Annotated in this window: 57 protein-coding genes, 1 tRNA gene and 1 pseudogene (2 of these 59 cut by a window edge); 42 read left to right on the forward strand and 17 right to left on the reverse strand. The window is 57.6% G+C overall.

From position 1 onward, the window contains the following. The 9 genes from V6582_RS04440 to rarD form a co-directional block, all read left to right on the forward strand. Nucleotides 1–368, forward strand: partial view of a VOC family protein gene (locus tag V6582_RS04440; protein ID WP_156633577.1) — the 3' portion only. Its footprint begins 25 nt before the window's first position; the window shows 368 of its 393 coding nt (coding positions 26–393); its start codon lies off the left edge, out of view; the stop codon is at nt 366–368. 87 nt (nt 369–455) lie between these two features. Next, the gene (locus V6582_RS04445) at nt 456–707 is read left to right on the forward strand and encodes an antitoxin (RefSeq protein WP_420360221.1); all 252 of its coding nucleotides are present in this window, start codon (nt 456–458) and stop codon (nt 705–707) included. After that, nucleotides 707–1,123, forward strand: coding sequence for a type II toxin-antitoxin system VapC family toxin (locus V6582_RS04450; protein WP_156633579.1), 417 nt, complete (start codon nt 707–709; stop codon nt 1,121–1,123). The genes V6582_RS04445 and V6582_RS04450 overlap by 1 nt, the downstream gene beginning before the upstream one ends. Before the next feature lie 3 nt (nt 1,124–1,126). Next, nucleotides 1,127–1,615, forward strand: a complete 489-nt coding sequence (locus V6582_RS04455; RefSeq protein ID WP_156633580.1) for a GFA family protein — start codon at nt 1,127–1,129, stop codon at nt 1,613–1,615. After that, the gene (locus V6582_RS04460; protein ID WP_156633581.1) at nt 1,612–2,079 is read left to right on the forward strand and encodes a GFA family protein; all 468 of its coding nucleotides are present in this window, start codon (nt 1,612–1,614) and stop codon (nt 2,077–2,079) included. Before V6582_RS04455 ends, V6582_RS04460 begins: the two co-directional genes overlap by 4 nt. After that, nucleotides 2,076–2,588 (forward strand): GFA family protein, encoded by a 513-nt coding sequence (locus V6582_RS04465; RefSeq protein ID WP_156633582.1) that lies wholly within the window; start codon nt 2,076–2,078, stop codon nt 2,586–2,588. The genes V6582_RS04460 and V6582_RS04465 overlap by 4 nt, the downstream gene beginning before the upstream one ends. Next, complete coding sequence (gene pip / locus V6582_RS04470) at nt 2,581–3,540, forward strand: prolyl aminopeptidase (RefSeq protein WP_156633583.1); 960 nt, start codon at nt 2,581–2,583, stop codon at nt 3,538–3,540. Before V6582_RS04465 ends, pip begins: the two co-directional genes overlap by 8 nt. A gap of 241 nt (nt 3,541–3,781) precedes the next feature. Then, a complete protein-coding gene (gene cimA, locus V6582_RS04475) occupies nt 3,782–5,398 on the forward strand; it encodes a citramalate synthase (protein WP_156633584.1) in 1,617 nt (538 codons plus the stop codon). A gap of 129 nt (nt 5,399–5,527) precedes the next feature. Further along, complete coding sequence (rarD, locus tag V6582_RS04480) at nt 5,528–6,466, forward strand: EamA family transporter RarD (protein WP_420360220.1); 939 nt, start codon at nt 5,528–5,530, stop codon at nt 6,464–6,466. On the opposite strand, the gene V6582_RS04485 is transcribed toward rarD, so the two are convergent. Beyond that, nucleotides 6,455–7,075: a TIGR00730 family Rossman fold protein gene (locus V6582_RS04485; RefSeq protein WP_070167416.1), complete on the reverse strand. Its 621-nt coding sequence runs from the start codon at nt 7,073–7,075 to the stop codon at nt 6,455–6,457. The genes rarD and V6582_RS04485 overlap by 12 nt on opposite strands. Nucleotides 7,076–7,423: 348 nt before the next feature. On the opposite strand from V6582_RS04485, the gene V6582_RS04490 reads away from it, so the two are divergent. The 5 genes and pseudogenes from V6582_RS04490 (at nt 7,424) to V6582_RS04510 (ending at nt 13,761) form a co-directional block, all read left to right on the forward strand. Beyond that, nucleotides 7,424–9,415 carry an Ig-like domain-containing protein gene (locus tag V6582_RS04490; protein WP_156633585.1) on the forward strand — a complete coding sequence of 664 codons (1,992 nt, stop codon included), beginning with the start codon at nt 7,424–7,426 and terminating at the stop codon, nt 9,413–9,415. Between the two features lie 294 nt (nt 9,416–9,709). Next, a complete protein-coding gene (locus V6582_RS04495) occupies nt 9,710–11,596 on the forward strand; it encodes an ABCB family ABC transporter ATP-binding protein/permease (RefSeq protein ID WP_156633586.1) in 1,887 nt (628 codons plus the stop codon). Between the two features lie 121 nt (nt 11,597–11,717). Further along, nucleotides 11,718–12,417: pseudogene (locus V6582_RS04500) on the forward strand (phosphatidylserine decarboxylase). 37 nt (nt 12,418–12,454) lie between these two features. Continuing rightward, nucleotides 12,455–13,363 (forward strand): CDP-alcohol phosphatidyltransferase family protein, encoded by a 909-nt coding sequence (locus V6582_RS04505; protein ID WP_156633587.1) that lies wholly within the window; start codon nt 12,455–12,457, stop codon nt 13,361–13,363. 257 nt (nt 13,364–13,620) lie between these two features. Next, complete coding sequence (locus V6582_RS04510) at nt 13,621–13,761, forward strand: hypothetical protein (RefSeq protein WP_174089192.1); 141 nt, start codon at nt 13,621–13,623, stop codon at nt 13,759–13,761. 23 nt (nt 13,762–13,784) lie between these two features. Here the strand turns inward: V6582_RS04510 and V6582_RS04515 are convergent, their stop codons facing one another. After that, nucleotides 13,785–14,540, reverse strand: coding sequence for an SOS response-associated peptidase (locus V6582_RS04515; protein WP_156633588.1), 756 nt, complete (start codon nt 14,538–14,540; stop codon nt 13,785–13,787). A gap of 90 nt (nt 14,541–14,630) precedes the next feature. On the opposite strand from V6582_RS04515, the gene V6582_RS04520 reads away from it, so the two are divergent. From V6582_RS04520 to V6582_RS04550, 7 genes are all read left to right on the forward strand, one after another. Beyond that, the gene (locus tag V6582_RS04520; protein ID WP_156633589.1) at nt 14,631–15,071 is read left to right on the forward strand and encodes an NUDIX hydrolase; all 441 of its coding nucleotides are present in this window, start codon (nt 14,631–14,633) and stop codon (nt 15,069–15,071) included. Between the two features lie 69 nt (nt 15,072–15,140). Next, complete coding sequence (locus tag V6582_RS04525; RefSeq protein WP_234889800.1) at nt 15,141–15,575, forward strand: TIGR02301 family protein; 435 nt, start codon at nt 15,141–15,143, stop codon at nt 15,573–15,575. A gap of 99 nt (nt 15,576–15,674) precedes the next feature. Beyond that, nucleotides 15,675–15,932 carry a hypothetical protein gene (locus V6582_RS04530; protein ID WP_015915468.1) on the forward strand — a complete coding sequence of 86 codons (258 nt, stop codon included), beginning with the start codon at nt 15,675–15,677 and terminating at the stop codon, nt 15,930–15,932. Nucleotides 15,933–15,949: 17 nt separating this feature from the next. Next, nucleotides 15,950–16,726, forward strand: coding sequence for a hypothetical protein (locus V6582_RS04535; protein WP_156633590.1), 777 nt, complete (start codon nt 15,950–15,952; stop codon nt 16,724–16,726). Between the two features lie 212 nt (nt 16,727–16,938). After that, nucleotides 16,939–17,781 (forward strand): YgfZ/GcvT domain-containing protein, encoded by an 843-nt coding sequence (locus V6582_RS04540; RefSeq protein ID WP_156633591.1) that lies wholly within the window; start codon nt 16,939–16,941, stop codon nt 17,779–17,781. Nucleotide 17,782: 1 nt separating this feature from the next. After that, nucleotides 17,783–18,430, forward strand: coding sequence for a YfbR-like 5'-deoxynucleotidase (locus V6582_RS04545; protein ID WP_156633592.1), 648 nt, complete (start codon nt 17,783–17,785; stop codon nt 18,428–18,430). Then, the gene (locus V6582_RS04550) at nt 18,427–18,969 is read left to right on the forward strand and encodes a tyrosine phosphatase family protein (RefSeq protein ID WP_156633593.1); all 543 of its coding nucleotides are present in this window, start codon (nt 18,427–18,429) and stop codon (nt 18,967–18,969) included. The genes V6582_RS04545 and V6582_RS04550 overlap by 4 nt, the downstream gene beginning before the upstream one ends. Nucleotides 18,970–19,215: 246 nt before the next feature. Here V6582_RS04550 and V6582_RS04555 read toward each other — a convergent pair whose 3' ends face one another. Then, nucleotides 19,216–19,845 carry a hypothetical protein gene (locus V6582_RS04555; RefSeq protein ID WP_156633594.1) on the reverse strand — a complete coding sequence of 210 codons (630 nt, stop codon included), beginning with the start codon at nt 19,843–19,845 and terminating at the stop codon, nt 19,216–19,218. A 361-nt stretch (nt 19,846–20,206) separates the two neighbouring features. Between V6582_RS04555 and V6582_RS04560 the strand changes: the two genes are divergently transcribed. The 3 genes from V6582_RS04560 (at nt 20,207) to V6582_RS04570 (ending at nt 22,502) form a co-directional block, all read left to right on the forward strand. Further along, nucleotides 20,207–20,851, forward strand: coding sequence for an HD domain-containing protein (locus V6582_RS04560; protein WP_156633595.1), 645 nt, complete (start codon nt 20,207–20,209; stop codon nt 20,849–20,851). Nucleotides 20,852–20,857: 6 nt separating this feature from the next. After that, nucleotides 20,858–21,709, forward strand: coding sequence for an MOSC domain-containing protein (locus tag V6582_RS04565; RefSeq protein ID WP_156633596.1), 852 nt, complete (start codon nt 20,858–20,860; stop codon nt 21,707–21,709). A 529-nt stretch (nt 21,710–22,238) separates the two neighbouring features. Continuing rightward, entirely contained in the window at nt 22,239–22,502 is a 264-nt protein-coding gene (locus tag V6582_RS04570) for a hypothetical protein (protein ID WP_156633597.1), read from the forward strand. On the opposite strand, the gene recO is transcribed toward V6582_RS04570, so the two are convergent. Then, nucleotides 22,421–23,215, reverse strand: coding sequence for a DNA repair protein RecO (recO, locus tag V6582_RS04575; protein ID WP_156633598.1), 795 nt, complete (start codon nt 23,213–23,215; stop codon nt 22,421–22,423). The genes V6582_RS04570 and recO overlap by 82 nt on opposite strands. 232 nt (nt 23,216–23,447) lie before the next feature. Here recO and V6582_RS04580 point away from each other — a divergent pair, with 232 nt between their 5' ends. Beyond that, nucleotides 23,448–24,548, forward strand: a complete 1,101-nt coding sequence (locus tag V6582_RS04580; protein ID WP_234889801.1) for an AbrB family transcriptional regulator — start codon at nt 23,448–23,450, stop codon at nt 24,546–24,548. A 12-nt stretch (nt 24,549–24,560) separates the two neighbouring features. On the opposite strand, the gene era is transcribed toward V6582_RS04580, so the two are convergent. The 6 genes from era to rpoZ all read right to left on the reverse strand — a co-directional run bounded on the left by era (nt 24,561) and on the right by rpoZ (nt 30,821). After that, nucleotides 24,561–25,544 carry a GTPase Era gene (era, locus tag V6582_RS04585; RefSeq protein WP_156550598.1) on the reverse strand — a complete coding sequence of 328 codons (984 nt, stop codon included), beginning with the start codon at nt 25,542–25,544 and terminating at the stop codon, nt 24,561–24,563. Between the two features lie 10 nt (nt 25,545–25,554). Continuing rightward, nucleotides 25,555–26,274, reverse strand: a complete 720-nt coding sequence (gene rnc / locus V6582_RS04590; protein WP_156633600.1) for a ribonuclease III — start codon at nt 26,272–26,274, stop codon at nt 25,555–25,557. Beyond that, nucleotides 26,271–27,014, reverse strand: coding sequence for a signal peptidase I (lepB, locus tag V6582_RS04595; RefSeq protein ID WP_337739356.1), 744 nt, complete (start codon nt 27,012–27,014; stop codon nt 26,271–26,273). The genes rnc and lepB overlap by 4 nt, the downstream gene beginning before the upstream one ends. A 554-nt stretch (nt 27,015–27,568) precedes the next feature. Then, nucleotides 27,569–27,721 carry a DUF3563 family protein gene (locus tag V6582_RS04600; RefSeq protein WP_015915454.1) on the reverse strand — a complete coding sequence of 51 codons (153 nt, stop codon included), beginning with the start codon at nt 27,719–27,721 and terminating at the stop codon, nt 27,569–27,571. A 302-nt stretch (nt 27,722–28,023) separates the two neighbouring features. After that, nucleotides 28,024–30,264, reverse strand: coding sequence for a RelA/SpoT family protein (locus V6582_RS04605; protein ID WP_156633602.1), 2,241 nt, complete (start codon nt 30,262–30,264; stop codon nt 28,024–28,026). A 158-nt stretch (nt 30,265–30,422) separates the two neighbouring features. Further along, the gene (rpoZ, locus tag V6582_RS04610) at nt 30,423–30,821 is read right to left on the reverse strand and encodes a DNA-directed RNA polymerase subunit omega (RefSeq protein WP_060715909.1); all 399 of its coding nucleotides are present in this window, start codon (nt 30,819–30,821) and stop codon (nt 30,423–30,425) included. Between the two features lie 312 nt (nt 30,822–31,133). Between rpoZ and V6582_RS04615 the strand changes: the two genes are divergently transcribed. The 4 genes from V6582_RS04615 to V6582_RS04630 all read left to right on the forward strand — a co-directional run bounded on the left by V6582_RS04615 (nt 31,134) and on the right by V6582_RS04630 (nt 35,502). Next, complete coding sequence (locus V6582_RS04615; RefSeq protein ID WP_060715910.1) at nt 31,134–31,712, forward strand: NYN domain-containing protein; 579 nt, start codon at nt 31,134–31,136, stop codon at nt 31,710–31,712. Nucleotides 31,713–32,308: 596 nt separating this feature from the next. Then, nucleotides 32,309–33,823 (forward strand): methyl-accepting chemotaxis protein, encoded by a 1,515-nt coding sequence (locus V6582_RS04620; protein WP_156633603.1) that lies wholly within the window; start codon nt 32,309–32,311, stop codon nt 33,821–33,823. 109 nt (nt 33,824–33,932) lie between these two features. Beyond that, complete coding sequence (locus V6582_RS04625; RefSeq protein ID WP_156633604.1) at nt 33,933–34,991, forward strand: bifunctional transcriptional activator/DNA repair enzyme AdaA; 1,059 nt, start codon at nt 33,933–33,935, stop codon at nt 34,989–34,991. Nucleotides 34,992–35,223: 232 nt separating this feature from the next. Then, nucleotides 35,224–35,502: a hypothetical protein gene (locus tag V6582_RS04630; RefSeq protein WP_156633605.1), complete on the forward strand. Its 279-nt coding sequence runs from the start codon at nt 35,224–35,226 to the stop codon at nt 35,500–35,502. Nucleotides 35,503–35,664: 162 nt separating this feature from the next. Here the strand turns inward: V6582_RS04630 and smpB are convergent, their stop codons facing one another. Together smpB and dapA are read right to left on the reverse strand one after the other, a co-directional pair. Beyond that, the gene (gene smpB / locus V6582_RS04635; RefSeq protein ID WP_015915448.1) at nt 35,665–36,141 is read right to left on the reverse strand and encodes an SsrA-binding protein SmpB; all 477 of its coding nucleotides are present in this window, start codon (nt 36,139–36,141) and stop codon (nt 35,665–35,667) included. 152 nt (nt 36,142–36,293) lie between these two features. Then, nucleotides 36,294–37,178 carry a 4-hydroxy-tetrahydrodipicolinate synthase gene (dapA, locus tag V6582_RS04640; protein ID WP_156633606.1) on the reverse strand — a complete coding sequence of 295 codons (885 nt, stop codon included), beginning with the start codon at nt 37,176–37,178 and terminating at the stop codon, nt 36,294–36,296. 223 nt (nt 37,179–37,401) lie between these two features. Here dapA and V6582_RS04645 point away from each other — a divergent pair, with 223 nt between their 5' ends. Beyond that, the gene (locus tag V6582_RS04645; RefSeq protein ID WP_234889802.1) at nt 37,402–39,486 is read left to right on the forward strand and encodes a transglycosylase SLT domain-containing protein; all 2,085 of its coding nucleotides are present in this window, start codon (nt 37,402–37,404) and stop codon (nt 39,484–39,486) included. A 42-nt stretch (nt 39,487–39,528) separates the two neighbouring features. Then, a complete protein-coding gene (locus V6582_RS04650) occupies nt 39,529–40,416 on the forward strand; it encodes an alpha/beta fold hydrolase (protein ID WP_156633608.1) in 888 nt (295 codons plus the stop codon). Nucleotides 40,417–40,488: 72 nt separating this feature from the next. On the opposite strand, the gene V6582_RS04655 is transcribed toward V6582_RS04650, so the two are convergent. Beyond that, a tRNA-Ser gene (locus V6582_RS04655) sits at nt 40,489–40,578 on the reverse strand. 765 nt (nt 40,579–41,343) lie between these two features. Between V6582_RS04655 and V6582_RS04660 the strand changes: the two genes are divergently transcribed. Both V6582_RS04660 and V6582_RS04665 read left to right on the forward strand, forming a co-directional pair. Next, complete coding sequence (locus tag V6582_RS04660; RefSeq protein WP_156633609.1) at nt 41,344–42,390, forward strand: porin; 1,047 nt, start codon at nt 41,344–41,346, stop codon at nt 42,388–42,390. Between the two features lie 136 nt (nt 42,391–42,526). Continuing rightward, nucleotides 42,527–43,561 (forward strand): porin, encoded by a 1,035-nt coding sequence (locus V6582_RS04665; RefSeq protein ID WP_156633610.1) that lies wholly within the window; start codon nt 42,527–42,529, stop codon nt 43,559–43,561. Between the two features lie 425 nt (nt 43,562–43,986). Here V6582_RS04665 and V6582_RS04670 read toward each other — a convergent pair whose 3' ends face one another. Continuing rightward, nucleotides 43,987–45,204 carry an NAD(P)/FAD-dependent oxidoreductase gene (locus V6582_RS04670; protein ID WP_337739357.1) on the reverse strand — a complete coding sequence of 406 codons (1,218 nt, stop codon included), beginning with the start codon at nt 45,202–45,204 and terminating at the stop codon, nt 43,987–43,989. 342 nt (nt 45,205–45,546) lie between these two features. Between V6582_RS04670 and V6582_RS04675 the strand changes: the two genes are divergently transcribed. The 3 genes from V6582_RS04675 to V6582_RS04685 all read left to right on the forward strand — a co-directional run bounded on the left by V6582_RS04675 (nt 45,547) and on the right by V6582_RS04685 (nt 47,759). Beyond that, entirely contained in the window at nt 45,547–45,900 is a 354-nt protein-coding gene (locus tag V6582_RS04675) for a hypothetical protein (protein WP_070167441.1), read from the forward strand. A 170-nt stretch (nt 45,901–46,070) separates the two neighbouring features. Beyond that, entirely contained in the window at nt 46,071–46,484 is a 414-nt protein-coding gene (locus tag V6582_RS04680) for a PilZ domain-containing protein (protein ID WP_156633611.1), read from the forward strand. Nucleotides 46,485–46,640: 156 nt separating this feature from the next. Next, nucleotides 46,641–47,759 carry a pyridoxal phosphate-dependent aminotransferase gene (locus V6582_RS04685; protein WP_156633612.1) on the forward strand — a complete coding sequence of 373 codons (1,119 nt, stop codon included), beginning with the start codon at nt 46,641–46,643 and terminating at the stop codon, nt 47,757–47,759. Nucleotides 47,760–47,868: 109 nt separating this feature from the next. Here V6582_RS04685 and V6582_RS04690 read toward each other — a convergent pair whose 3' ends face one another. Further along, nucleotides 47,869–48,135, reverse strand: a complete 267-nt coding sequence (locus V6582_RS04690) for an SEL1-like repeat protein (RefSeq protein WP_015915438.1) — start codon at nt 48,133–48,135, stop codon at nt 47,869–47,871. Between the two features lie 530 nt (nt 48,136–48,665). Between V6582_RS04690 and V6582_RS04695 the strand changes: the two genes are divergently transcribed. After that, nucleotides 48,666–49,004, forward strand: coding sequence for a DUF2147 domain-containing protein (locus V6582_RS04695; RefSeq protein WP_156633613.1), 339 nt, complete (start codon nt 48,666–48,668; stop codon nt 49,002–49,004). A gap of 57 nt (nt 49,005–49,061) precedes the next feature. Here V6582_RS04695 and V6582_RS04700 read toward each other — a convergent pair whose 3' ends face one another. Continuing rightward, entirely contained in the window at nt 49,062–49,754 is a 693-nt protein-coding gene (locus V6582_RS04700; protein WP_156633614.1) for a glutathione S-transferase family protein, read from the reverse strand. A 207-nt stretch (nt 49,755–49,961) separates the two neighbouring features. Here V6582_RS04700 and V6582_RS04705 point away from each other — a divergent pair, with 207 nt between their 5' ends. Next, nucleotides 49,962–50,156: a hypothetical protein gene (locus V6582_RS04705; RefSeq protein WP_156633615.1), complete on the forward strand. Its 195-nt coding sequence runs from the start codon at nt 49,962–49,964 to the stop codon at nt 50,154–50,156. A 59-nt stretch (nt 50,157–50,215) separates the two neighbouring features. Next, complete coding sequence (locus V6582_RS04710; RefSeq protein WP_156633616.1) at nt 50,216–51,730, forward strand: AMP nucleosidase; 1,515 nt, start codon at nt 50,216–50,218, stop codon at nt 51,728–51,730. A gap of 29 nt (nt 51,731–51,759) precedes the next feature. Here the strand turns inward: V6582_RS04710 and V6582_RS04715 are convergent, their stop codons facing one another. Next, a complete protein-coding gene (locus V6582_RS04715) occupies nt 51,760–52,746 on the reverse strand; it encodes a lysylphosphatidylglycerol synthase domain-containing protein (RefSeq protein ID WP_156633617.1) in 987 nt (328 codons plus the stop codon). Nucleotides 52,747–52,856: 110 nt separating this feature from the next. Here V6582_RS04715 and V6582_RS04720 point away from each other — a divergent pair, with 110 nt between their 5' ends. From V6582_RS04720 to V6582_RS04730, 3 genes are all read left to right on the forward strand, one after another. Next, on the forward strand, nt 52,857–53,858 hold the full coding sequence (locus V6582_RS04720; RefSeq protein WP_420360222.1) for a glycosyltransferase family 2 protein: 1,002 nt from the start codon (nt 52,857–52,859) through the stop codon (nt 53,856–53,858). Nucleotide 53,859: 1 nt separating this feature from the next. After that, nucleotides 53,860–55,386, forward strand: a complete 1,527-nt coding sequence (locus tag V6582_RS04725; RefSeq protein ID WP_156633618.1) for a glycosyltransferase family 39 protein — start codon at nt 53,860–53,862, stop codon at nt 55,384–55,386. Between the two features lie 108 nt (nt 55,387–55,494). Beyond that, nucleotides 55,495–56,028: the 5' portion of a PadR family transcriptional regulator gene (locus V6582_RS04730; RefSeq protein WP_156633619.1), read on the forward strand. It continues 75 nt past the right edge of the window; the window shows 534 of its 609 coding nt (coding positions 1–534); its start codon is at nt 55,495–55,497; its stop codon lies beyond the right edge, outside the window.

The raw sequence follows: 56,028 nt of genomic DNA on the forward strand, positions 1-56,028 counted from the left end.
TTGCCGATTTTGAACGTGCAAAGGCATTCTATGACGCAGCCTTTGCGCCGCTTGGCGCGTCGCTGCTCTACATGGTGCCCGCTGAATATTCCAACGGCGTGAAAATGGGCGGCTATGGGCGAGACAGACCCGTCTATTGGTTGCACGAAGGCACGCCACCCGCTGGTTATCATCAGCACATCGCGTTTATAGCCAACAGCCGCGCCGAGGTGGATGCGTTCTATCAAGCCGCAATCGCCGCCGGTGGAAAAGACAACGGCCCACCCGGCCTGCGCCCGCACTACCATCCAAACTATTACGGTGCGTTTGTGTTTGATCTGGATGGCAACAATATCGAGGCCGTTTGTCACGCGAGGGAAGATGTCTGACCACGTGGGAGGTCAAGCGCTGATTTGCATAGAATGGATCACTGGCATATGCTAAGGCCTATGCCAGTGATGGAGGCGAGTATGAGTGTGGAGCAGGAAAGACATGTGCGGGTGTTCAAGAACGGTCGCAATCGCGCCGTTCGCATCCCCGTGGAATTCGAGTTTCCGGGCGATGAAGTGATCATGCGCAAGGAAGGCGACCGGATCATTATCGAGCCTGTTGGCAATGCCCGAAAGAAGGAAAATCTTGTCGCTTTTCTGAGAAGACAGGGAAAAATCGAAGATGATTTTCCCGATGTGGATGAAGGGCTGCTTCCTTTGCCGGATGTCACCCTGTGATGGCATTTATGCTGGATACCAATATCGTCTCCGACATGGTTCGAAATCCTGATGGGCCTGCCATGGAACGCTGGAAACAAACAGGCTATGCGGACCTGCATCTCAGCGCCATCGTTGTCTCCGAACTCTACTTTGGTATCCAAAAGCGTGAGTCGGAACGGTTGCGGCGAGGTGTCGAGACCTTTCTGAACAACGTCGTGATTGAGGCTTTCGAGGCACGCGCTGCCCATCATTATGCCAGCATCCGCAATGCTCTGGCAAAGGCTGGCGAGATGATTTGCCCCAACGACCTGTTCATCGCCGCCCACGCGCTGTCATTGGATATGGTTCTGGTTACCAATAATACCCGCGACTTTGCCCGTGTATCGGGGCTGAAACTGGAAAACTGGCTCGAAACCACACATGAGGGACAATAGGCCATGGCAGAGACAATCCATACCGGCGGTTGCCAATGCGGAGCCATCCGGTTTCGTGTCAACGGCGTCTTGAAAGACTCATCGATCTGCCATTGCCGCATGTGCCAGAAGGCATTCGGGGCCTATTATGCGCCGCTGGTCTCGGTGCGCGGGGTTGATTTTCAGTGGACACGCGGCGAGCGCAAGATGTTCCGTTCCAGCAATGTGGTGTCACGCGGCTTCTGCGCAGATTGCGGCACGCCGCTGACCTATGAGGCCCCGGATGGCATGGCGGTTGCGGCAGGTGCTTTCGACGATCCATCCATCCTGCCCCCGGTGCAGCAGTTCGGGACAGAAGGGAAAATAGGCTTTGTCGATCACCTGCACGAATTGCCAGGCAATCCGACAGAAGAAGACCTTGATGAGTTTCCATTCCTTGATGGCCTCGTCTCCTACCAGCACCCTGACCATGACACCGATGCGTGGCCCACCCCCAACGGAGCAAAGTCATGAGCGAGATTTTTTCCGGCGGCTGCCAATGTGGCGCGGTGCGGTTTCAGGCGGCAAAGCTGGGACAGCCTTCCATCTGTCATTGCCGCATGTGCCAGAAACAATTTGGTGGCTTTTTCAGTGCCCTTGTCACAGCCGATCAGGCCCATCTGACCTGGACGCGCGGCCAGCCGAAATTGTTTCGCTCCTCCGCCAAGGTCAAGCGTGGCTTTTGCGAGAAATGTGGCACGCCGCTAACCTATCAGCACCCCACCGGGGTAGAGATTGCCATCGGTGCCTTTGACAATCCCGCTGCCTTTGAGCCTGCCATTCAGGTCAATCACCACAAGCGCCTGCCTTGGATCGACACATTGTTTGAGAAGCCGGTCTATACCAGCCCGGAATATGAAGCATTTTTCGACTCTATCGAATCCTGGCAGCACCCGGATTTCGACACCCAAGTCTGGCCGGTGGAGGATGAGGCATGAAAGCTCAAACCCTGCATGGTGGCTGCCAATGTGGCGCGGTACGTTACACAGTCAAACCGTCGATGAGCAGCAAGCCGTCAATCGGTAATCCGCATATCTGCCATTGCCGCATGTGCCAGAAGGCGTCGGGCAATTATTTCCTGCCGCTCGGCTCGGTCAATCGTGAGCTGTTTCAGTTGACACGCGGCACCCCGCAGTGGTTTCAGTCATCCGATCTGGTGCGGCGCGGCTTTTGCGCCGCCTGCGGCACGCCGCTGTTTTTCGATATTCCCGAGGCAGATTTCATCAATATCACGCTCGGCTCGCTGGATGATCCGGCCAGCGTCAGGCCCGTCGAACAGGCCAATCTGGACAGCAAGATGCCATGGTTTACAGCCCTCGACACCTTGCCCGTCGAGGCCAGCGAAGCCAATGCCAACTGGCTGGCGAAAGTGGCAGGCGCCACCCACCAGCATCCGGACCATGACACGAGCGAGTGGCCAACGCATATGGGATCGCCCCATGACTGAGCTTTGCGGCTTCTATCCTGAGATTGAACCCTTCGAGACCGGCTTTCTCGACGTCGGCGATGGCCATGTCATCCATTGGGAGCGGGTTGGCACCAAGGGCGCCAAGCCTGCGGTGTTTCTGCATGGCGGACCGGGCGGCGGTATCAATCCCAACCAGAGACGGATGTTCGATCCCGCCCTGTATGATGTGATCCTGTTCGATCAACGCGGCTGTGGCAAATCCACGCCGCATGCCCATCTGGAAGCCAATACCACCTGGCATCTGGTGGCCGATATCGAGCGCTTGCGTGACATGATCGGCGTTGAACAATGGCTGGTGTTTGGCGGCTCCTGGGGCTCGACGCTGGCGCTGACCTATGCGCAGACCCATCCCGAACGGGTCAGTGAATTGGTGCTGCGCGGCATCTATACGCTGACCAAGGCGGAGCTGGACTGGTATTATCAGTTCGGCGTCTCCGAGATGTACCCGGACCGTTGGGAGCATTTCATCGCGCCCATCCCAGTCGAAGAGCGCCATGACATGATTTCCGCCTATCACCGCCGTTTGACCGGGGATGACAAGGCCGTACAGCTCGAATGCGCCCGCGCCTGGAGCCAGTGGGAAGGCGCGACGATTTCACTGATCCCTAATTTCCAGCAGATCGAAAATTTCGGCGAGGATCATTACGCCATCGCCTTCGCCCGGCTGGAAAATCATTTTTTCATGAACCGGATCTGGATGGAAGACGGCCAATTGCTGCGGGACGCCGGCAAGCTCAAGGGCATTCCAGGCGTGATCGTGCATGGGCGCTATGACATGCCCTGCCCGCTGCGCTATGCCTGGGAATTGTCCAAACTCTGGCCGGATGCCGATCTGCACATTGTCGAGGCCGCTGGCCATGCCATGAGCGAACCCGGCATTCTCGACCAATTGATCCGCGCCACCGACCGTTTTGCCGGAAAAATCCAATAATGTTTAGTGCGGATGTTACCCCCCTCTGCCTTGCCAGGCATCTCCCCCTCAAGGAGGGAGATCGGCCAGACCGACGCGCCGACCATCCAGGGTTAGTCTCTCTCAAATTCCTGCGGTCACTCGCAGGCGTCAAAAGAGAATGGCGTCAGTTCGGCATGTCAATCTCCCCCCTTGAGGGGGAGATGTCCGGCAGGACAAAGGGGGGTATAACCGCGAAATTCAATGCCTTTGGGAGGCACTCATGAGCCGCGAAAAAATCACCCTGTTCGATACCACGCTGCGCGATGGGCAGCAGACGCCCGGCATCGATTTTTCCGTGGAAGACAAGATTGCCATTGCCGCCATGCTGGATGATTTCGGGCTGGATTATGTCGAGGGTGGCTATCCCGGTGCCAATCCGACCGACACGGCATTTTTCTCAAAGAAGCGCACCAGCCGCGCCCGGTTCACGGCGTTTGGCATGACCAAACGCGCCGGGATTTCCGCCTCCAACGATCCGGGACTGAGCCAGCTTTTGCAATCGAAAAGCGATGCCATCTGTCTGGTGGCGAAAAGCTGGGATTACCATGTGAAAGTGGCGCTTGGCTGCACCAATGATGAAAATCTCGACTCCATCCGCGACAGCGTCAAGGCCGTCGTGGCTGCGGGCAAGGAAGCGCTGGTCGATTGCGAGCACTTCTTTGACGGCTACAAGGCCAATGCCGATTATGCTGTGGCCTGTGCCAAAACCGCCTATGACGCCGGTGCACGCTGGGTGGTGCTGTGCGATACCAATGGCGGCACCCAGCCGCCGGAAATCCGCACCATCATCGCCAGCCTGATTGAGTCAGGTGTTCCCGGCGCAGCCCTGGGCATCCATGCCCATAATGATACCGGCCAGGCGGTTGCCAATTCGCTGGCCGCCGTAGAAGCCGGTGTGCGCCAGATTCAAGGCACATTGAACGGCATTGGCGAGCGCTGCGGCAATGCCGATCTGACCACCATCATTCCAACGCTCTGTCTGAAGACCACCTATGCCGACCGGTTCGAGACGGCTATCGATCTCGAAAAGCTGGTGGAATTGACCCGGCTGTCGCATGCCTTCGATGAGCTGTTGAACCGCTCCCCCAACCATCAGGCTCCCTATGTCGGTGCTTCGGCCTTTGCCACCAAGGCTGGCATCCATGCCTCGGCGCTGTTGAAGGACCCGAAAACCTATGAGCATGTGGAGCCGGGCCTTGTGGGCAATTTCCGCAAGGTTATGGTGTCGGACCAAGGAGGCAAGGCTAATTTCATCAACGAGTTGAAACGGCGTGGCATCATGGTTGCCAAGGACGATCCGAAGCTGGACCGGCTGATCGACATCGTCAAGCAGCGCGAAGCCTCCGGCTATGCCTATGAAGGTGCCGATGGCAGTTTCGAGCTGTTGGCGCATCGCACCCTCGGCACCGTCCCGGAATTTTTCGCCGTCGAGAGCTTCCGGGTGATGATCGAGCGCCGCTTCGACAGCAATGGCAACCTGAAAACCGTGTCGGAAGCGGTGGTGAAGATGGTGATCGATGGGCAGACGGTGATGTCGGTCGCCGAGGGTGACGGCCCGGTCAATGCACTCGATATTGCGCTGCGCAAGGATCTCGGCAAATTCCAGAATGAAATAAAAGATCTGGAACTGGCCGACTACAAGGTCCGTATCCTCAATGGCGGCACCGAAGCGATCACCCGCGTTCTGATCGAATCCACCGATGCCAGCGGCGCCCGCTGGTGGACGGTAGGGGTTTCGGAAAACATCATCGATGCCTCGTTCCAGGCCTTGATGGACGCTATCGTCTACAAGCTGATGAAAAACCGCGAACTGGCTGGACGGATCGCAGCGGAATGAGCCAAAACCATCGGATGTGCTTTCAAGTTTTCGAACATTGACATGGTCGCATTCACCAAACTCACCGATCCTTCAATGGAATGAATTTGCCGTTTGCGTCTTGAAGGCGTATCGGCAGGAAAAACAGCAATGGGATCGAACATCATGACCGAGGTTGCAGCGCCAGGAACTGAGAACCGCGACAGCCTGCGCGGCTTTCTTTTTGCGCTTTCGGCCTATCTGCTCTGGGGGTTTCTGCCTCTTTACATGAAGGCCGTGGCGCATATTCCGCCCATGGAAGTGATCGCCCATCGGGTGCTGTGGTCCATTCCGGTCGCCGGGCTCGTTCTTCTGGTGCTGCGGCGCACCGATGACCTGAAGCGGGCGCTGCGCAATCCGAAAATGATCGGCATGGCGGCAATCACCGCCTGCCTGATCAGCGTCAACTGGGGCATTTATGTCTGGGCCATCGGCGCCGGCCACGCGCTGGATACCGCGCTCGGCTATTTCATCAATCCGCTGTTTTCCATTCTGCTTGGTGCTGTGCTTTTGAAGGAAAAGCTGAAACCGGCGCAAATGGCGGCGCTGGCTTTGGTGGTGGTTGCCGTCGTCATCCTCACGGTCGATGCCGGACGCCTGCCGCTGATCGCCCTCAGCCTCACCTTTTCCTGGGGCTTCTATGCGTTTTTCCGCAAGACGCTGCCTATTGGCCCCAATCAGGGCTTTCTGCTGGAAGTGCTGCTGCTGTCACCGTTTGCCATGGCCTACCTGATCTATCTCGGCGTGACCGGACAGTCGCATTTCCTGGGGGCGTCGGATGCCAGCATGTTCAACAATACCACGCTGCTGGTCTCAAGCGGGTTGGTTACAGCCGTGCCGCTGATCCTCTACGCCAATGGCGCCAAGCTGCTGCGCCTTTCCACCATCGGCATCATGCAATATATCGCCCCGACGATGATTTTCCTGATCGCCGTCTTCCTGTTTCGCGAAGAATTCAGCACCGCCAAGGCCATTGCCTTCCCACTGATCTGGGTGGCTCTGGTCATCTATACCGTACCGATGCTGAAACGGCGCCCATCACAGCTTTGACAACACCTCGGCATCGCCGGAGATGCGGCCGAGCTCATCCCAGCGATCGACAATCGTCGGCACGATGGCCTCGATCTCGTCAATCACCAGCGGCTGCACCTTATGGCCGGTATGGACGAAGCCCTCCTGGCGCATATGGGTGATCAGCTCCAGCATCGGGTCCCAGAAGCCGTTGACATTGGCAAAGACCATCGGCTTTTCATGACGGCCAAGCTGGCCCCAGGTCATGATCTCGACGATTTCCTCCAGCGTGCCGATACCGCCCGGCAGGGTCACGAAAGCATCGGCGCGCTCGAACATCTTGTGCTTGCGCTGATGCATGTCCTCGGTGATGATCAATTCGTTCAACTGACCGAGAGAATGGCGCGTGGCTTCCATATCGACCAGGAATTCGGGTATAATGCCCGTCACCTGGCCACCTGCGTCCAGCACGCCGCTGGCAACGGCACCCATTATGCCCTTGGTGCCGCCGCCATAGACGAGGCGCAGGCCATGGGCGGCAATCGAGTGGCCAAGTGTGCGGCCCGCAGCCATGTAATCGGGATCGCGCCCGGGCCGTGAGCCGCAATAAACGCAGATGGATCGAATCGAAGAATGGTTTTCTGTCATACGTTTAGAATGGACATCGCCGCCCGCTGACGTCAATAAAATTAACGAAAACTCCAGGAAGGCTATGAACAAACCGGGTTCATCGCTTGTGCAGCGATTAAGGAAACGTTACTGCATAAAGTCTTAAATCCCAATGGATGTAAGAGATCGGACCAGAATGCGGGACGCAATTTTTGGAAAATCCGATGGAAACGCCAAGCCCGTAGCACCGCACCGGTCTGCGGTTTTGAGCTGGGTCATGCAGTGGGGACAAAACTTTTGAGCGTCCTTCATGGGGTATTCATACCCCATGGCGCTCTATCAGTTTCAAGGGATATGGCGGAATAATCCGCCCGGAGACGTTGGACTATGAAAAACCGTGCCGGTTGGCTGGCTCTCGGCGTGCTTGCCATTGCGACAGTATTGATGGTGTTTTTCGTGCTTCCGCAAATTGGCGGCACAAAGAAGACGGCAGAAACACCTGCTGCCCCGGCTGAACAGGCGGCGACGCCAGAGGCGTCCGGGCCGTCCTCGCCCACCCCTGCCCCCGATGGCCAGGCCGCCGCCAAGATGCAGCGCCTGACCAAAACCGCCGAGCAATCGGTGGCAACGCTGGAGGGCCTGTTTGCCGACCAGAAAACCCCGGCCCCCGAACTTTATGCCACAACGCGCATTGCCGCATTGACCGCGCTGAAGGCCTTGTCCGATGCCGATCTTCCGGCTGGAATTGAAGCCGGTCTTGCCGAGAGCATGACCAGGGCCAAGGCGTCGGCGGCCCGGGCCTTGCAACTCGTCGCCAAACTGCCCGCCTCACCTGAGGAAGCCGCCGCCGTGATCGCCAATATCGGTCGGGTCATGCGCGGCGAACCGGAAGTGGCTATCGATCCAGACATGCCGCGTTTTGACGTGTTGCGCGTTGAAAAAGACGGCTCGACGGTCATCGCCGGCAGTGCCGCACCGGGCGCCAAGGTCGAGGTCCATGACGGTTCCAACAATATTGCCAGCGCCACCGCTTCTCCCAATGGCGACTTCGCCATCGTGCTCGACAAGCCCTTGTCGCCCGGCGATCATTCTCTGGATTTGAAAGCCACGACCAAGGAAGGCAAAACCATCGGGTCCGAGGAACAGGCGACGGTTTCCGTCCCGGCCGATCCATCCGGTGACGTGCTGGCCATGGTGACCAAGCCCGGCGAAGCCAGCCGGCTGATCAGTGGCCCGCAGCAGGATCAAGTCTCGCAACAGGATAAGGGCCAGCCACAGGCTCCTGAACAGATCAATGGTGTCGACAAGCAGGGCCGCGTTGCCGCAGCCACGCCTTCTACGCCCAGGACATCCCCAGGGTCTGCGTCCAGCCCATCCCTGTCCGCTGCCGATTTGCAGATCACCGCCGTCGAGCTTGAAGGCGACAAGATCTTCGTGGCAGGAAACGCCCAGAAGGCCCGCACCGTGACCGCCTATGCCGATGGCAAGCAGATCGGCTCGGCGGATGTCGACCAGAAGGGGCATTTCGTGGTCGAAGGCCAGATGGCGCTTTCCGTCGGCCAGCATATCATCAGTGTCGACCTGAAGGATGCAGCAGGCAAGGTCACCCTGCGCGCGTCCGTGCCGTTCAACCGGCCGGAAGGCGATCAGGTTGCGGTTGTCGCACCGGAAATCCAACCCGGCGCTGCCAGCAGCACCGTCAACCCGGCCACCGTCGATAGCAACCTGTTCGACCGGCAGCGCGATACGCTGGCCAAGTCCTTCGCATTGCTCAGCAACCTGTTTGCCGATGGCAAGACACCAACGCTGGAAAGCCTGGCCGCATCGCGCTCGGCGCTGGAATTTGCCCTGAAGGCGGTTGCCGATTTCCGCCCGACCCCCAGCACGGACCAGACCGCCAGCACGTTCATGGCGGGCATGGCAGACCAGGCCGACAAGGCTCTGGTCGTCCTCAAGCAAGTGCCGACCGCTTCGGTCACGGCAATGGCCAATGCCTTGCCGACCCTCAAGTCGCTTGTCGATGCGGCGCTGGAGCCGATGCCAGCCAAAATTGCCGCCGCGCAAGCCGCAGCGACGCAAAACCCGGCACCGACCCTCGCACCAACCGACGGCACATCGCCGCCAGTGCTGAGCCAGGCGCCGCTGACGGAAAGCAAGAATGCGGTGATCATCCGCCGGGGCGATACGCTCTGGCAGATTTCCCGGCGGGTCTATGGCCAGGGTGTGCGCTACACGACGATCTATGTCGCCAATGCCGAACAGATCAGCAATCCCGACCTGATCGAGCCCGGCCAGACCTTCACCGTGCCGGATCAATCCATGCCGGATGATGAGGCGGAAAAAATTCATCGCAAATGGATGCTGGAGCACAAGCGATAGACGCAAACACTGGCAAGGACGGGGCTAAACCCGTCCGGTCCTTGCCTGTCTCGCTCATATTGCATATATCAGCAACGACCAAAGGCGGCCCCAGGGTCGCCTTTTTCGTGCCGCCTCTTTTTTGCCCCCCTTCCGGGCGGCCCCATAGAGCATTTCCAGGAAAAGTGGAAACCGGTTTTCCGCCCGGAAATGCGTAAAAACAAAGAGCGAGAGCGTTGCTGCGATTTCACGAAGAGCAGAAACGCTTTAGGGAACCGACCGCGCTTCCACCAGCCCGCGCGCAGGACATAAAGCATGCATCAGAAAGTCAAAACGGTTTCGGCCGAAAGCAGCAATCCGTGGCGCACCATCGTCAATCTCTGGCCCTATATGTGGCCAGCCGAGCGCCTCGATCTGAAAATGCGGGTGGTCTGGGCCAGCCTGTTCCTGGTGATCGCCAAGCTTGTGCTGATGCTGGTGCCCTATTATTTCAAATGGGCCACCGACGCGCTGAACGGCAAGATGGATGCGACGGGCCTGTTGCCTGCCTTCATGCTGTCGGCGGTCATGCTGGTCATCGCCTATAATCTGGCCCGCATCGTGCAGATGGGCATCAACCAGTTTCGCGACGCGCTGTTTGCCAGCGTGGGCCAATATGCCGTGCGACGGCTTGCCCATATAACCTTTCTGCACATGCATCAATTGTCGCTGCGCTTCCATCTGGAGCGCAAGACCGGCGGGCTGTCGCGGATCATCGAGCGCGGCACCAAGGGCATCGAAACCATCGTCCGTTTCACCATTCTCAACTCCATTCCGACGCTGATCGAATTTGCCCTGACGGCGGCAATTTTCTGGTGGGGCTATGGCCTCTCCTATCTGGCGATCACCGCCGTCACCGTCGCCGTCTATGTCTGGTTCACGGTCAAGGCTTCGGACTGGCGCATCGCCATCCGCCGCTCGATGAATGACAGCGATACCGACGCCAATGTCAAAGCCATCGACTCGCTGTTGAATTTCGAGACGGTCAAATATTTCGGCAATGAAGCCATGGAAGCTCGCCGCTTCGATGCCTCCATGGCCCGCTATGAGAAGGCCGCGACCCAGGTCTGGACCTCGCTCGGCTGGCTAAACTTTGGCCAGGGGCTGATTTTCGGTGTGGGCATGACAGTGATGCTGGTGTTTTCAGCACTGGCCGTGCAGCGCGGCGAGCAGACCATCGGCGATTTCGTATTCGTCAACGCGCTGCTGTTGCAGCTTTCCGTGCCGCTGAATTTCATCGGCATGCTCTACCGCGAAATCCGCCAGGGCCTGACCGATATCGAGCAGATGTTCGACCTTCTGGCGGTAGAGCCGGAAGTGCGCGACGCGCCCGATGCAAAGCCGCTTGCCATCGCCAAGGGCGCGATCACCTTCGAAAACGTGCATTTCGCCTATGACCCGGCAAGGCCGATCCTGAAGGGAATTTCCTTCACCGTGCCGGAGGGCAAGACAGTTGCCGTCGTCGGCCCATCGGGTGCGGGAAAGTCAACGATTTCACGGCTGCTCTACCGGTTTTACGATGTGCAGCAGGGCGCGATCCGCATTGATGGGCAGGATGTCCGCGACATCACCCAGACCTCGCTGCGCGCCGCCATCGGCATGGTGCCGCAGGATACGGTGCTGTTCAACGACACCATTGCCTATAATATCCGTTATGGCAGGCCAGAGGCCAGCGACGCCGAGATGGAAGCCGCCGCCGACATTGCCCAGATCAGCCGCTCGATCCGCGAACTGCCGCAGGGCTACAAGACCATGGTCGGCGAGCGCGGCCTGAAACTGTCGGGCGGCGAAAAGCAGCGCGTCGCCATCGCCCGTACCGTGCTGAAATCCCCACCGATCCTCATTCTCGATGAGGCAACCTCGGCGCTCGACACCACGACTGAGCAGGATATCCAGGCGGCACTCGACATTGTTTCGCAAAACCGCACCACTTTGGTCATCGCCCATCGGCTGTCGACCGTGATCGGGGCTGATGAGATCGTCGTTTTGAAAGCGGGCGAAATCGCCGAGCGCGGCACTCACACGGAACTTCTGGCGCAAAACGGCCTTTATGCCTCCATGTGGAACCGACAGCGGGAGGCAACCCAGGCAGAAGAGCATCTGCGCCAGGTGCGCGAAAGCGACGATCTCGGCGTGGTCACGCGCCTGCCGCCTGCTGTGTAATGCCCGTGTATAAAAGTGCGACTGCCTGCCTGTGGATGACCTCACTCAGGCCCGGCATTGCCCCTGAACACGTTTCGCGGTAGTCACGTCATCAATAGAGTTTTCAGGAGAAGTCCTACCGATGTCCTTGTTCGATACGATCCGCAATACCCTCGTCCCCGTGCATAAGGAAGGCTATATCTTCGTCGGCGCTTTCTTCGTGGGATCGCTGGTGCTCGGATGGATCTGGGGTCCGCTCTTCTGGATTGGCATGGTGCTGACCCTATGGTGTGCCTATTTCTTCCGCGACCCGGAGCGCCTCACCCCGCAGGATGACGATCTGGTGGTCAGCCCGGCCGATGGCCGCGTGTCGATGATCCAGATGGTCATCCCCCCGGAAGAATTGCAAGCTGTCGAGCGAACCGATGCTGCGCATCTCGATCTTCATGAATGTTTTCGACGTCCATATCAATCGCGCCCCGGTGCGCGGTGCCATCCGTCAGGTCGTCTACCGCGAAGGTAGTTTCCTGAATGCCGAACTGGACAAAGCCAGCAGCGACAATGAGCGCAACTCGCTGGTCATCGACGGCCCGCGCGGCGCCATCGGCGTGGTGCAGATCGCCGGACTGGTTGCTCGCCGCATCCTCTGCTGGTCGGTGCCCGGCCAGGCGCTCGGGGTTGGCGAACGTTTCGGCCTGATCCGCTTCGGTTCGCGACTGGATGTCTACCTCCCAGCCGGTGCCGAGCCTCGCGTCGCGGTTGGCCAGCGTTCGATTGGTGGTGAAACCGTGATCGCGGAATATGGTTCGGCAAAGGGCCCGGTCATCAGCCGCCGCAGCTGAGACGATTTTTGCAGGCCATAACGGAGACAGGTCAGCCATGAACAGCGACACGCCGCAGAATCAGGCGCATCCTTCGGAAACGCATGAGGTGCCGAAAACTCAGGCCGATGAGAATCACGCGGGCCAGCAGGAGGTCAACGAGGCCTCACGCGGGCCTCGGCTGCGGGAAATTCCCCTGCGGCTGATGATTCCCAACCTGATTACCGTTTTGGCAATCTGCGCTGGCCTGACCGGCGTGCGCCTGGCCTTCGAGGGGCGCTTCGAGCTTGCGGTCGGCATGGTTCTGGTGGCGGCTTTTCTCGATGGAATTGATGGACGCATCGCCCGTCTGATGAAAGCCACATCGAAATTCGGCGCCCAGATGGATTCTCTCGCCGATATCGTCAATTTCGGCGTGGCGCCCGGCCTGGTTCTCTATGTCTATATTCTGGACCAGGCCCGGTCCTTCGGCTGGATCGCGGCGCTGATCTTTGCGATATCAGCAGGCCTGCGGCTTGCCCGCTTCAATGTCATGGACGAGCGTGCCATCAAGGCCCCTTGGCAAAGCGCTTATTTCGTCGGCGTTCCGGCACCGGCTGGTGCGCTTCTGGTCATGCTGCCAATCTATCTTGGCTTTCTGGGCGTGGAAGCCACGCCTGGTTTTGCCTTTGCCTCCTCGGCCTATACGATGCTGATCGCCTTCCTGCTGATCAGCCGTTTGCCGGTCTGGTCCGGCAAATCCGAAAAGAAGGTCCGCCGCGATCTGGTTCTGCCACTGACAATCGCCGTGGTGCTTTATGTCGCCCTGCTGATGAGCTTCACCTGGGAAGTCCTGTCGGTGACGGTCATTGTCTATGTTCTCTCCCTGCCCTTCGGCGCCCGCGCCTGGAAACGGAAATACGGCACCTTGACCGTCATGGAAGACCACGACGACCATCACGGCGCCGGAATGGATCGAGGCCTTTGAAACAGGCCTTTAAAACCGGAAATTGTAAAACAGACTCACGAAAAGTAGCAGCCTTTGATTTAAATTAATTTGCATTGTTCACGAAAGTGTCATGATCTCTAAACCTGAGCAGTCAAAAAAGCACTGTTCTGGAGTTTGTTACGGGAAAAACGCAATCCGGTTTTCTCGATAAGGACAGACTGAAACAAGGGAAATGCGTATCCGTCAGGTTGCAAGCAAACCTGACAGGCCGCAATGGAAACACTTTGGAGAACATCATGCCCGCCCCCCTGCAAGCTAAAGAAGCACCGCAACCGGCCAAGCCGGAATTGAGCGACAATTACCGCCCGATCGGTCTGAAAGCAGTGATTGCCGCCGCCCTGATGTTGAAGCGAGCGCCGATCAAAAAAGTCGCGTGAGGACGCCCTTTTTCCAATAGCGTTCAAAACAGCGATAGCTGTTGCGAAGGCGGCTTGGGTTCGGTTTTCGGCGTTGGATTCTCGATACGGACCTGCACATCCGGGCCGGTATTGGCGACCTTGTTGACCTTGTCGGACACCGGAATGGCTTCGAATATGTCCTCGTCTGCGGGCTTTAGCAAGTCGGCGACATGGCGTGGCTCATGGCGCTTGCAATCCAGCCAACGCTCGAAATCCTCCGGGCCGATCACGACAGGCATGCGGTCATGGATCGCTCGAATGGAGCGATTGGCACGGGTGGTCAGGATGGCGCCGGTATCGATTTCAGATCCATCGGCGGCTGCAAAGGTTTCGACCAGGCCACCGAACGCGACAATCCTGCCCTGGGTGGGCCGTATCCAGTAAGCCTGCGGTTTTTCACCGCTTTCCTTTGCTGGCCGATACCATTCGTAAAAGCCGGAGGCCGGGATCAAAACACGGCGATGGCGCATGGCGCCGCGAAACGACGCCTTGGTTTCGGCCGTCTCAGAACGCGCATTGATCAGCAGCGGAAAATCACTCGGGTCCTTCACCCAGCCGGGCAGAAAACCCCAACGCACCAGCAGCGCCCGCCTGCTCGGCAGGTTGCTGCCCGCCATCGGCACCTCGCCATTGCCGACAGTCAGGATCGGCTGGGTCGGAGCAATGTTGAAGCGGGGCGGAAAGGCCTCGAGTTCGTGCAGACCAAAGGCCTCCACGATTTCGTCCGGTGTCACGGTCAGGGCAAAACGTCCACACATGCACTTGTCTTCGCAGTCACAGAGCCTATCGTCAAGCGACCTTACAATGACTGCCTGACGCATCGGGTCAGCAAACAGAACGAGCATCGCATGACCGAGCAACCCGTCCCGGTTTTTTTCGCCCCCGCCTCTTCCGCCATCGTGATCCGCCAAGGCAAGCTGCTGCTGGTCAAGCGCTCGAAGCCGCCCGCCGCCGATCTCTATGCATTTCCCGGTGGGCGTGGCGAACCCGCCGAAACACCGGAAGAGACCGCCTTGCGCGAGTTGAAGGAGGAGACCGGCCTATCGGCCCATGCGCCCAGTCTGTTTGCCAGCTACGACCTCTACCCCGACCCCGGCGGCCCCAGTCACCATCACTTCCGGCTTTCCGTTTTCCTCGTCACCCTGGACGACCCGGCGGCGGCAGCGGTCGCCCAAAGCGATGCCGCAGCCCTGGGCTGGTATAGCCCGGTGGAAATCCGGGATCTGCCCGTGCCACCCAGCGTGCTCGACTGCGTAGAAAAGCTGGTGGCTTGCGGTAAAGCAGCGTAAACCAAGGCGGGAATCGTGATAAGATTGACGTTAATCCCGGCGCATCCGCCGGATATGCCATGGATATGCATGACCCGACGAATACTGCTTTTTCCTGTCCTTTGTACCGTGTCCGTCCTTCTGGCGGGAACTGCTGCAGCGGCAAATGTCGCGCCCCCGGCAAAGCTGCCCGGCGAGGCTGCAACGCCTGCGCAACAGGCAACACCCTATGACGGACAGTTGAATCGGCTCTCGGAAATCCTGGGGACCGTGACCTATCTGCGCAATCTCTGTGCGGGCCAACCGGAGCAGCAATGGCGGGCTGCGGCCGAAAAGCTGATCGCGCTCGATGCAGGCACTGAACCAGCCCGCAAGCAGATGCTGACAGCCGCCTATAACCGTGGTTATCGGGCCTTTGCCGCAGTGCATCCCTCTTGCACTTCTGCTGCTCGGGTGGCAGAAAGCCAGTATCGTGCTGAAGGCGCAACACTTGTTCGGGAAATGACGGCGCGCTTTGGAAATTAACCAATAATTCATCCGATTTAGCATTCGCCCGTGTCGTTTTGATAAAACACTGATAGAGTCGTTAACAGCTGAGTAAGTATCGCTTCGAGGACATGCAGAATGGAACCACGCCGCAACGAGATTGACGACATGATCGTTCATGAAAAGATGCAGGCTGCCCTCGAATATCAGAACGAGGCCTGGGCCGATGGCATGGCTGATGGCATCGAACCGGAAATCATCGCCGATGCGGCCATTGCTTTGGCCATGCGCGAAACCATCCGCATTCATGGCGAAGATGGTGCGGAAGCCATGTTGGAGTCTTTGCGCGCCCGTATGCTGGCCGGTGAGTTTTCTCCCAAGCGAAGTGTTCAGTAAGTTTCAGAGGCAATAAGATGCGCAAGGCATGCCAGACCGGAGCAAAGGCAACCGGTCTCAAGAACAATGTAAAAACAATTCTGGTCTGCGGCTGGATGGCAAGCGTTGCCGTTCTGGCTCTTCCGGCCAGCGGTTTCGCTCTGTCGGAATTGCAAGGCGGTGCCAAGGATGCGGCGCAGCAGGGACAGCAACCGCAAACCGGCCAGCAGCCGGGCCTGCCAACCGATAGCACCTCCGATCCGAAGAGCGCGCCCAGCACCGAACCACAGCAGGCAACCCCCGCCGACAAGGCGAAGGCAGCGGCTGCCGAAGCGGCACCGCACACGCCTGTTGAGGTGATCTACGATATCAGCAAGGCCCCCGAACCGGTGCGCAAACTGCGCGAAAAGCTGGTGGAAGCCGCAGCCTCCGGCGACCCGGAACGGTTGCGCGCGCTTCTGGCGGGCGGCAACGATCCGACCGCGCTGGCACTCGGCAATGACAATGGCGACCCGATCCAGACGATCAAGAGCGTTTCTGGCGATCCCGATGGCCTCGAAGTCCTGGCCATCATGCTGGATGTGCTGTCGACCGGCTTCGTGCATGTCAATGCTGGCACCCCGGAGGAAGCCTATGTCTGGCCGTATTTTGCCGAAAAGCCGCTGACAACGCTGACCCCACCGGAAAAGGTGGAATTGCTGCGGCTGGTGACAGCAGGCGATTTTGAAAACATGCTGGAAGTTGGCAATTACAATTTCTTCCGCATCGGCATTGCACCCGATGGAAAATGGAAATTCTTCACGGCAGGCGATTGATGGACGCGTGCTTGCCTTGGAAAAGTGGGACCCGCGTTTCCCAACAAGGCAAATGATGTCAAAGGTCACGAGAGGTTGCCGGGTTCAGTTTGAGCCAGGCAGCCTCTAGCCTATTTGACCTCGCGGCAATCAATTTGCTGAAGAGAAAAATATGCAATCCACGACCTCACCCAATACTGCCGTGGTTTCGCAAGATGTGATTGGATCGTCTCATGCCAGCCGTTTTTCTTGAAAACCGGGCTTTTCTAAAGGTCACTGGAGCCGAGGCCGCGCATTTTCTCAACAATTTGCTGACAGCGGATCTCGGCCTTATCGAGCCTGGGCAAGCCGCTCCTTGCGCCTTGCTGACACCTCAGGGCAAGATCCTGTTTGATATGCTGGTCTATACGCTGGCCGATGGCTATCTGCTGGAGGTGGCAGCCGGTGAGCAGGACGCGCTACTGCGCCGCTTGACACTCTACAAGCTGCGCGCCGCCGTCACCCTTACCGCCGCTGAACTTACCGGCGTCACGGCGATCTGGGACGAGGCGCCGACTGAAACCGCTTTTCAGGACCGTCGGTTCGCCGCTGCTGGCGAAACGGTCTGGCGCGTGCCGGGTCGTGTCAACTCGGCTGGGGATGATGTCCGGCTTTATACAGCGTTGCGAATCAACGCGGGCGTGGCCGAAGCGGGGCTCGACTATCCGCTCCAGGATGCCTATCCGCACGACGTGCTGTTTGATCTCAATGGCGGCGTCTCGTTCAAGAAGGGCTGCTATGTCGGGCAGGAAGTGGTGTCGCGCATGCATCACCGCAAAATGGCCCGCCGCCGGGTCGCCATCGTTTCCGCCGACGCTCCCCTGCCCGCGACCGGCACCGAGCTTCGTGCCGATGGTAAGCCGCTTGGCACACTCGGCACCGTCTTGGACAACATGGGATTGGCGATCCTGCGTATCGACCGGGCTGGCGATGCGATAACTAATGGCACGCCTATTCTGGTCGGCGATCAGGCCGTGCGTCTGCACCTGCCCGTCTGGACGGGCCTGGATTTTCCTGCCACGTCAGACGGGGACTGACATGCCCGCCGTCCCTCCTCCGATATCGGCGCGGGCCTGGCAGCGGATGCTGTCGGGTCGTCGCCTCGATCTGCTCGATCCTTCACCGCTTGATGTCGAACTTTCCGATATTGCCCATGGCCTGGCCCGCGTTGCCCGCTGGAATGGCCAGACGGTGGGCGACCATGCCTTTTCCGTTGCCCAGCACAGCCTTGTGGTGGAAGAGATCTTTCGCCGCTGCAATAGCAAATACAGCGCCAACGACCTGCAAATGGCCTTGCTGCACGATGCCCCGGAATATGTGATCGGCGACATGATTTCGCCCTTCAAGGCGGTGGTGGGCGGTGGCTACAAGCTGGTTGAAAAGCGGCTGGAGGCGGCCATCCATCTGCGATTTGGCCTACCCGCACATCCCACAGCCAGCTTGAAGAACCTCATCAAGAAAGCCGATAGCATCGCCGCCTATTTCGAGGCCACCGAGCTTGCCGGATTTACCAGCGCGGAAGCCGTGCGGATCTTCGGCCAGCCGCGCCATATCACCGTCGACATGCTACCGCTTGGCCCTATGCCAGCCATTGAAGCGCAGCGGCAGTTTGCGGAGCGTTTCGACGCCATCGAGCGCCTGCGTGAGGCGGAAAAGCACAAAAAATCCAGTGGGGGTGCGCCATGACGTATTTCGTCGTCAGTCCGCTGGCCCGCCTTGCTGAAATGGCGGTGCGCCACAAGGCAAAAGAGATGATCAGCCTGCTGGCCAAGGGACAGGATTTTCATCGCCCCGCAGTGATTTCACCGGGCCGGCACCTGACGCTTGCCCTGAACGACATTACCTTTGCCGGTAGAGGCGATCTCATCGCCCCGCAAGATGTGCATGTGGAACAGATCATTGATTTCGTGAAGGATTGGGACCAGACGGCGCCGCTGCTGATCCATTGCTGGATGGGGGTATCACGCTCGCCAGCCGCAGCCTTGATTGCCAGTCTCGCCTTGCATCCCGAACAGGACGAGGAGGCGTTGGCGCAAGGCTTGCGGGCCGCGTCGCCATTTGCGACGCCCAATATACGGATGGTGGAGATTGCCGATAGCCTGCTTTCACGCGGAGGGCGCTTCGTTGCGGCGATGAAAAAGCTAGGCCGTGGCCAGGACGCCGATGGCAATGCGCCATTTGTGCTGCCAATTCTAGCAGTCGATCCGGTCTCCAGCTCCGCTTGATACGGATGGGCTCGATCCGAGGGATCTATAAATCAGCATTGAATGGGATAAAAAGGGATAGATTGGTAAAGCTTGATGCGGGTTCAATCGGCATAGGCATCATGTCTCCATGCCGTTTGTTTGCAAGTAGCGGCCCTTCAGGGCAGCATTCAGCCTCATGGCTGCTATAACGATGTTCCAGTCTCAAGCCTGAACCGACCGGACCTGTGGTCCTGAACTGGAATGCTCGGGTGCGATAGCGACCCGTCAGGCGGCGGCAGTTTGTCCGGTCGTATCGGTGTCGTCGGCGGTGCCGCCAGCGGAACGATAGGCATTGATAACCGAGCTCATCTGGCTGAACACGTCATCCATGGACATGCTGTCCTCGCTACCACTGCTGTCACCGGACATCATACTGCTAAGGCTCTGCATGTCGCCCATACCACCCATACCACCCATACCGCCCATCATCATCGGAGGAGGCATTTTGCCGTCGGGCTGCATCTGGTCTTCGGTCACATAGCCAGCATCTTCCGAGTCAATGGCCTCGAACATCTTGGTCGAATCTTCCTCAGACACATCCTCCGGACGTGCATTGACAAATTCTTCCTTGGTTACTTTTCCATCGCTATCGGTATCGATGGACTTGGTTGCATTCTGGTCGGTGGAAGTCGTGTCCCCACGGGACAGTTCCATCGCCATCAGGTCACTGGAAAGCTGCGAGGATGTGCTGTTGGCGGCACTGTCGCTCAGGACGGTCGGATCCTGAGTTCTGGTAGATCCTGCGGATTGTTCTTCCGCAGAAACGACACCATCGCTATTGGTGTCCAAGCTGGATGTCGAGCCGACGTTGTAAGACGATACGGACGAAAGAGACGCTGAAGAAACGCTCGTCATTGAAAACCCCTGTCTAGGTTGTTTCTATTTTTATAGCGCCATTTAAACGCGAGACAGGACGGCGCAGGGCGATGACTATCGTGATTTGGGGTCTTTCGTCAAAAGGCAATTGTTATAGGTGATAATTTGTATGAGGCTAGAAATACCCCCATAAATTCGGGGCTGTCTGGAGATTGGCTTGGAAAATTCTCAGGTAAGGCCGCGCAAGATCACGGAAAATTGCGTCTTTGCCTGCTCCTTTGTCTCCTGCGAAGACCATGGCAAAATCCTGCGATTTTCAGGTTGGATTTTTTCGCCAATCTCAACGGATTTGGGCAATGATGCAGCAGACCCGACTGATTCCCTCCGAGAAGACACTCCGATGATCACCCCAGCCTTCGCCCCTCATGACGATCTTGCCAAATGGCTCCTGCCGCATGCCACTGAGGGCAATGACGGCTCGCATGACACCGCCCATATCTTACGCGTGTTCAAAAACGCCATGCGCATTCACGCGGTTGAAGGCGGCGACAGTCAGGTTCTCGCCGCTGCCGTGCTGCTGCATGATTGCGTCTCCATGGAAAAGAATGCGCCCAACCGTGCGGATGCGTCCCGCCTTGCCGCAAAGAAAGCTGAAGCGATCCTGACGGAAGGCGGTCAGTGGCCAGCCAGCAGCATCCAAGCGGTCTCTCACGCAATCCTCACCCATAGTTTTTCCGCCAATCTTGCACCCGAAACGCTGGAAGCAAAAATTCTGCAAGACGCCGACCGGCTGGATGCCATCGGGGTGGTCGGTGCGGCGCGCTGTTTCTACATTGCCGGGCGGCTCGGTTCCGGCCTTTACGATCCAGCCGATCCGAAGGCTTTGCAACGCCCACTGGACGATAAGCGCTTTGCTATCGACCATTTTCAAACCAAGCTTTTCAAACTGGCGGACGGCTTCCAGACCCCGACCGGACAACGAATGGCGCGCGAACGCCACGCCCGCCTACAGGCAATTTTCAGTGATTTTCTTGAGGAGATCTGAGATCCGATGTTTCTCTCCGCCCTTTGCATCTATCCTGTGAAAAGCGCCCGGGGCATTGCCCTGACACAAGCCGACATCCGCCCCAAGGGTCTTCTCGGCGATCGCCAGTTTATGCTGGTTGAGCCTTCGGGGCATTTCGTCACCCAAAGAGAACTGCCTGAACTGGCCCGGCTGGAGGTGCGACTGGATGGCGAATTCGTACATCTGCAACTCGATAATAGCAGCAACATCAGTGTGTCGCTGAAGAGTTTTATCAGTCGCAAGCTGGTCACTGTCTGGCGGTCATTGGTTGATTCGGCCCTGGCTGATCCCGCCGTCAACGACACCTTGTCTCAATGGTTCGGCAGGCCGCTCGAACTGGTTCTGTTCGATGACCAAGCCTCGCGCCTGGCCAATCCAGACTGGGCCGGACCGGACGCGCCCGTTACCTTTGTCGATGGCTATCAGGTGTTGATCACCACGACCGCCTCGCTCGACGCACTGAATGCCGATATGGAAGCTCATGACGAAGGCATGGTTACAATGGACCGCTTCCGGCCCAACATCGTCATCGACGGCACACTGCCCTGGGAAGAGGACCAGTGGGCCAGCATCGCCATTGGCGGATTGCGCTTCGATCTCGTCAAGCCCTGCACCCGCTGTATCATGACAACACAGGATCAGAAAAGTGGATCACGCTCCGGCCCCTCGCCGCTTGCCGCCATGGGACGGCTACGCATGTCGGGTGACAGGCGCGTTCCCGGTCCGCTGTTCGGCTGGAACACTGTTCCTCTCGCCATTGGCACGCTGCGCCTTGGCGATACTGTGGAGGTGCTGGAAAGGCGCCCGGAAGGCATAGAACTCAAGAAGCGCCGGTAAACGGTTCTCTTAACCGGCAGATATTTTGCATAAAAATCCAATATTTCAATTTTAACGAGAATTTCCTCTGGTTTTTTGCGACTGCGCAGGTTTGCCGCAATGCGAACGCTATTTTTCGAAATGGGGCATGTGGGATTCATTTTGCCATGAAACCTTCATATTCCGTCGATCACAAAAATATATTTTGTTTTTGATCGCATCGCCATTGACGGATTGATCCGTTGATCTTACCTTCAACGCTGTCGACAAGGTGGCGATACACGCTACCAGGATCTGCCAACCAGACAGGAAATCCATCGACACGTGTTCAATGTCGAACCGGATCCATAACCGGTTCCTATGCAAGGAGGTAAAGCATATGCGCAGACTATCGCACCATGCGGCGCGCTCCTCGCACCTATGCCCGCTTGGCGTGAGAGGCGTTATGATGATGTCTTTCATTTGCTGTCGAATGTGACGCGTTCTTAAAACAAGACACCACAATTGATCGACTATTGGCCTGCGTATCAAAGCGGGCGGGGATATGACTATGGAAAAGCAAGTTATTGAATATGCCGGTGTGCCGGTTGGAATCAGCGTCCCGGAAGGCAACCGGGTGAAATTCATCGCGGTCAAATTTCCGGTCATCGATCTGGATGGTGGCATTTACAGCAATGTCACCGAACTGCACCGCGCCATTCGGACGCATATGAAAAAATCCGATGAGAATGCCTATGGCAACCTCACCGGTTTCGGGGCGGCTCCGCCGAGTGCGATCTCATCCGGCGTCTCCAAGGCTTTCAGCGCCGCTTGACAGAAACCATCGCGCGCGGCTCCAGCCGTGAGCCCGCGCGGTTCATACACATGTCTTTGTAGAAAATAACCGGTCAGCCGGAAGGCCTGTTGCAGGGCATGGGCATCGGCGTGCTTGCCTTTTCCCGCGAGCGGCTCCGGCTGTAGAAAAACCGGAAGGGATAGAAGTCTGTCCGCATAGGGCAGACCGGCGGCGTGCGAAACCGCCCTTCCCGTCTTCGGCGAAACGAAAACCAGATCCTGACGCCCGCCGGTCGCCGCGCAGGCTGTCAGGTCCAGGCCGAAACCAAGGTCATTCAAGATTGCCAGTTCAAAGCGGATGAACAACTCACCTGCCGCCAATGGCTCATGCAGGTTATCGAGAATGATATTCATCGCCTCATACAGATGTCCATGCGGCTCGCGTTCCGGCAGCAGCCGCAGCAGAGCCGCCAACGCCTGCACGCCATAGACCGCCGTAGCAGAACTCATCAGATGGCCGGCCCGCAGCTGCAACGGTTCGACGCGGAAATCGCCCAGATGTTCTTCCAGCCGCGCCCGCCAGGTGACTTCCACGACATTGCCCGGCTGCAACACCGGCTGCATGGTGCGTGATCGCCCGCCCCGCACCAGACCGAGATGTCGGCCCCGCGCCAGCGTCATCATTTCAGCAATGACGCTGGTTTCGCCATGCCTGCGCACACCCAACACAATTGCCTGATCGGTCCATTCCATGGATTGTTTTTATACCAGAGCGATGATTTTCGCCCGTAAAAAATCTGGATATTCTCTATATACGATTCCGAGCCAGCATGTCTTTTGGCAATCAGGCAGCATAGCTGGCATGCCGGAATTTTGCATGGCGCAAACAGGAAGATGGCCCTATACAACAACCAGGCCCTTCAACCTGCGGCATGCTCCATTTCAGCGCCGTATCCCTGGTTCAGATCCCGCAAGACGGCATGACATGACCCCAATGGACACGAAAAACCCCGAACCCGCCTTGGGCGACGGTCGGCTGACAGCGCTTCCATCCGCGCTTAAATGGATACTGCTGCTGGTTCTATCGCTGCTGGTGGCCGGGGCGTTGGAATATGTCCGCTTCCCTGCAGCCCTTCTGCTTGGGCCGATGATCGCCGCTATCGTCTTTGCCACAAATGGCGCAAGGCTTTCCCTGCCGCGCCCACCCTATATCGCCGCCCAGGCGCTGGTGGGCTGCATGATCGCCGAATCGCTGAATGGCGATATCCTGCGACGGTTCTTGCAGGATTGGCCGCTGTTTATCGGCGCGACCCTGTCGGTGATCGCCCTCAGTTCGCTGCTCGGCTATATCATGGCGAGGCGCCATGTTCTGCCGGGGACCACGGCGGTCTGGGGCAGTTCGGCCGGAGCGGCCTCGGCCATGGTGCTGATGGCAGAAGCTTACGGCGCCGACACGCGGCTGGTTGCCTTCATGCAATATCTGCGGGTGGTCTGTGTGGCCTCGGCGGCTGCGGCCATGGCAGCCTTCGTCTTCAATATCGCCGGTGCCGAGCCGCCACCCCTGGTATTTTTTCCTGAAATTGATTGGCAAGCTCTGGCCATGACGCTTGCGATTACCGCTGCGGCCACAGCCGCCGGTCACTATCTGAAAATCCCGGCAGGCACGATGCTGGTGCCGATGCTGGTCATGGCCGTGCTGAATTCCTTCGGGCTGGTGAAGATCGAACTGCCGCTCTGGCTGCTGGCCGTGGCCTATGCCATGGTCGGGTGGCGCATCGGGCTGGCCTTCAGCCGCCGTCTTTTGCTGCATGCCGCCAAGGCGGCACCACAGGTCGCCCTGTCGATCCTGATTCTGATTTCTTTTGGCGGCTGCCTGGCTTTTCTGCTCTGGTATTTGCTCGGCGTCGATCCGCTGACCGCCTATCTCGCCACCAGCCCGGGCGGGTTGGATTCGGTGGCGATCATTGCCGCCACCACCCATGTGGACCTGCCCTTCGTGCTGGCCCTGCAAACGGCACGCTTCCTGATGATCCTGGCGCTCGGCCCGTCGATTTCAAAGTTCATCGCCAACCGGATCAAGGCATAGAACGAATAGCGGTTAGTCCCTTGGAAACTCCAGGCCCATTTCACGGAACCGCTCGGGATCGTTGCCCCAGTTTTCACGGACTTTCACGAACAGGAACAGGTGGACCGTCTGCTCGAGAATCTCCGACATTTCCTTGCGCGAACTGGTGGAGATCGACTTGATGGCATCGCCATTCTTGCCGAGCACGATCTTCTTCTGGCTGTCGCGCTCGACATAGATCACCTGCTCGATTCTGACCGAGCCGTCCTTGCGCTCTTCCCATTTCTCGGTTTCGACATGGGAGGAATAAGGCAATTCCTGATGCAGGCGCAGGAAGAGTTTTTCACGGGTGATTTCCGCCGCCAGCTGGCGCATCGGCAGATCGGAAATCTGATCCTCCGGATAGTACCAGGGGCCTTCCGGAAGATAATCGGCCAGATAATCCATCACGTCCTGGCAACCAGAACCGTTGGTGGCGGAGATCATGAAGGTGCGCTCGAATTTGACCGCCTCGTTGGCGGTGGAGGCCAGTTTCAGCAGATCCTCATGACGAACCTGGTCGATCTTGTTCAGCACCAGGATTTTCGGCTGATGCACATCCTTCAGCGCTTCCAGAATGGCTTCGCCATCGCCGCGCAATCCGCGTTCACTGTCGATCAACAACAGGATCACATCCGCATCCTTGGCCCCGCCCCAGGCGGATGTCACCATGGCGCGGTCCAGCTTGCGGCGCGGCTTGAAAATGCCGGGCGTGTCCATGAAGACGATCTGGGCATTGTTATGGATGGCGATGCCGCGCATGACGGCGCGCGTCGTCTGCACCTTATGGCTGACGATCGACACCTTGGCACCCACAAACCGGTTCACCAGGGTCGACTTGCCAGCATTGGTGGGACCGATCAGGGCGACGAAGCCGGAATGGGTCGGACGAACAGCAGCCGCGTCTTCGGCCACGGTACCCGCAACGGTGTCTGCGATCTGGCCATCGCCAGCCGGTTGGTTTTCATGCTCGGTCATTGTCATCCAATCAATCTGAGGCGGCGGATCTCGTCCACACGCCTTCTCTTTCCAGCAACCGGGTCGCCGCCGCCTGTTCTGCGGCGCGCTTCGACCGGTCAATTCCGGTTTCCGGCTGCAGCTTGCCGATTTCCACCGTGACCGTGAAGCTCGGATCATGATCCGGTCCGGAGCGGTCCGCAACCCGGTAGACCGGGGTCGCTGCAAATTTTGCGTGTGCCCATTCCTGTAGCTCGGTCTTGGCGTCACGTCGACCGGCATCCTGCCGGGAGGCACGCTCAGCCCAGAACTTCAACACGAAGGCACGCGCCGCTTCCAGTCCGGCATCCAGATAAATGGCGGCAATCAGGCTTTCCACCACATCGGCCCGCACATTCAGCATGTTCTTGTCGGTCAGCTTTTTGACGTCAGCGCCGGTGCGGATATAGCGATGCAGCTGGATTTCATCGGCCACCGCCGCACAGGTCTCCGCGCTGACCAATTGGTTCAGCCGCACCGACAACTCGCCTTCGGTGGCAGCGCGAAACACCTTGAACAAATGCTCGGCCACGCAAAGGCCAAGCACCCGGTCGCCCAGGAATTCCAGGCGCTCATAATCGCTGCCCTTGGCGGGTCGGGCGCTGGAATGGGTCAGCGCCTTGTCCAGCCGTTCCTTGCCGATAAAGCGGTAGCCGATCACGGCCTCCACTTTTTCGCGTTCCTCAGCAGTCAGGGCCTTGGGAGCCTTCATTGAACAACCTTGAACAAACGGTCCCACCGCATATTGGACGGCCATTTCCAAATTTCGCGGAAGGACGTGTTGTTGCCAAGCGAGAAGAAGATCACCGAGGCACGGCCGATCAGGTTTTCAGCCGGAACCATGCCCACGTCGAAGCGACTATCAGCGGAATTATCGCGGTTATCGCCCATCATGAAATAATGACCGGCGGGAACGGTAAATTCACGGGTATTATCGCCAGCCGAATTCTGCACTTCATCCAGTGTGTCGTAATTGACGCCATTATCAAGCGTTTCGCGGAACACAGGCACGTCGCGCCCGGCATCCATCCGATAATCGGAGGTAAAGGTTCCATCCGGCACTTTCGGTATCGGCTTGCCATTCACCAGCAACACGCCATCCGTCACCTGGATACGGTCGCCCGGCAAACCGACAAGGCGCTTGATATAATCGATGTCAGGATTGGGCGGAAAGCGGAAGACGACGACATCGCCGCGCTTGGGCTCACTCGCCAGAATACGGCCGGAGAACAGATCGAGGGAAAAAGGCAGCGAATATTTCGAATAGCCGTAGGAGAACTTGTTGACGAAGATATAATCACCCACCAGCAGCGTCGGCATCATCGAGCCGGACGGAATGGTGAAAGGCTGGAACAGCACGGTGCGGATCACCATGGCAAGCACCAGCGCCTGAATGATGACCTTGATGTTCTCCCAAAGGGCATTCTGCTTCTTTTCGACTTTATCCGTCACGCCGGTCTCTTTCATAATTCGTCAGTCTGACGTTTCTCTAGTCGTTTCAGGCCGACCCGGCAACGGCAAAACCGTTGCATCACGCGCTTGCGTCCCGATAACACGACAGGAACGCACACGGATCAGACAATTATCGTTGAGAAACGAACTTTAACGGGAAAGAAGCGGCATAGCGGGGGATCTTCGGTCTTCATCACAGTGCTGCCGATGTGCAGCCGTGAAACCAGGCAATCCCAGATAAATAGCAGCCAAGATGAGCAACGGACACGGATGCAAACACATGCCCCAGAAAACATCAGGCCCTAAAACATCAGAAATGTAATTTTGAAATTGGCCAGCACCCGAACGCATCGCGTTCGTCGGCGAGACCACCCAAAGACGATGGTCCCGTATCAGGAAGGCCATTCATGATGACCATTATTACACGACGTGGCTGGATGCCCCGTCTTTATTCACAAGCCCCGGCAAGACCGCGACCTTTTTCTCGACATCCAATTTCGCCTCACCCGGCATAGCTGATTTCACAGGTCAGCCATGCGCCCGGCGTATAGCGATTAACGGATGCGACGGAACAGGCCACCATCGATTTCGCGCTGGCGATATTCCAGATCCAGGCGGTCATGAGCAGCGTTCAGATAAGCCATTTCACGTTCCTGGGCAGTCGGGACGCGCAGGGCGCGGGCAAATTTGCGAATAGGACCAAACATTGTCTTATCTCTCTGTGTTTGTTTCGATGACCTCAATATACGAGTGCACTGCACAAAGAACCAGAGACAAGGCGCGTTGCCAGCCATGCGCAAGATGCATAGCATCGTTAAAAACCGAAGAATTTAGCCAGAAACTGCACGAAATTTGATCAGGAACAAGGCGCCGATGTTAAAATATTGGCAACACCGCCGAGGTCGACGGTGTCCATTTGAGAGCGCCAGGCGTTTTATAAAGCGTACCTATAGCGCTGTACCGCTTTATATCTGCTGCGTAATTTCAATTGAAGGCGTCAATCCGAACCTCAGTCATAGACCCGTTTGGCGGTTGCCACGCAATCCAGCTCCTTCAGCTGCGACAAAAGCTGGTTAAGCTGGCGCAGGTCCCAGACATCCAGATCGAAGGCCATTTCGGTGAAATCGGCAGCGACGCGCATCATGGACAGAAGCCGGATATTGATGTCCAGCCCGGCAATCAACTGCGCCACCTTGGCCAACGTGCCTGGCTCGTTGATGGCGTTGATCAGGATGCGGGAATGGAAGCGCGACTTGTTGGCCTCATCCAGATCCCAGCGGACATCGATCCAGCGCTCCGGCTCGTCATCATATTTCTGCAAGGCAGACGCCTGGATCGGATAGATGATGATCCCCTTGCCGTCTTCCATGATGCCGACAATCCGGTCGCCGGGAACGGCACCGGCTGCGGAGAAATGCACTTCGAGATTACCGGCAAGCCCCCGGATCGGCAGCGGATCCAGCTCCTCCCCCAGACTGCCATCGGCAGGTTTTGCGGCGTCAGATGCCTTCTTGCCTTGCGGCAGCTTGAACATCATGCCGCTGGCTGAGCGCATGTTGAACCAGCCGTCGTCCATGGCGGGCTTTACCGTAACGCGCTCGTCCTGATAATCGGGGAAAACGGCGCGCAGCACATCGAGCGAAGACACTTCACCGCGCCCGACAGCCGCGATGGCATCCTCGACATCCTTATGGCCCAGCCTGTGCAGAACCGGTTTCAGGATCTCGCGGGAAAACGTCTTGCCCGCCCGCTCGAAGGTTCGTTCCAGGATTCGGTAGCCAAGGCCGGAATATTGCTTGCGGATCGCCATGCGGGTGGCGCGGCGGATGGCGGCGCGGGCCTTGCCGGTGACGACAATCTCTTCCCAGGCCGCCGGCGGCACCTGAACGCCGGAGCGGATAATCTCCACCTCATCGCCATTGGCAAGGCGAGTGACCAGCGGCATGATCCGGCCATTGATCTTGGCGCCGACGGTGGTATCGCCGATATTGGTATGAACCGCATAGGCAAAGTCGATCGGCGTGGCACCGCGCGGCAGGGCGATCAGCTTGCCCTTTGGGGTAAAGCAGAACACCTGGTCCTGGAACAGTTCCAGCTTGGTATGTTCGAGAAATTCTTCAGGATTGTTGGCTTCCGCCAGGGCTTCGATCGTGTGACGCAGCCAGGAATAGGCATTGCTTTCACGCGACAGCAGCTCGCCTTCGCCACCGCCCTCGCCATCCTTGTAGAGCGCATGGGCGGCGATGCCGTATTCGGCGATTTCATGCATGCGGTGGGTGCGGATCTGCAACTCGATACGCTGGCGCGACGGGCCGACGATGGTGGTGTGCAGCGACCGGTAATCGTTCTGCTTCGGCGTCGAGATATAGTCCTTGAACCGGCCAGGCACCACCCGCCAGCGGGTATGGACAATGCCAAGCGCCCGGTAACAGGCCGCAACGCCATCGACCAGGATGCGGAAACCGTAGACATCCGAAAGCTGCTCGAAGGACAGCGATTTGGACTGCATCTTGCGAAACACCGAATAGGGTTTCTTCTGGCGACCCTTCACCGAGGCCTGGAGCAGACCATTGGCGACCAGCAGATCGCTCAACTCGTCTTCGATCTTCTTGATCAGCCCTTCGTTTCGCCGGGAAAGCTCTTCCAGCCGCTTGGTAACGGTCTCATAGGCTTCGGGATTGATATAGCGGAAGGACAGGTCCTCCAGCTCGTCGCGCATGTCCTGCATACCCATGCGACCGGCCAGAGGCGCATAGATTTCCATGGTTTCCTCGGAAATCCGGGCGCGCTTGTCTGGGCGCATATGCTCCAGCGTGCGCATATTGTGCAGGCGGTCGGCCAGTTTGACCAACAGAACCCGCACATCGTCGGAAATCGCCAGCAGCAGCTTGCGCAGGTTTTCGGCCTGCTTGGCTTTCTTGGTAACGAGATCGAGTTTCTTGAGCTTGGTCAGGCCCTCGACGAGCCGGCCGATATCCTCGCCGAACAATTCGTCGATTTCGGCCCTGGTCGCCGTGGTATCCTCGATCGTGTCATGCAGGAGGGCAACGGCGATCGTCGACTCGTCCAGATGCATTTCGGTGAGGATGGCGGCCACTTCCAGCGGATGGGAAATATAGGGATCGCCGCTGGCTCGCTTCTGCTGGCCATGTTTCTGCATGGCGTAGACATAGGCCTTGTTGAGCAATGCTTCGTTGGCGTCGGGCTTGTACTTCTGTACCCGCTCCACGAGCTCATACTGCCGCATCATGCCAAGGCTACTCCATCAATCGAAAAACAGGCCACAAGAACGCTGGTCGAGGACGCACTCTCAAAAGAAAAAGCGCGCCAACCTTCCGATTGACGCACAGAGAGTTTGAAAGATCGGACCACCTCAAGACCGGTACGCCGATCTTGAGACTTCGGCAATCAGTAATCGTCGCTCTTTTCCGGCGGAACAAGGCCCTCGATGCCGGCCAGCAGCTCTTCTTCCGACATCTGGTCGAAGGCTACGGTTTCCGGCATTTCGTCCTCGTCTTGCGAGCCGCTGGTCAGCTGGCCTTCGGCAACGGAAGCAGCATCCTGTTCCGGCTCGTCGACTTCGACATGCTTTTGCAGGGAATGGATCAGATCTTCCTTCAGATCGTCCGGCGACAGGGTCTCATCGGCGATTTCGCGCAGGGCAACGACAGGATTCTTGTCATTGTCGCGGTCGATGGTGATCTGGGCTCCCTGGGAGATCTGACGGGCGCGATGGCTTGCCAGCAGAACCAGTTCGAAACGGTTATCGACCTTGTCGATGCAATCTTCCACGGTGACGCGTGCCATGGTCTGTCCTTCTTTTTACTATTTAGTCCTGGGGGCTTTTAATATTTATTCCTGAGGGATTGACAGACCGGATACATGTATTATCGCCGGAGTTCAAGTTTTTCCTGAGCGTCGTTTCAGCCGGACTCAACCTAGAAATTGTAAAAAAAAATGGAAACTAATAAAGATTCAATCAACAGGCGGTTGGAATATGCTCTATCGCTGGATACATAATTCATATATGATTAAATCATAATACATTGAGTCGGGTTGGAACCCGAGGCTGGCCGTAGATGATGCCGCGCTAATGTATATAACAAAGGATGTTGAAGGATGTTTGATCCGAGAGAAAAAATAGCGCTTTTCATAGACGGCGCAAATTTATATGCGGCTTCCAAAAGCCTTGGTTTCGATATCGACTACCGCAAGCTGCTCAAAGCATTTCAAAAGCGTGGTTATCTGCTGCGCGCTTACTATTACACCGCGTTGATCGAAGACCAGGAATATTCGTCGATCCGCCCTTTGATCGATTGGCTCGACTATAACGGCTACAAGGTCATTACCAAGCCGGCCAAGGAATTCACCGATTCCATGGGCCGTCGCAAGGTCAAGGGCAATATGGATATCGAACTGGCCATCGATGCGATGGAACAGTCCGAAACTGTGGATCATCTGGTGATATTCTCCGGCGACGGCGATTTTACCACGCTGGTCGAAGCTCTTCAGCGCAAGGGTCGCAAGGTTTCCGTGGTTTCGACCATGTCGACCCAGCCGCCGATGATTGCCGATGATCTTCGCCGCCAGGCCGATCACTTCATCGATCTCGTATCGCTGAAGGCTGAAATCGGTCGCGACCCAAGTGAACGGCCGATACGCCAGGTTGAACCTATGCTGGCCGAACCGCAGATCTGATCGCCTACAGCGCCGTGCTCCAAATATGGCGCACTCAGTTTCGCTGTCGCGCGGCATATCTGCAGTACATTTATACCTGCTGTACAATGGGACGATCCTGGTTCAACCAGGGTCCCCTCTTCCACGGTCGGGCGAATGCCCCTTCGTGTTCTGCGCAGTGAAGCTGTGTGTTTTCTTGATAAAAAAATCTTCCGGCTCGGACAGGATGCGGCACCCGCAAGGTAGGTCGCGGCATGACTGTATCTGTTATCTATTCCGCATCGCAAGCTCAGCATATTCTAAGGGTTTTTGCGATAATTTCACGGTTTATCCGATCCTGGCGGACGAACGTTTCGGCTCGCCTTATTATCCTATTGTTAAATTTCTGAGCGTTACCTTTCCCATGGAAGATGTGATCCTAACAGATCCACGACTGGGAGAATGATGACCGAAACCACAACCAGTGCGCGCTTTAATTGAGTTTTTTCCCTCGGTTAGCGACGTGGATACCATGGGATGCAACGCGGACCTCTGTTATGAGTTGCGCAGTGCAAATCTCCGTTTTCAATGGTTGGTGATCATACGTTTTAAAACAGGATAAGAGACCAGGGTGTTTCATGACTAATGCAACCGATGACAATGGCGATCTTCACAAGCGAATGGCTTTCCTCAAGCTGACGGCAAGCGATCTGCGGGTCGTCGCCGGCTTGCAGCCGATCATTGCCCATTCCATCGGTCCGACGCTGGACATCTTCTACCAGATCGCAAAACAGCATCCGGAAGCAGCCAAGTTCTTTTCCAGCGACAGCCATATCGAACACGCCAAGCAGAAACAGATCCAGCATTGGAGCCACCTGCTTTCCGGCCATCTGGACGGCGCTTATGTTGCCTCGGCAACCACGATTGGTCGCACCCATGCCAAATTGGGCCTCGACCCACGCTGGTATATCGACGGCTATGGCCTGATTCTCTCAGGCCTGGTCACCGGCGTGCTGGAAGCAGAAATGCGTGGAACCGTGTTCGGCAGTCGCTTGAAGGGCGCCATTCCAAAAATCTCAGCGCTGATCCGCGCCACGATGCTGGACATGGATTTTGCCATTTCCACCTATGGCGAAGCATTGAGCGAGGAGCGCAGCAAAATTGCCGCGGAGCGCGCCAGGATCGAAGAAGAACAGCAACAGGCGCTCAGCGCGCTGGACAATGCATTGGCGGCGCTCAGCAGCGGCAATTTGACAGCGCAGATTACCACGCCGCTTGCGCCACAATATGAAGCCTTGCGCGGCAACTTCAACAAGGCCGTCGCCACCCTGGCCGGCGCTTTCGACGAAATCAGCCACGAGGCAGGCCAGGTCAATGCCAATACCCGTGAGCTGACCCGGGCGACCGACGACATGGCCAAGCGCACGGAACAACAGGCCGCCGCCCTTGAAGAGACGGCTGCCGCGCTGGAGGAAATCAGCGTGATTGCCAAGCAATCGGCGCTGCGCAGCCGCGAAGCCCAGACGGTGGCCAGCGATGCCGCCGAGGCTGCTGGCAAATCCGCCGAGATCGTCGGCAATGCGGTCACGGCCATGAGCGCCATTGAGGAGAGTTCAAAGAAGATTTCTTCGATCATCAGCGTTATCGACGAAATTTCCTTCCAGACCAATCTGCTGGCGCTGAATGCCGGGGTGGAAGCAGCGCGGGCGGGCGAGGCAGGCAAGGGTTTCGCGGTCGTGGCCCAGGAGGTGCGCGAACTGGCGCAGCGCTCCGCCAATGCCGCCAAGGAAATCAAGACGCTGATCGACCGCTCGTCGAAAGACGTCGCTAATGGCGTGGCCCTGGTCAACCAGACGGGCGACGTCTTGCGTACCATCAGCGATCAGGTTCGCGAAGTAGACGGTCACATTGTAGCAATAGCCCAGGCCGCCCAGGAACAGGCGTCCGGCATGAGTGAAATCAATGCCGCGATTTCCAGCATGGACCAGTTGACCCAGCAGAATGCCTCGATGGTAGAGGAAACCAACGCCTCCACCCATACGCTGCAAGGCGTATCAGACCATCTGGCGTCGCTGCTGGCTCGTTTCCAGACTCAAGGGACGAAGGCGCATGCACCCCGTTCCGGTGCTTATCATCAGAGCTATGCAGCCTGATGGCCGGATAAAATAAAACGGGTTATCCAGCCAAAACATTTTTGAGAACGGGCATATCCATGCCCGTTTTTCGGCGGCAGCATCCGGTAGAACGATGTAAAACCTGCTCATGCTGTTCAAAAAACCTTCCGACGATACCCTCTACGCCGCACTGGTCGCCAAAGATGCATCCTATGACGGCTTCGCCTATGTCTGCGTCACCTCGACACGGATTTTCTGCCGGTTCACCTGCACGGCGCGCAAACCCAAGCCGGAAAACTGCCGGTTCACGGAGACCATCGCCGCCTGCCTTGAAGGCGGCTTTCGTCCCTGCAAGCGCTGCCGCCCCCTTCTTGCCTATGGCCACGCCGATCCGCTGGTGCAATCCCTGCTGGATCTGTTGGAGGCCGATCCTGGCCGTCGCTGGCGGGAGGACGATGTGATCGCGCTTGGCCATGACCCGTCCACGGTACGGCGCGCGTTTAAACGCCGGTTCGGAGTGAGCTTTATCGAAATGGCACGGCTGCGCCGGATCAGCCTTGGCACCGAAATCCTCGCCGCGGGCGAAGCCGTGATCGAAGCGCAGATGGAGGCCGGATATGAATCCGGCAGCGGCTTTCGTGCCGCCATCACCCAAATGCTCGGTAATGCTCCTGCACGGATGAAGGATCTCGGCCTGCTCAAGGCTGACTGGATCGACACACCAATCGGGCCGATGCTGGCGATCGCCGACGATCATGCGCTGCATCTGCTCGAATTTGCCGACCGGCCTGCCCTGCCAACGGAACTGAACCGTCTGAAGGCAAGACAGGGCTGCGGAGTAGCAATTGGGCGAACCGCCGTGACCGAACAGATCGCTGCCGAACTGGCGCGCTATTTCAGCGGCGATCCCAATGATTTCGAAACCCGGCTTGCCGGACATGGCACTCCATTCGAGCGCGATGTGTGGCAGGCACTGCGGCAAATCCCGGTGGGGGAGACCTGTAGCTATTCAGAGCTGGCGACATCACTTGACCGTCCAAGCGCCGTGCGGGCTGTGGCGCGGGCAAATGGAGCAAACCAGATCGCTATCGTCATACCATGCCACCGCGTCATCGGCGCGGATGGCAGCCTCACCGGCTATGGCGGCGGGCTTTGGCGCAAACAGTGGCTGCTCAATCACGAACGACGCATAAAACACAACTCATAAGCGTTGCTGATCGTTGTCATTCAAAACATTCGCTGGACGATTTGACGCATCTCGGTCATTTTTCGCGCGTTCACTGGCAGCCAGACTATTTCCGGGAAAAGGGAAAATCTCCCTGTTTCCATGATGGATAACAAGGTTCTCGGTCTGCCACCTTTTCACCCCTCACCCATCGCTTGTCTGCGTCGTCGAGACGTAGGCTCCTGTCCTCGTGCCCGCTTGAAAGGAAAAGATCATGCGCACGACAGATCCGACGAAAAACAGTGTTGTCCTGGCCCCCAGAGGCGGTTTCACCCGCCGCTTTGCGACGGCCTATCGCTGGATCGCTTCGGTTCTGGCGCGCTGTCTCTTGCGCCGGGGCGGGACAAGACCCAGCAATCATGTGGGAGATCTGAATGCGCATCAATTGCGCGATATCGGTCTTGACCACTGGGAAGTCTCATCCCGGCAGGAACAGGAGCGGCACGCCCGGCTGGCGGCCTATGCTTTCCTGATGGGGATGCACGGGCGGTAAAACTCACGCCATATCTGTCAAAGCGCCGTACTAGAGTCTGTCAGGTTCAAATTGAACCAGACAGACTCTAGATTCTTTTGTTTTCGTTTGTCTTTTCGGGAAAACCGGGTTCCACTTTTCCCTGACAAACTCTACGCGGCGCTTTGACAACTCACACGCATCTCAGCCCGTCTTCAGCAACCGGCTTTTCTGGCGGTTCCAGTCGCGTTCCTTCTCGGTCTCGCGCTTGTCATGCAATTTCTTGCCCTTGGCCAAGGCCAATTCCAGCTTGGCGCGGCCTTTTTCGTTGAAATAGATCTTCAACGGCACCAGCGTCATGCCTTCGCGATTGATGGCAACGCGCAGCCGGTTGATCTCTCGCTTGTTGAGCAGCAATTTGCGGCGACGGCGCGGTTCATGGTTGAAACGGTTGGCCTGTAGATATTCCGGCAGATGCGAATTGATCAGCCAGATTTCCTCACCCTCGTCCGAAGCATAGGATTCGGCAATATTGGCCTTGCCTTCGCGCAGAGACTTGACCTCCGTGCCGGTCAGCATGATGCCAGCCTCGTAGGTGTCGATGATCTCATAGTTGAACCGCGCCTTGCGGTTTTCCGCAACGATCTTGTTTACGGTGCGCTGGCTGCCTCTGGGTGCCATGAACTCTGTCCAATCCGACCTATGCTTTTTGTTTTTTCTAAACGCCGGCGGGTCACTGCTCCGGTCTGTCAGGCCTTATGTAATACAGCAATACCAGTAATGGAAGAAGCCGGAGCCAATGTGCACTCCGGCCCAGCCGTCCATTGATGATCTCAGTTCATCAGGCCCGCATGCTGAAGGGCTGCATCGATGGCCGCTTCGGTCGAGGCTTCCAGTGTCGATAGCAGCGGCAGCCGTGCGGTCCGGCCCATCCGACCAAGCCGAGACAGGGCGTATTTCGCTCCGCAAAGGCCCGGTTCCAGGAAGATCGCCTTATGCAGCGGCATCAGCCGATCCTGGTAATCAAGCGCCTTGGCGAAATCCCCCGCCAGCGTTGCTGCCTGGAACTCGGCGCACAGGCGCGGCGCGACATTGGCCGTCACCGAGATGCAGCCAACACCGCCATGGGCGTTGAAGCCCAGCGCGGTAGCGTCCTCGCCGGACAGCTGGATGAACTCACGCCCACAGGTGATCCGCTGTTCGGAAACCCGCTCCAGCTTGCCGGTAGCGTCCTTGACGCCAACAATGGTCTTATGGGCCTGGGCCAGCTTGCCCATGGTTTCCGGGCTCATATCGATTACCGAGCGCGGCGGAATATTGTAGATGATGATCGGCAGGGATACGGCCTGGGCAATCGCCGAGAAATGCGCAATCAGCCCCTTTTGGGTCGGCTTGTTATAATAAGGTGTCACCACCAGCACGGCATCGGCCCCGGCCTTTTCGGCGTGTTGGGCGAGATCGATGGCTTCCATCGTATTGTTGGAGCCAGCACCGGCTATCACCGGAACCCGCTTGGCGACCACTTCGATGCACAGCTCCACCACCCGTTTGTGCTCGGCATGGGTCAGGGTTGGCGATTCGCCTGTTGTGCCGACCGGCACCAGGCCGGAACTGCCTTCGGCGATCTGCCATTCGACATGAGCGGCAAAGGCTTTCTCGTCAATCGCCCCGGTTTCGGTGAATGGCGTGACGAGCGCGGGCATGGAACCCTGGAACATGCATAGAACCCCCAACAGCCGCCAATCCCTGGTCAGCCGTAAATGTGCAATCAAACGCGGGCACATTACTGCTAGGCCCGCACTGGTACAAGCACGGTTCAGCGGGTTTTATGACAGTTTTTCAATGCGGAATTTTCGTCGCATTGACGCCATTTCATTAAGCATTCATTAATCGGCGTCAGAGTTAATGGGAGCTATGCGCATTTTCCGGACGAGTTTGCCGATGAAACGGACCATTTTGCTCAAGCTTGCCCTGTCCATAGGTGTGGCAGCGCTGGCCCCTGCCGGTGTGTCCTGGTCCCAGCCGCTCCTGGGTGGCGGGGATGTGCCAGCGCCGGCCAACCGTCCAGCGGCGCTTTCGGCCTCTTCCGCCTCCTCTGTTTCTGGCGACATTACCGGCTCCATCCCGGTTGTCGCGCCCATGCCGGTCGAACGGTCGCCGCTGAAATCCGGCCTCGACGCCCTGTCGGACCGCAACGGAGCGCTGGCGCTGTCGATTCGCGATGCCATGCCCCAGGGGCTGGACCGGCATATGCTGACATGGTCGATAGCCATGTCGGGCCTTGCCGGCATTCCCTCCTCGGAAATTGCCAATGCCCAGCGCGAGCTGAAAGGCTGGCCGGGCCTTTCCGCCTTCCGCGCCAATTCGGAAAAGGCGCTGTTGCGCGAAAACCCGCCAGCCCCGGATGTATTGGCAGCCTTCGGAGAGACCAAGCCGGAAACGGCAGAAGGCACGATCATCCTGACCCGCGCCCTGGTGGCAAGCGGCAATCGCAGCCGCGCCGTTTTTGTCCTGAAAGACCTGTGGCGCAGCCAGCCGCTGGAGATTGCCACCGAAGACCGCATCCTCAGCGAATTCGGCGGCTTGCTGACCCGCGCCGATCACAAGCTGCGGATGGATTACCTGATGTATCGCGGCCGCACCGCCCAGGCCAAGCGATTCGCGTTGCTTGGCGATGCGCAGGCTCTTTATGCCGCCTGGATGGCCGTCAACAGCCGCTCGCCCAAGGCCGTGGCGCTGGTTCAGGCCGCCAGCGCACGATTTGGCAATGATCCTGCATTGCTGTTCGTCAAAATCGAGTATCAGCGCCGTCAGGACAATTACCAGGACGCGGCAAAGCTGCTGGCGCTTGTGCCCAGAGACGCGTCACGATTGGTCAATCCCGGCGAATGGTGGAACGAGCGGCGTATTGTGGCGCGCGGCCTTGCCGATGACGGCAAATACCGGCTGGCCTATCAGGTTGCCGCTGGCTATACCGCCACCGACCTGGTCGATATCGTCGATGCCGAGTTTCATGCGGGCTGGTATGCCCTGCGCGGCCTCAATGATCCCAAAACCGCAGCCCAGCATTTTCGCCGGATTGTCGAGGCGTCGCACCGGCCACTATCGGCATCACGCGCCTATTATTGGCTGGGGCGTGCCGATGAAGCGCAAGGCAATCCGACCGCCGCGAGGCAGGATTTTGTTCGGGCAGCCGATTATCCCGGCACATTCTATGGACAATTGGCAGGCGCCCGCCTGAAGCAGACACGGCTCGACATTCGCTACCCCACACCGACGGACGAAGACCGCCGCCGATTCGCAAGCCGGGAAGCCATTATTGCTATCGACCGCTACAAGGCCGCCGGCCACGAATGGCGCGGCGCAAGCCTTTACCGGGCCTTGGCCGAACAATTGCAAAGCCCTGGAGAACTGGCGCTTCTCGCCTCCAAGGCCGAGCGCGCCGGCAATCACCAATTGTCGTTGCAGGTGGGCAAGACCGCCTATGGCCGTGGTATAAACGTGCCGGCTTTGGCCTTTCCCATCGGCGTCATTCCCGCTTCCGCCAATATCGCCGGCTCCGGCAAGGCTCTGGCCTATGCCATTGCCCGCCAGGAAAGCGCATTCAACCCGGCAGCCGTGTCCGCCGCCAATGCCAAGGGCCTGCTGCAACTGATGCCGGCCACGGCAAAGGCCGTCGCCAAGCGTCATGACATGACATTTTCACCGGATCGGCTGACCCAGGACGCCGCTTATAATGCCACGCTCGGCGCCCATTATCTGGGCGAACAGATCGACGCTTTTGGCGGCTCTTATATATTGACGTTCATTGCCTATAATGCGGGCCCGAAACGGGTACCGGAATGGATCAACCGCTACGGCGATCCACGCGGCATGCCAATCGATGACGTGGTGGACTGGATCGAGCGCATCCCCTTCCCTGAAACGCGTGGTTATGTGCAGCGCGTCATGGAAAACTACCAGATCTACAAGACCCGGCTGGGGCAGACCGCAGATATCGAGCACGATCTTCGTTACGGCCGCTAACGGCTGAGGGCGGATCGGGCGACGACAACAGGAGTTCACGGCATGCAACACCTGGAGAGTGGGACCTTTCAAGACCGGACGGTTACGGCCGCCGACGGCATCCAACTGTTCGTGCGCGATTACCAAGCCAGTGGCGATACTGATCTGGCTTCCCTGCCCCCAGTCGTCTGCCTGCCCGGCCTGACCCGCAATCACCGCGATTTCACGCAACTGGCACGGCGGCTTTCTGCGGGCGGAAGACGGGTGATCTGCATCGATTCGCGCGGTCGTGGCGGCTCCGGGCGTGATCCGGACCCGAAGAACTACAATCTTTTGACGGAAATGGCCGATGTGATCGCCATGCTGGATGAATTCGCCATTGCTCAGGCGGATTTTATCGGCACATCCAGAGGCGGACTTCTGCTGCATTTCCTGGCCGTCATGCATTCCAGCCGTATTCGCAGCGTGATTCTCAACGATGTGGGCCCGGTTCTGGAAAAAGAAGGCCTGATCGCTATCAGGGATTATCTGAGCGGCAATGGCGGACCAAAAACCTGGGCGGATTGCCCCGCCTATCTCAAATCCGTGCATGGTGCGACGTTTCCGGTGCTGGAACAGCAGGACTGGGAAGACATGGCACAGGCGCTCTACCGCGACGAAAACGGTATCCCCGTCGCCGACTACGATCCGGCGATTGCCGCACAAATCTCCAGCATCGATTTCAGCAAGCCCATCCCGGATTTATGGGTGCAATATGAGGCGCTGGCCCCCTTCCCTCTGCTGATCATTCGCGGGGAGCATTCCCAACTGCTATCCAGGCAGGCAAGCGAATCAATGATCGCACGCCATCCCTCGGCCAGCTTGGTCATCGCCAAGGGCCAGGGCCACGCACCATTGCTGCATCTCATGCCGCTTGCTGCCGAGATCGAGCGATTCCTGAGTGGCAGGTAAACAATCAGGCTTTCAACGACAGCAGCGCGCCGTTGCGATTGTTATGACAGGGCTGAATGGAAGATTGTTTGATGGCGGAGAGGATGGGATTCGAACCCACGATACCATCTCTGGTATACTCCCTTAGCAGGGGAGCGCCTTCGACCACTCGGCCACCTCTCCGGTGCGGTCTGATTATGTCGTCGTAGATTCGATTGCAAGCGCTTTTCGCCAACTTCCACGATAAAGGCGCCATTTCCTTATTGAGAACAAAGGAAACTCCGTATCGCTCTATTGGCTTGGGCAAATCCGGCACGTTCATTCGGGGCAACCCTGCTGCTCTGTCTCGTCTTGATTGCCCTTATAAGAAGACATGCGCGCACTCCCTTAACAATAGGACTGGATGCGCGAACCTCTCCGGGCAACGAACGACACGGCGATTGGATGAGAGAATCGCTACGGTCTAAAATAGAATCGCCACCGATTCTGGCTGTCCTCAGTCCGATTTTGCTACACCGCGCGCCGGAGGGACTGGTGAAAACGTCGCCTCACCTTGAGGCGACTTTGCCTGAGATCGCCTCCAAACCGAGACTGGTGGGCATCGAATCGCCCGAATTTGCCGCATTTCGGATGAGGTCCGAATTCAAGCCGGTTTTCAGTTGATTGGCGTTAGCCTTTGTTTTTCAAAGCGTTTCTTAATAAAGAGTAAACAAACGCCCCGGTTCGGCCATAGCTTTGTGTCCTTTCAGCAACATCAAACGGGGAAGGCTATGGCGAAACCGCCCCGTTTGCCGTTTGTCGATTGCAAGCGCAGCAGCGTTTTGTATTTTCAAATCCAGAAGCGAGGCGGTGGATCGTCCGTTTCATACGTTAACGGGAATGGGGGCAGAAAATGCTGTCCTTCAGCCAAACAGCCCAGACCCTAATGAAACTTGACTGGAGGTCATTATGAACATCAAGAGCCTTCTTCTCGGCTCCGCTGCGGCTCTCGCAGCAGTATCCGGCGCCCAGGCAGCTGACGCTATCGTTGCTGCTGCTCCGGAACCCGCTGAATACGTCCGCGTTTGCGACGCCTTCGGCACTGGCTACTTCTACATCCCCGGCACCGAAACCTGCCTTCGCGTTAAGGGCTATGTCCGTTTCGAAGTTCAGGGCAACAGCAACGACAGCGAATCGTCCTGGTCGGGTAACCGCGACTGGAACGCTCGTACTCGTGGCCTCGTCACTTTCGACGCCAAGAACGACTCCGAGATCGGCACAATCGGCTCCACCATCACGGTCCGCACCTGGGCTGATGAAAGCGGCGGCAGCCTCGAACTCGACGAAGCCTTCATCACTGTTGCTGGCTTCCAGGTCGGTGAATTCTACAACTACTTCGATACGGGCCTGTCCGGCGAAACCGATGACCTCGGCTCGAACCGTCTGAACTCGATCGCTTACAACTACAAGTCCGATACCTTCTTCGCTGGTATCGCTGTTGACGAACTGACCGGCTACTACAGCCGTACACGTGACCTCAGCCAGACTGACGCTTACAGCCAGAACAAGCGCGTTGGCGTTGAAGGTCAGGTTGGCGGTTCTTTCGGTCCAGTAACAGCAACCCTGCTGGGTGGCTGGGACGCAGTTGCTAACGACGGCGCTGTTCGCCTGCTGGCAACCGCAAACCTCGGCCCTGGCGTTCTCGGCGTTGCTGGTCTGTACTCGACCGGCGTATCCGCTTACTACGACAAGGCTGAGTGGACGATTGCTGCTGAATACGCAGCAAAGATCACCGACAAGCTGACCCTGACTCCTGGCGTTCAGTACTTCGCTAACACCGAAGTTGACAGCAGCGGCGACTACACCGGCCGTGACATCTGGAAGGGTGGCTTGACACTGGACTATAAGCTGGCTGAAGGCTTGACCACCAAGGTTTCCGCTCAGTACCAGGATCATGGCTGGACAAGCAGCGACGAAGTCTGGTCTGGTTTCGTTCGCTTGCAGCGTTCGTTCTAATTATCTCTTAGGAGATAAGACTAAGACTAGGCCCCGTTGGAATACGGGGCCTAGTCAGTATGCCGGGGGGCAAACAACAAGAGCGGTTCATAGAGAGAATATCTCTATTTCCTAAACGACAAACTGGAGATCAAAAATGAATATTAAGGGCCTTCTTCTCGGCTCCGCTGCGGCTCTCGCAGCAGTATCTGGCGCACAGGCTGCTGACGCTATTGTTGCCGCTGCCCCCGAACCTGCTGAATATGTCCGCGTTTGCGATGCTTTCGGCACTGGCTACTTCTACATTCCTGGCACTGAAACCTGCTTGAAGATGAGCGGCTACGTTCGTTTTGAAGTTCAGGGCGCAAGCAACAACAGCCTGGGCGATGATCGTAACTGGAATGCTCGTACGCGTGGCCTCGTCACTTTCGACGCCAAGAACGACTCCGAGCTCGGCACGATCGGCTCCACCATCACGGTCCGCACCTGGGCTGATGAAGACGGCGGTAGCATCGAACTCGACGAAGCCTTCATCACTGTTGCTGGCTTCCAGATTGGTTCCTTCTACAATCCTTGGGATAGCGATCTGTCCGGCGAAACCGACGATATCGGTTCGAACCGTTTGAACTCGATCGCTTACAAGTACAAGGCCGACAACTTCTTCGTATACGGCTCCGTTGACGAACTGACCGGTTACTACAGCCGCACTCCGGCTTCTGGCTCTGATCCGTACGGCAACAACGACCGCGTTGGTCTTGAAGCTCAGGTTGGCACCACCTACGGTCCTGTCACCGCGAACCTGCTCGGTTCCTGGGACTTCGCAACCAACAACGGCGCTGTCCGTGGTTTGGCAACTGCTGAAGTTGGTCCTGGCGAATTCGGCATTGCCGCAATCTACTCGACCGGCGCCAGCGCTTACTACGACCTGGGCAAGTGGACTGTTGCTGCTCAGTACGCAGCAAAGATCACCGACAAGCTCAGCCTGACCCCTGGCATTCAGTACTGGAATGAAACCCAGGTTGACGCTTCTGGCGACTATTACGGCCGCGATATCTTGAAGGCTGGTCTGACGGTTGACTACAAGCTGGCTGAAGGCCTGACCACCAAGGTTTCGGCTCAGTACCAGGACCACGACTGGGATGGCAACGACGACGTTTGGACGGGCTTTGTTCGTCTGGAACGCAAGTTCTGATCTGATTGTTGATCTTCAGTTGACAATAGCCTCCGGGTTTACGCCCGGAGGTTTTTTATTGCCTTATCGCAATGCGCGATGCCGCAAGCATGATTGGATATAATGTGCGATTGAGCCTATCCCCTGTTATCCTCTCTTAAAGAGGGCTGGGGTCGAAGGATTGAGACTCTAGGATCGCCTTGGGTCTTTGGTTTCGATCGAACCAGGCAAACTCTCGCGTCTTGTGTTGTCGTTTGTCTTCTTGGGAACCCGGGTTTCACTTTTCCCAAGGCCGCCTCTCACCTTGAAAGAGTTTGGCTGGCCTTCTATCAAGGCGCGAAGACGCTCACGCATTATCGCTTTGAACGAGACGCAGATGTCTGACATGCCTCAAGGGCTTGAGGCACTTCAAAATTACGCAGATCGCTATTTCGCCAGCGTTTGGATCAGGCCAGCAACTGCTTTAGATCTTCCTGCGGATTGCCAATTATCGCCTTATCGGCGGACCGGCCGGCTTCCAGAAGCTTCTTGGCTGTGACATAGGCCTTGGCATCATTGATGGCATCGACCGCAAGGAAACGGTCCTGGCGATAATACCAGACAGAAAGGCTACCCTCGCGCATGCCCGGTCTGACAATCGTCTCGTCATAGCCCAGGTTAAGCCCGGCGATTTGCAGTTTCAGATCATATTGATCGGACCAGAACCAGGGTTTCGGCGCATAGGGCATTGTCCCACCCGCGAGCGTCATGGCAATGGCTTCCCCTTGATCGACGGCATTCTGAACCGATTCCAGCCGAACAGCCCCCTCACCCCAGGGAAGCAGAGCGCAGTCGCCTGCGGCGAAGATGTCATGATCGGAGGTCCGCGCATAGCTGTCGACAATAATGCCATTCTGTACATGCAGTCCGGCGTTGCGTGCCAATCCATCATTGGCGGTGGCGCCGATCCCGACGATCACCAGATCGACTTCGAGCCTGCTGCCATCTGAAAGCTCGGCTGCGGTCACGACATCATTCGTCCCAAGAAGGCGTTTCAAGCCCATACTTTCGCGAATCATCACGCCATGGCCCTGGTGAACGGCACGAATGAAATCGGCGGTCTCTTTGGCGGCAACACGCGATAGAATGCGGTCGGCCATTTCGATCACCGTGACCTCAAGGCCGAGATGGCGCGCAACGGCTGCAGCCTCCAGTCCAATATAGCCGCCCCCTATGATCAACAGCCGCCGCCCTGGTTTCATCACCTCAGCCAGGCGGTCAGCATCCGCCTTATTGCGGATGGTGTAGACCCCAGCCAAGTTGCCGCCAATTTCCTGAGGCAATCCGCGCGGCGTCGAACCGGTGGCAAGCACGAGTTTATCATAGGAAAGTGATGAACCGTCCTGAAGTCGAAGCAGCTTTTTCGATCGATCAATTTCCTCCACCCAACTGGAAAGGCGCAGGGTGATCGCATTTTCATCGTACCATTGGGCAGGCCGCAACAGCAGTCGATCAAAACTCATTTCGCCGATCAGATATTTTTTTGAAAGCGGTGGGCGCTGATAGGGCAATTCCGGCGCAAGGCCAATCATGGTGATCGGTCGTTGATCGTTCAGCGCCCGTAGTTTTGACGCAACAGAAAAACCGGCCTGCCCTGCACCGACAATCACCAATGAATTTTCCACGCCATGCCTCCAGAAAAATCGCGAACTCTCTGCCGGAAAATGCAGCAATCAGCGCGATAACCATTCTCATCAACGGGTAATTACCGGATGCCAACCCGTCAAGTTCGTCAGCCACGCCTGGATGTAATAATGCCAAGTTCCGTAGATGGTCCGCATCCTCGCCTTGAAGGCATTGAAAATATTTTAAATGCATCAGTGGCTTGAGACAAACGGAATACGAAGAGTCATCAGAAGAAATGTCGCAGTTCGTCAGGTTTGACAATTTTACCGATAGGATGACGCAAACAATTAGGAAAACTGCGTTAAACTGGGATACCAAGAAGGAGAAGAAGGACCGGTGTCATGCCGCTGCAGAACATTCTCGATGCAAAAAAGGACATTCCGCGGGACCTCGCCTATAAGAAGTTCAGCATTGATCGACCTGGCAAGATCATCTTTGTCGGCCATCATCTGAGCACCAAAACCACCGTGCGCTGCCTGATCCGCAAAATCTCTCTGCAAGGCGCGGACCTTGAAGTCAGCCGCATGCTTCCCGTGCCGAAAAACTTCTTTCTGGAAATTCTAGGCATCCGCGATGAGATCGGCTGCACCTTGATGCGCCGGGAACAAGAGACGGCAGTGGTGAGCTTCAACATGCTGATCGATCCCGAATTCCTTCATCACGTCGTAAAGCTCTCATTCGAATTTGGGCCGTAATGGCACAGACTAACACAGGTTGGACTTGAGATTGAGTTGTGTTTCTTTGCATATTCTCGTTTTGGTTTTAAAATTAGTCCAATCGCTCAAATTTGATCGAATAGATTCAACGCTCTGAAATGCCATTGCGGCAAACTTCTCCTGACAACGAGCACAACCGAGGAGAGATCATGCTGCAAGGAACCCATTTAGCGACCGTCACTTCAGAAATGTATGAGCGGCGCTGGGACCGTTATCAGGTTCGCAGACCCGCTCGCATCATGGCGGTCCGGGCAGGTTTGAGCGGGGTGACCATGCGCAGCGCGACGGTGCTGGATATTTCCCGCGGTGGCGCCGGTCTCGAATTGGATACGGGTATCGGCCTTGGCAGCCATTACTATCTGGAGGTGCTAGGGATTGCTACGCGCATTGGCTGTGCCGAAGCTTTTCGCAACGGCACAAGGGCTGGTGTCAAATTTCTGATGCCGATTTCAGAAGTCTTGTTGCAACGGATCATCCGTACGGACTTCGTCATGAGTGCCGACCGCGCCAAAGACAATGCTGGAAAAACCGTTGCGCCGGGTACAGGCAGACTTGCCCGGTGAGCAGGCGCTCAAACCTCGTCGCGCACCATTTATTTTCAATCAACTGCCGTCCGCTGCAATAAAGAGGACTAGCCGCTGTTGTTTGATCTCATGCCCCTTGGCGGCTCCTTGCAGCCTTTCTATTCTCAGCGCACCGATTCGCCAGGAATAGCATTCATGTCATCGTTTTCGCGGTTTACACCGCTTATCTCCCGCCTGCCCGCCACCGTTCCCTTTGTCGGCCCCGAGGCTATCGAGCGCCAGCGCAGTCTGCCGGTCAAGGCCAGGATCGGCGCCAATGAAAGCGGCTTCGGTCCCTCGCCCAACGTTCACCTGGCGTTGCAGGCCGCCTCATCCGAAATCTGGAAATATGCCGATCCCGAAAATTTCGATCTGAAGGCCGCCCTGGCTGGCCATTATGGCCTTGGCGCCGATAATTTTGCGGTTGGCGAAGGCGTTGATGATCTTCTGGGGCTGACCGTGCGGCTGGTGATCGAGCAGGGTTTGCCAGTCGTCACTTCGCTTGGCGGTTATCCGACCTTCAATTTTCACGTCAACGGGTTTGGTGGGCGACTGGTAACGGTGCCCTATCGGCAGGACCGCGAGGATCTTGACGGTCTTCTGGAGGCAGTGCGCCGCGAAAATGCGCCGCTGGCCTATCTCGCCAATCCCGACAACCCGATGGGAAGCTGGCACGAGAGCCGAGATGTGGTTGCCTTTGCCCGCGCTCTGCCGGAGACATGCCTGCTTATTCTGGATGAGGCCTATAGCGAAACCGCCCCGGCTGGCAGCATCCCTGCGGTCGATGCGCTGATCGATCTGCCAAATGTGCTGCGGATGCGGACATTTTCCAAGGCTTACGGCCTGGCTGGGGCGCGGATCGGCTATGCGATCGGCACGCCCGGAACGGTGTCTGCCTTTGACAAGATCCGCAATCATTTCGGCATGGTGCGTACCTCCGTCGCCGCAGCTCTGGCCGCCCTCGCCGACCAGGACTATCTGACCGCAACCGTCACACGGATCATCGCAGCACGGGAGAGAATTTCCTTAATTGCCCGCCAGAATGGCCTGCAACCATTGGCCTCAGCGACCAATTTCGTGGCGGTGGATTGCGGCCGCGACGCGGCCTATGCCCGCGCTATTGTCAATGGATTGATGCAGCATGGCGTGTTTATCCGCATGCCGGGCGTCGCGCCGCTCAATCGATGTATCCGCATCAGCGCTGGCTTGCCAGAGGATCTCGATTTGCTGGAGCAAGTGCTGCCGATGGTTTTGCGCGATCTCGAGTCGCGCTGACGGGACTACTTGGAAAACAAAAAACCGCGCCGGCCTTGTTCCTGCCGGTCGCGGTTGAATGGTTTGGTATTACCCTGTTTCGTTGATGCCCTGTTTGGATGGCGGTGGATCAGTGAGAGGTCATCCATTCACGGGCGTCACGGAGCGCTTCTGCCAGCTGGCTCTTGGTCATGGTGGAGGCCAGATCGGACCGGAGGCCGACAGAACGGTCACAGCCTTTAATCGCGGCGATATTCAGCCATTTATGGGCAGACACCAGATCCTGCTCGCAGCCACGACCGGTGGCATACATCAGGCCCATGATACGAAAGATATCAGCCTGTGGCTGGCCACCAATCGTGGCCATATCGTCTGCCTGCATATCGAAACGTGCCATGGTCTAGTTCCTGTCCAATTTGGCTTCGGTTGGTCTTTTTTCAGTGTCATGGCGGGTTTCCGGCTTATCATTGCGCCGGAATACCCCACCAAGCTAAGTCCCTGTTTTCATGTCTGAACCGTCAACATCCTGGCAATCTTACGTCGCTTTTCGGTGTTTGCGGTGCGGCAGGTTTTCCCTGCTCGTTTGATGGGTTCATTATGTCGGACGGGTTTCAAAATGCGCTTAAAATGCTTGCTTAACGGGTGGCAAACGGGCTCGAAACCCTTTGTCAACTTGTCTTTCCGTTAAGCATTACAGGGGCTGGTTTACCGGCAAATAGAGGTTAATTTTACTGATCTTTTACAGTTGTGATTTTACTCTTTGTTCAGCATGATCGAGAGAGATGCGGAAAGGCTTCGAAATTCGTCCCTTGCGATAGCGCCTTTCACATCGCATCAGAGGCCTATTTACGTTTACGTGCGCGTCATTTAATTTGACGGTCTTGTTACCCGAAACCATATCGGGGGCGGAGGATCGTGGAGGAAAGAATGAAAACTATTTTGCTAGCAGCCGGACTATTGGCCTTGAGCCTGACTAGTGTCAGCGCAGCGGAGCCGATCGAAGGCAAATGGAAGACGGCAAGCGGAGAAACCGCAGAGATCGCCAGCTGTGGCGCAGCCTTTTGCATCACCCTGAAGACGGGCAAGCATGCTGGCAAGCAAATCGGCAAGCTGAGTGGCTCAAGTGCCAGCTATACCGGCGAAGTCACCGATCCGGATAATGACAAGACCTATTCCGGCTCGGCAAATGTTCAGGGCAAGTCCCTCAACTTGAAGGGCTGCGTGTTGGCCGTGCTGTGCAAGAGCCAGACCTGGACCCGGCTGTAATATTTCGCCGCGCCGGATCGTCCCGGCGCGGTATTGCCCGATTTTGAAGACGCCTGCTTATCGCGCCTTTTGGCCAAACAGGACTTTCTTGGCTTCCTCATCGGTGGCAACATTGCTACGCCGCTCGGCGCCAACAGCAATGCCTGCCTTGACCCCCGGACGTTCCATCATCGCCTCAAACCAGCGCTTCAGATGGGGGAAATCGTTGAGGTCCTGTCCCTGATTGGCATGGGGCACGACCCAGCCGACGCAGGCCATGTCGGCAATGGAATAATCGCCCGCCAGAAACTCCCGATCCGCCAGCCGCTTGTTCATCACGCCATAGAGACGGTTGACTTCATTGGTGTAGCGGTTGATGCCGTATTCGATCTTTTCCGGCGCATATTGGCGGAAATGATGCGCTTGTCCGGCCATCGGACCGAGGCCGCCCATCTGCCAGAACAGCCACTGATCCACCTCGACGCGGGCCCGCTCGTCGGTGGGGTAGAATTTGCCGGTCTTGCGTCCCAGATATTGCAGGATGGCGCCAGATTCGAACACGGATATCGGCTCGCCGCCAGGACCATCCGGATCGATGATCGCCGGCATGCGGTTATTGGGCGAAATTTTCAGGAAATCCGGCGCGAATTGCTCGCCCTTGCCGATATTGATGTATTTCACCTCATAGGGCAGGCCGAGTTCTTCCAACAAAATGGAAATCTTCCAGCCATTCGGCGTGGGCCAGTAATAAAGCTCGATAGGCGCTGTCATGGGCTCTCTCCTTTACGGCATCGTATGTTTTATCAAACGCCGATGCTGTAGCACTTCAAATGATGCAGTCGCTGCCTGTCCTGAGGTAAATATCATGGCACCAAGTTCAAGGGACAGACGCGATAAAACAACAGCGTCAAAGGGGATTCCAGCCTCGCGATAGCTTGATCGTTTCATATCAAAACCATCAAGCTATCGGGGGATATCATGAGAGACATTACAATACGGCTGACGGCGGTAACGGTTATCATGGCGGTGTTCGCAGCGCTGTTTTCCATACTGGTCGTCAATTCTGTCCGCATACCGCAAAATCTGCGCACGGGCCTGACGGGAGAGCGGCTCTATTCGCTGCAAAACGGGTCGTCGCTTGCCACTCAAAGCATCGCGGCGCGCAGGGGATAAAATCAGCGGAAATGCATGCCTGTCGTTTGCTTGTTATTCAGACCGATATATAACGTCTCATGAGCAATAGAATCGTCAATTCCATCCCTGGGCCCGTCCCTGTCACCATCATCAGCCCACCCGCTTACGAGGCAAGGCTGTTTGCCGACGCCAGCGAGGCGGTCGATGCGATTACAGAGATTTACGAGCGCAATACGGCGTTTCTCATCGATGCCTTTACCGCGCTTGCCAATGGCGCGCCGATAGAGGGCCGTTACCGGGCCTTTTATCCACAGGTCAGCATCGAAACCAACAGTTTCGGCCATCTCGACACCCGGCTTTCCTATGGGCATGTCACCTCGCCGGGCATCTATACGACCACGCTGACCAATCCGAAATTGTTTCGCCACTATCTGAAGGAACAGCTGTCCCTGCTGATGCGCAACCATCAGGTGCCGGTCAAGGTCAGTGAATCGACCACGCCGATCCCGCTGCATTTCGCTTTTGGCGAAGGTGCGCATGTGGAGGCTTCGGCCAGCGGCCTTTCCGATATTCAGCTCCGCGATATTTTCGACACGCCTGACCTGTCGACCACGGACGATGAAATCGCCAATGGCGAATATGAGCCGCCAGCCGGTGAGCCATTTCCCCTGGCGCCGTTTACAGCGCAGCGGATCGATTATTCGCTGGCGCGGCTGTCGCATTATACGGCGACCAGCGCCAAGCATTTCCAGAACTTCGTACTGTTCACCAATTACCAGTTTTATGTCGATGAATTCTGCGCCTATGCCCGCACCCTGATGGCCAATGGCGGCGAAGGCTATACGGCCTTTGTCGAGCCGGGCAATATCACCACGCTGGCCGGTGAAAATGCGCCCTCCTCCGGCGCGCCGCTTGGCCGCCTGCCGCAAATGCCGGCCTATCATCTGAAAATGAAAGGGCATGCCGGTATTACCATGGTCAATATCGGCGTTGGCCCGTCCAACGCCAAGACCATTACCGACCACGTGGCCGTGCTACGTCCGCATGCCTGGCTGATGCTTGGCCACTGCGCCGGTCTGCGCAACAGCCAGCGGCTGGGCGATTATGTGTTGGCCCATGCCTATATGCGCGAAGACCATGTGCTGGACGACGACCTGCCCGTCTGGGTGCCGATCCCGGCCCTGGCCGAAGTACAGCTGGCACTGGAAGATGCGGTCGAGGAAATCACCGGTTATGAAGGCTTCGAGCTGAAGCGCATCATGCGCACCGGCACAGTGGCGACCATCGACAACCGCAACTGGGAACTGCGTGACCAGCGCGGCCCGGTGAAGCGCCTGTCGCAGGCGCGCGCCATTGCGCTCGATATGGAATCCGCGACGATTGCCGCCAATGGCTTCCGCTTCCGCGTGCCCTATGGCACGTTGCTCTGCGTGTCCGACAAGCCGCTGCATGGCGAATTGAAACTGCCGGGCATGGCGACGGCTTTCTACAAGACCCAGGTCAGCCAGCATTTGCAGATCGGCATCCGGGCCTTGCAGAAGCTCGGTGCCATGCCGACGGAAAAACTGCATTCGCGCAAGCTGAGAAGCTTTTTCGAGACGGCCTTCCAGTAACAGCAAGGCACCTTCGGTGCCTTGCTGTTTCAGGGCTTTCGCGCGGGCGAAGGGAAAACCGCGTGCAGCGCCAGCGAGAGCGCTGCACTGAGCAAAGCTGAGACGATGACGATCAGATGCAGGTTGACGGCGGCCTTGGCCAAACCGTCCATATTCTGCACTCCCGCTCCAAGAGCAGCCGCGCCCGCAACAATGCCAGCCGGATAGGTGCCGACCCCCGCCGGTGCATGAAAGGGCAGGACGGAGGAAAGCTCTCCGCCCAGTGCTCCGCCAAAAGCCGCCGATAGCGGCGTTACCTGCATCAAGCTCAACACCCAGGCAAATACCAGAACCTTGGTGCCCCAGGTGACGATGGTCATCGCCCAGGCCCGGAAAAAGGCCGCCTTATGCGCAGGCAGGCCTGCCTCCACTCCTTCGACCATCTTCAGCACCCTGCCAGAGAAACGCGCCTTGGCAAACAGGATTGCCGGGCGTTTCAACGCAAAGCCGATCAGCGGCAGGACCAGAAACAGCAGCCACGCCATTACCCAGCCCGCGAACGCCCAGCCCCAAGGCTGCGGCTTTCCCAGCACCAGGCCAAGACCAGCGGCGGCCAGAAGCGCATGCAGATCCAGGAGCCGCATCACCAGCAGCGCCGAAGTGCCTGACAATAGCGGCACGGAAAATTCCGAGCGCATCAGCAGCGGAAAGCTGGTTTCACCGCTTCGAAACGGCAGAAGAATATTGAGGAGATTATGGACCTGCGCCAGATGAAACAGCGCGGTAAACCGGCCCGAGGTTTGGCGTGGGAAATAATCGTAAATCCGCCAGGCCCGCACCAGAGAGGTGGAAACCAACAAGCCCAGCGCTAAGAGCACCGTTGAAAGGCCCAGCGCCTGCCACTCTCGCAGCACCATGCCCCAGCCCCAGACGGCTTCGACAAAAACCACGTAAGCGGCAATGGCGATAAAGGCGATGAGTGAAACGCCATGGCGCTTTATCCACGATTTGCGTTCACTTTGATCGATTGAGGTCATTGCCCTGACAGTTCCGAATTGCGTGGCCGCGCCGGTTCCTATAACACCCGGACTTATAAAGGCCAGCAATTTTCGGAGTTCCTCCCTTGCCGACAGACCGTTTCGCCGCCGTGACCGGCCATGCTTCCTCCGATAATGCCACATCTGCGATCGAACTGTCGGTCGTCGTTCCCTTCATGAACGAGGAAGACAATATCGGGCGGATGATCGAACGGGTGATGGAAGCGCTGAAGGATTTCGGCAAGCCCTGGGAACTGATCGTCATCGATGACGGCTCCACCGACCGGACATTGAGCCGCGCACAGGCCTATATCGGCCGTGAAGGCCTGGACCTGAAAATCATCGAATTCCAGCGCAATTTCGGCCAGGCAGCAGGCCTTCAGGCCGGTTTCGACGCCGCACGCGGACGGCTGATCGCCTCGCTGGATGGCGACCTGCAAAACGACCCGCACGACATTCCCGGCATGATCGCCGAGCTGGAAAGCCGCGATCTCGATCTGCTCTGCGGCTGGCGCAAGGCCAGGCAGGATGCACTGGTGCTGCGCAAGATCCCCTCCTGGTGCGCCAACCGGCTGATCGGCAAGGTGACCGGCGTGCGCATCCACGATTACGGCTGCGGGCTGAAGCTTTACCGCGCCCAGATTATCAAGCAGATCAGCATCATGGGCGGCATGCACCGCTTCATCCCGGCCTGGGTCGCCAGCGTCATTCCATCGTCGCGGATCGGCGAGACTGTCGTCAATCACCATGCCCGCCAGTTCGGCACCTCGAAATACGGTATTTCCCGCACCGCCCGTGTTGTGCTCGATCTGCTGGCTGTGCTGTTCTTCATGCGCTTTCGCCAGAGGCCCGGCCATTTCTTCGGGATGATCGGCTTCTTCATCGGCACGCTCAGCGCGCTGATCCTGTTCTATCTGTTCGTCATCAAGCTGATGGGCGGGGATATCGGCACACGGCCGCTGCTGCTGGTCGGCGTCATGCTGTTTTTAGCCTCGATCCAGATGATCACCACCGGCATTGTCGCGGAAATGCTGACCCGTTCCTACGATACGCCGCGTGCCTACGTGATCCGCAAAACCTACGACCAAGCACCGGATACCAAGGACATCTGAGATGATTTCGACGCTCCGGCAGAAGCCCGCTTCGCTCTTCCTTCTCCTGGGCCTCTATTTTCTCGTACAGGTGCTGGTGCGTCTGGCCCTGCCCGCGTCATTGGAACTCGATGAAGGCCAGCAACTCTATTATGCGCAATGGCTTTCAATCGGCTACGACAGCCAGCCGCCGTTCTACAACTGGATTCAGTATGGCGTGGTGGAACTGCTCGGCCCCAACCGGCTGGCGCTGGCGCTGTTGAAAAACCTGATGCTGTTTGCCAGCTACGTGTTGATTGCGCTGGCCGCAGCACAGGTTCTGAAAAGCCGTGATCTCGTCATTATCGCCTGCCTCAGCCTGTTGACCATGCCGCAGATCAGCTTTGAGGCACAGCGAGACCTGACCCATACCGTCGCGCTGATTTTCTGCACCGCGCTGTTGTTGTTCGGCGTGTTGCGGACCCTGAAATCGCCCAGCATCTGGAGCTATGCCCTGACCGGGGCCGCCATTGGCTGTGGGTTTATTTCCAAATACAACTTCGTTCTGTTGGTCAGCGCCGCTTTCATCGCCATCCTGGCGGAGCCGAAGTTTCGCCGGCGTGTACTGGACTGGCGCATCCTGCTGACGGCTGGCGTGGCATTGGCGATCTTGCTGCCGCATGCCCTGTGGTTTTTCCAGCATATGCAGGAAGCGACCCGCAATACGCTGGGTAAAATGACCGATGACAATATTACCAGCCTGCCACAGCAGATCTTCAAGGGTCTGACATCGCTCAGCACTGCGGTTCTGGCCAGCGCGGCCCCCACCATGGCGCTGCTGCTCATCCCTTTTGCCCGCACCCTGCCCTTCCCTCACCTGCCGCGTCCAGCCGCCTCCGTTTTGTCCGCCAGCAATGAATGGACCCGGCTGCTGGGTCGGATGATGCTGCTGGTGGTCGCCGTTCTGGCGCTGATGGTAATCTTCGGCGGTGTCAGCGCCATCAAGGACCGCTGGCTTGCGCCCTGTTTCCTGATGCTGCCGCTCTATCTCTGCCTGAAAGTCGAAGCGGCGGGCCTGGGCGAAGAAGGACAGTTGCGCCGCTTTCTGGTCGTAGCGCTTACCATCATGGTGCTTGTGCCGGTGATCCTCTATGGCCGCGTGATCGGGGCCGGTTATATCGGCCATTACCAGAAGCAGAATGTACCCTATGGCCAGGCCGTTGCCACGGCGCTCTCCTCTGCGCCAAGCCGCCCGGTCCTGGTGCTGACCAGCGATCAGCAGATGGCCGGCAACATCCGCCTGCATGCGCCCGATATTGCTGTCACCGTCCCGCCGACAAGCGGCGTGCCCGTACCGGCGCATTTCGATGCACAGCATCCGCTGCTGGTAATCTGGCGCAATTTCGGCAGGCCCAATCCAGACATGCCGAAGGCGGTGAAGGACTGGATTGCCACCTATCCTGGCATGCAGGCACAATCGGTCGGCGAGATTGCGCTACCCTTCCTGCATGGACGGCCGCATTCACTTTATTCCTTTGGCTACGCCGTCTATTATTCCACCACACCCTGATATTTGGCACGCCCTGAAATTTCGATTTGGCAAAAAAATCGCAATGCCTCTTGATAGATTTTATCTAAGATATATCTTAGACCTATAAAAACCTATCGGAGATACACAATGCGATTTTCTCATTCACACGAATACCAGGGCGACCATGGTGGCAGACACGGTCATCCGCTTGCCGACCTGATGCACGCGATGCGTGGCGGTCCCTTTGGACATAAAGGGCCGGACGGCAAACATGGGCGCGGACGCGATGGCGAACGCCGCCGGATGTTTGAGACCGGTGAGTTGCGACTGGTGCTATTGAAGCTGATTTCGGAACTGCCGCGCCATGGCTATGACCTGATCCGCGAAATCGAGCGGCTGTCGGGCGGTGCCTATGCGCCCAGCCCCGGCGTGATCTATCCGACCATGACCCTATTGCTGGATATGGGCCTGGCCGAGGAACAACAGACCGAGGGCGCCCGCAAATTGCTGGGCATTACCGAGGCTGGAAAAATCCACCTCGACGACAATGCAGAAGCGGTAGAGATTGCCATCGCCCGGCTGACCGCCCTTGCCAAATTGACCGAGCGCACTGACACCGGACCGGTGCGCCGGGCAATCCATAATTTGCGCGCCGTGATCCATGACCGGCTCGCCCAGGAC

It is taken from the genome of Agrobacterium vitis (genome assembly GCF_037039395.1).
Classification (GTDB): domain Bacteria; phylum Pseudomonadota; class Alphaproteobacteria; order Rhizobiales; family Rhizobiaceae; genus Allorhizobium; species Allorhizobium vitis_E.

What these genes read in the sequence shown, in the direction of transcription:
- V6582_RS04450 (WP_156633579.1), top strand. Translation starts at nt 707, where the DNA reads ATGGCATTTATGCTGGATACCAATATCGTCTCCGACATGGTTCGAAAT.
- V6582_RS04455 (WP_156633580.1), top strand. Translation starts at nt 1,127, where the DNA reads ATGGCAGAGACAATCCATACCGGCGGTTGCCAATGCGGAGCCATCCGG.
- V6582_RS04460 (WP_156633581.1), top strand. Translation starts at nt 1,612, where the DNA reads ATGAGCGAGATTTTTTCCGGCGGCTGCCAATGTGGCGCGGTGCGGTTT.
- V6582_RS04465 (WP_156633582.1), top strand. Translation starts at nt 2,076, where the DNA reads ATGAAAGCTCAAACCCTGCATGGTGGCTGCCAATGTGGCGCGGTACGT.
- pip (WP_156633583.1), top strand. Translation starts at nt 2,581, where the DNA reads ATGACTGAGCTTTGCGGCTTCTATCCTGAGATTGAACCCTTCGAGACC.
- cimA (WP_156633584.1), top strand. Translation starts at nt 3,782, where the DNA reads ATGAGCCGCGAAAAAATCACCCTGTTCGATACCACGCTGCGCGATGGG.
- rarD (WP_420360220.1), top strand. Translation starts at nt 5,528, where the DNA reads ATGGGATCGAACATCATGACCGAGGTTGCAGCGCCAGGAACTGAGAAC.
- V6582_RS04485 (WP_070167416.1), bottom strand. Translation starts at nt 7,075, where the DNA reads ATGACAGAAAACCATTCTTCGATTCGATCCATCTGCGTTTATTGCGGC.
- V6582_RS04490 (WP_156633585.1), top strand. Translation starts at nt 7,424, where the DNA reads ATGAAAAACCGTGCCGGTTGGCTGGCTCTCGGCGTGCTTGCCATTGCG.
- V6582_RS04495 (WP_156633586.1), top strand. Translation starts at nt 9,710, where the DNA reads ATGCATCAGAAAGTCAAAACGGTTTCGGCCGAAAGCAGCAATCCGTGG.
- V6582_RS04505 (WP_156633587.1), top strand. Translation starts at nt 12,455, where the DNA reads ATGAACAGCGACACGCCGCAGAATCAGGCGCATCCTTCGGAAACGCAT.
- V6582_RS04510 (WP_174089192.1), top strand. Translation starts at nt 13,621, where the DNA reads ATGCCCGCCCCCCTGCAAGCTAAAGAAGCACCGCAACCGGCCAAGCCG.
- V6582_RS04515 (WP_156633588.1), bottom strand. Translation starts at nt 14,540, where the DNA reads ATGTGTGGACGTTTTGCCCTGACCGTGACACCGGACGAAATCGTGGAG.
- V6582_RS04520 (WP_156633589.1), top strand. Translation starts at nt 14,631, where the DNA reads ATGACCGAGCAACCCGTCCCGGTTTTTTTCGCCCCCGCCTCTTCCGCC.
- V6582_RS04525 (WP_234889800.1), top strand. Translation starts at nt 15,141, where the DNA reads ATGACCCGACGAATACTGCTTTTTCCTGTCCTTTGTACCGTGTCCGTC.
- V6582_RS04530 (WP_015915468.1), top strand. Translation starts at nt 15,675, where the DNA reads ATGGAACCACGCCGCAACGAGATTGACGACATGATCGTTCATGAAAAG.
- V6582_RS04535 (WP_156633590.1), top strand. Translation starts at nt 15,950, where the DNA reads ATGCGCAAGGCATGCCAGACCGGAGCAAAGGCAACCGGTCTCAAGAAC.
- V6582_RS04540 (WP_156633591.1), top strand. Translation starts at nt 16,939, where the DNA reads ATGCCAGCCGTTTTTCTTGAAAACCGGGCTTTTCTAAAGGTCACTGGA.
- V6582_RS04545 (WP_156633592.1), top strand. Translation starts at nt 17,783, where the DNA reads ATGCCCGCCGTCCCTCCTCCGATATCGGCGCGGGCCTGGCAGCGGATG.
- V6582_RS04550 (WP_156633593.1), top strand. Translation starts at nt 18,427, where the DNA reads ATGACGTATTTCGTCGTCAGTCCGCTGGCCCGCCTTGCTGAAATGGCG.
- V6582_RS04555 (WP_156633594.1), bottom strand. Translation starts at nt 19,845, where the DNA reads ATGACGAGCGTTTCTTCAGCGTCTCTTTCGTCCGTATCGTCTTACAAC.
- V6582_RS04560 (WP_156633595.1), top strand. Translation starts at nt 20,207, where the DNA reads ATGATCACCCCAGCCTTCGCCCCTCATGACGATCTTGCCAAATGGCTC.
- V6582_RS04565 (WP_156633596.1), top strand. Translation starts at nt 20,858, where the DNA reads ATGTTTCTCTCCGCCCTTTGCATCTATCCTGTGAAAAGCGCCCGGGGC.
- V6582_RS04570 (WP_156633597.1), top strand. Translation starts at nt 22,239, where the DNA reads ATGGAAAAGCAAGTTATTGAATATGCCGGTGTGCCGGTTGGAATCAGC.
- recO (WP_156633598.1), bottom strand. Translation starts at nt 23,215, where the DNA reads ATGGAATGGACCGATCAGGCAATTGTGTTGGGTGTGCGCAGGCATGGC.
- V6582_RS04580 (WP_234889801.1), top strand. Translation starts at nt 23,448, where the DNA reads ATGACCCCAATGGACACGAAAAACCCCGAACCCGCCTTGGGCGACGGT.
- era (WP_156550598.1), bottom strand. Translation starts at nt 25,544, where the DNA reads ATGACCGAGCATGAAAACCAACCGGCTGGCGATGGCCAGATCGCAGAC.
- rnc (WP_156633600.1), bottom strand. Translation starts at nt 26,274, where the DNA reads ATGAAGGCTCCCAAGGCCCTGACTGCTGAGGAACGCGAAAAAGTGGAG.
- V6582_RS04600 (WP_015915454.1), bottom strand. Translation starts at nt 27,721, where the DNA reads ATGTTTGGTCCTATTCGCAAATTTGCCCGCGCCCTGCGCGTCCCGACT.
- V6582_RS04605 (WP_156633602.1), bottom strand. Translation starts at nt 30,264, where the DNA reads ATGATGCGGCAGTATGAGCTCGTGGAGCGGGTACAGAAGTACAAGCCC.
- rpoZ (WP_060715909.1), bottom strand. Translation starts at nt 30,821, where the DNA reads ATGGCACGCGTCACCGTGGAAGATTGCATCGACAAGGTCGATAACCGT.
- V6582_RS04615 (WP_060715910.1), top strand. Translation starts at nt 31,134, where the DNA reads ATGTTTGATCCGAGAGAAAAAATAGCGCTTTTCATAGACGGCGCAAAT.
- V6582_RS04620 (WP_156633603.1), top strand. Translation starts at nt 32,309, where the DNA reads ATGACTAATGCAACCGATGACAATGGCGATCTTCACAAGCGAATGGCT.
- V6582_RS04625 (WP_156633604.1), top strand. Translation starts at nt 33,933, where the DNA reads ATGCTGTTCAAAAAACCTTCCGACGATACCCTCTACGCCGCACTGGTC.
- V6582_RS04630 (WP_156633605.1), top strand. Translation starts at nt 35,224, where the DNA reads ATGCGCACGACAGATCCGACGAAAAACAGTGTTGTCCTGGCCCCCAGA.
- smpB (WP_015915448.1), bottom strand. Translation starts at nt 36,141, where the DNA reads ATGGCACCCAGAGGCAGCCAGCGCACCGTAAACAAGATCGTTGCGGAA.
- dapA (WP_156633606.1), bottom strand. Translation starts at nt 37,178, where the DNA reads ATGTTCCAGGGTTCCATGCCCGCGCTCGTCACGCCATTCACCGAAACC.
- V6582_RS04645 (WP_234889802.1), top strand. Translation starts at nt 37,402, where the DNA reads ATGAAACGGACCATTTTGCTCAAGCTTGCCCTGTCCATAGGTGTGGCA.
- V6582_RS04650 (WP_156633608.1), top strand. Translation starts at nt 39,529, where the DNA reads ATGCAACACCTGGAGAGTGGGACCTTTCAAGACCGGACGGTTACGGCC.
- V6582_RS04660 (WP_156633609.1), top strand. Translation starts at nt 41,344, where the DNA reads ATGAACATCAAGAGCCTTCTTCTCGGCTCCGCTGCGGCTCTCGCAGCA.
- V6582_RS04665 (WP_156633610.1), top strand. Translation starts at nt 42,527, where the DNA reads ATGAATATTAAGGGCCTTCTTCTCGGCTCCGCTGCGGCTCTCGCAGCA.
- V6582_RS04675 (WP_070167441.1), top strand. Translation starts at nt 45,547, where the DNA reads ATGCCGCTGCAGAACATTCTCGATGCAAAAAAGGACATTCCGCGGGAC.
- V6582_RS04680 (WP_156633611.1), top strand. Translation starts at nt 46,071, where the DNA reads ATGCTGCAAGGAACCCATTTAGCGACCGTCACTTCAGAAATGTATGAG.
- V6582_RS04685 (WP_156633612.1), top strand. Translation starts at nt 46,641, where the DNA reads ATGTCATCGTTTTCGCGGTTTACACCGCTTATCTCCCGCCTGCCCGCC.
- V6582_RS04690 (WP_015915438.1), bottom strand. Translation starts at nt 48,135, where the DNA reads ATGGCACGTTTCGATATGCAGGCAGACGATATGGCCACGATTGGTGGC.
- V6582_RS04695 (WP_156633613.1), top strand. Translation starts at nt 48,666, where the DNA reads ATGAAAACTATTTTGCTAGCAGCCGGACTATTGGCCTTGAGCCTGACT.
- V6582_RS04700 (WP_156633614.1), bottom strand. Translation starts at nt 49,754, where the DNA reads ATGACAGCGCCTATCGAGCTTTATTACTGGCCCACGCCGAATGGCTGG.
- V6582_RS04705 (WP_156633615.1), top strand. Translation starts at nt 49,962, where the DNA reads ATGAGAGACATTACAATACGGCTGACGGCGGTAACGGTTATCATGGCG.
- V6582_RS04710 (WP_156633616.1), top strand. Translation starts at nt 50,216, where the DNA reads ATGAGCAATAGAATCGTCAATTCCATCCCTGGGCCCGTCCCTGTCACC.
- V6582_RS04715 (WP_156633617.1), bottom strand. Translation starts at nt 52,746, where the DNA reads ATGACCTCAATCGATCAAAGTGAACGCAAATCGTGGATAAAGCGCCAT.
- V6582_RS04725 (WP_156633618.1), top strand. Translation starts at nt 53,860, where the DNA reads ATGATTTCGACGCTCCGGCAGAAGCCCGCTTCGCTCTTCCTTCTCCTG.